General features: G+C 47.5%; 54 protein-coding genes and 3 pseudogenes (2 of these 57 running past the window's edge). 49 read left to right on the top strand and 8 right to left on the bottom strand.

Features of this window, described 5'->3' with window-relative positions:
• The 3 genes from AC3WT9_RS17500 to AC3WT9_RS17490 all read left to right on the top strand — a co-directional run.
• Window positions 1–353: the 3' end of a pyridoxal-phosphate-dependent aminotransferase family protein gene (locus AC3WT9_RS17500; protein ID WP_341377653.1), read on the top strand. Its footprint begins 880 nt before the window's first position; the window shows 353 of its 1233 coding nt (coding positions 881–1233); its start codon lies off the left edge, out of view; its stop codon occupies window positions 351–353.
• A gap of 291 nt (window positions 354–644) precedes the next feature.
• The gene (locus tag AC3WT9_RS17495; RefSeq protein ID WP_445744953.1) at window positions 645–2450 is read left to right on the top strand and encodes an adenine deaminase; all 1806 of its coding nucleotides are present in this window, start codon (window positions 645–647) and stop codon (window positions 2448–2450) included.
• 381 nt (window positions 2451–2831) lie between these two features.
• Window positions 2832–3284 carry an IDEAL domain-containing protein gene (locus tag AC3WT9_RS17490; RefSeq protein WP_341090798.1) on the top strand — a complete coding sequence of 151 codons (453 nt, stop codon included), beginning with the start codon at window positions 2832–2834 and terminating at the stop codon, window positions 3282–3284.
• Window positions 3285–3437: 153 nt separating this feature from the next.
• On the opposite strand, the gene hemH is transcribed toward AC3WT9_RS17490, so the two are convergent.
• Window positions 3438–4466: a ferrochelatase gene (gene hemH / locus AC3WT9_RS17485; RefSeq protein WP_341377654.1), complete on the bottom strand. Its 1029-nt coding sequence runs from the start codon at window positions 4464–4466 to the stop codon at window positions 3438–3440.
• Between the two features lie 487 nt (window positions 4467–4953).
• On the opposite strand from hemH, the gene AC3WT9_RS17480 reads away from it, so the two are divergent.
• Together AC3WT9_RS17480 and AC3WT9_RS17475 are read left to right on the top strand one after the other, a co-directional pair.
• Window positions 4954–7266, top strand: a complete 2313-nt coding sequence (locus AC3WT9_RS17480) for an FMN-binding protein (protein WP_341377655.1) — start codon at window positions 4954–4956, stop codon at window positions 7264–7266.
• A 219-nt stretch (window positions 7267–7485) separates the two neighbouring features.
• Window positions 7486–8442: a 3'-5' exoribonuclease YhaM family protein gene (locus tag AC3WT9_RS17475; protein ID WP_341090801.1), complete on the top strand. Its 957-nt coding sequence runs from the start codon at window positions 7486–7488 to the stop codon at window positions 8440–8442.
• Window positions 8443–8532: 90 nt separating this feature from the next.
• Here AC3WT9_RS17475 and AC3WT9_RS17470 read toward each other — a convergent pair whose 3' ends face one another.
• Complete coding sequence (locus AC3WT9_RS17470; protein ID WP_341090802.1) at window positions 8533–9189, bottom strand: 3'-5' exonuclease; 657 nt, start codon at window positions 9187–9189, stop codon at window positions 8533–8535.
• A 152-nt stretch (window positions 9190–9341) separates the two neighbouring features.
• Here AC3WT9_RS17470 and AC3WT9_RS17465 point away from each other — a divergent pair.
• Window positions 9342–9812: pseudogene (locus AC3WT9_RS17465) on the top strand (TerD family protein); the annotation flags it as partial.
• A 192-nt stretch (window positions 9813–10004) separates the two neighbouring features.
• On the top strand, window positions 10005–10676 hold the full coding sequence (locus AC3WT9_RS17460) for a vWA domain-containing protein (protein ID WP_341097583.1): 672 nt from the start codon (window positions 10005–10007) through the stop codon (window positions 10674–10676).
• A 42-nt stretch (window positions 10677–10718) separates the two neighbouring features.
• Here the strand turns inward: AC3WT9_RS17460 and AC3WT9_RS17455 are convergent, their stop codons facing one another.
• Entirely contained in the window at window positions 10719–11282 is a 564-nt protein-coding gene (locus AC3WT9_RS17455; protein WP_341090803.1) for a GNAT family N-acetyltransferase, read from the bottom strand.
• Window positions 11283–11840: 558 nt separating this feature from the next.
• A complete protein-coding gene (locus AC3WT9_RS17450; RefSeq protein WP_341090804.1) occupies window positions 11841–11990 on the bottom strand; it encodes a hypothetical protein in 150 nt (49 codons plus the stop codon).
• A 468-nt stretch (window positions 11991–12458) separates the two neighbouring features.
• Between AC3WT9_RS17450 and AC3WT9_RS17445 the strand changes: the two are divergent.
• Together AC3WT9_RS17445 and AC3WT9_RS17440 are read left to right on the top strand one after the other, a co-directional pair.
• Window positions 12459–12596, top strand: a pseudogene (locus tag AC3WT9_RS17445) (IS3-like element ISBth8 family transposase); the annotation flags it as partial.
• Between the two features lie 511 nt (window positions 12597–13107).
• Entirely contained in the window at window positions 13108–13512 is a 405-nt protein-coding gene (locus AC3WT9_RS17440; RefSeq protein WP_341090805.1) for a hypothetical protein, read from the top strand.
• Between the two features lie 607 nt (window positions 13513–14119).
• Here the strand turns inward: AC3WT9_RS17440 and AC3WT9_RS17435 are convergent.
• Window positions 14120–14503, bottom strand: coding sequence for a hypothetical protein (locus AC3WT9_RS17435; protein ID WP_341090806.1), 384 nt, complete (start codon window positions 14501–14503; stop codon window positions 14120–14122).
• A gap of 225 nt (window positions 14504–14728) precedes the next feature.
• Here AC3WT9_RS17435 and AC3WT9_RS17430 point away from each other — a divergent pair, with 225 nt between their 5' ends.
• The 11 genes and pseudogenes from AC3WT9_RS17430 to AC3WT9_RS17380 all read left to right on the top strand — a co-directional run bounded on the left by AC3WT9_RS17430 (window position 14729) and on the right by AC3WT9_RS17380 (window position 24703).
• Window positions 14729–15622 (top strand): LysR family transcriptional regulator, encoded by an 894-nt coding sequence (locus tag AC3WT9_RS17430; protein ID WP_341090807.1) that lies wholly within the window; start codon window positions 14729–14731, stop codon window positions 15620–15622.
• Window positions 15623–15745: 123 nt separating this feature from the next.
• Window positions 15746–16261 carry a GNAT family N-acetyltransferase gene (locus tag AC3WT9_RS17425; protein ID WP_341090809.1) on the top strand — a complete coding sequence of 172 codons (516 nt, stop codon included), beginning with the start codon at window positions 15746–15748 and terminating at the stop codon, window positions 16259–16261.
• 4 nt (window positions 16262–16265) lie between these two features.
• Window positions 16266–17161 (top strand): annotated as a pseudogene (locus AC3WT9_RS17420) (transporter substrate-binding domain-containing protein).
• Between the two features lie 33 nt (window positions 17162–17194).
• Window positions 17195–17977, top strand: coding sequence for an amino acid ABC transporter permease (locus tag AC3WT9_RS17415; protein WP_341090811.1), 783 nt, complete (start codon window positions 17195–17197; stop codon window positions 17975–17977).
• Window positions 17977–18687 carry an amino acid ABC transporter permease gene (locus AC3WT9_RS17410; RefSeq protein WP_038587370.1) on the top strand — a complete coding sequence of 237 codons (711 nt, stop codon included), beginning with the start codon at window positions 17977–17979 and terminating at the stop codon, window positions 18685–18687. The genes AC3WT9_RS17415 and AC3WT9_RS17410 overlap by 1 nt, the downstream gene beginning before the upstream one ends.
• Window positions 18684–19436, top strand: a complete 753-nt coding sequence (locus AC3WT9_RS17405; RefSeq protein ID WP_076114529.1) for an amino acid ABC transporter ATP-binding protein — start codon at window positions 18684–18686, stop codon at window positions 19434–19436. The genes AC3WT9_RS17410 and AC3WT9_RS17405 overlap by 4 nt, the downstream gene beginning before the upstream one ends.
• A gap of 11 nt (window positions 19437–19447) precedes the next feature.
• Window positions 19448–20464: an LLM class flavin-dependent oxidoreductase gene (locus AC3WT9_RS17400; protein ID WP_341090813.1), complete on the top strand. Its 1017-nt coding sequence runs from the start codon at window positions 19448–19450 to the stop codon at window positions 20462–20464.
• A 50-nt stretch (window positions 20465–20514) separates the two neighbouring features.
• The gene (locus AC3WT9_RS17395) at window positions 20515–21696 is read left to right on the top strand and encodes an amidohydrolase (RefSeq protein ID WP_341090814.1); all 1182 of its coding nucleotides are present in this window, start codon (window positions 20515–20517) and stop codon (window positions 21694–21696) included.
• Entirely contained in the window at window positions 21693–22868 is a 1176-nt protein-coding gene (gene solA, locus AC3WT9_RS17390; RefSeq protein ID WP_341380335.1) for an N-methyl-L-tryptophan oxidase, read from the top strand. The genes AC3WT9_RS17395 and solA overlap by 4 nt, the downstream gene beginning before the upstream one ends.
• Entirely contained in the window at window positions 22868–23347 is a 480-nt protein-coding gene (locus AC3WT9_RS17385; protein ID WP_341377659.1) for a DinB family protein, read from the top strand. The genes solA and AC3WT9_RS17385 overlap by 1 nt, the downstream gene beginning before the upstream one ends.
• 18 nt (window positions 23348–23365) lie before the next feature.
• A complete protein-coding gene (locus AC3WT9_RS17380) occupies window positions 23366–24703 on the top strand; it encodes an LLM class flavin-dependent oxidoreductase (protein WP_341377660.1) in 1338 nt (445 codons plus the stop codon).
• 73 nt (window positions 24704–24776) lie between these two features.
• Here the strand turns inward: AC3WT9_RS17380 and AC3WT9_RS17375 are convergent, their stop codons facing one another.
• On the bottom strand, window positions 24777–25463 hold the full coding sequence (locus AC3WT9_RS17375) for a PspA/IM30 family protein (RefSeq protein WP_341090818.1): 687 nt from the start codon (window positions 25461–25463) through the stop codon (window positions 24777–24779).
• Between the two features lie 60 nt (window positions 25464–25523).
• Window positions 25524–25742 carry a PspC domain-containing protein gene (locus tag AC3WT9_RS17370; protein WP_341090819.1) on the bottom strand — a complete coding sequence of 73 codons (219 nt, stop codon included), beginning with the start codon at window positions 25740–25742 and terminating at the stop codon, window positions 25524–25526.
• Window positions 25743–26076: 334 nt separating this feature from the next.
• Between AC3WT9_RS17370 and AC3WT9_RS17365 the strand changes: the two genes are divergently transcribed.
• Window positions 26077–26706, top strand: a complete 630-nt coding sequence (locus AC3WT9_RS17365) for a YfbR-like 5'-deoxynucleotidase (RefSeq protein ID WP_038587382.1) — start codon at window positions 26077–26079, stop codon at window positions 26704–26706.
• Between the two features lie 68 nt (window positions 26707–26774).
• Here AC3WT9_RS17365 and AC3WT9_RS17360 read toward each other — a convergent pair whose 3' ends face one another.
• Window positions 26775–27410, bottom strand: a complete 636-nt coding sequence (locus AC3WT9_RS17360) for a CPBP family intramembrane glutamic endopeptidase (RefSeq protein WP_341380336.1) — start codon at window positions 27408–27410, stop codon at window positions 26775–26777.
• Between the two features lie 106 nt (window positions 27411–27516).
• On the opposite strand from AC3WT9_RS17360, the gene AC3WT9_RS17355 reads away from it, so the two are divergent.
• The 28 genes from AC3WT9_RS17355 to AC3WT9_RS17220 form a co-directional block, all read left to right on the top strand.
• Window positions 27517–28056 (top strand): peptidase M56, encoded by a 540-nt coding sequence (locus tag AC3WT9_RS17355; protein ID WP_341377661.1) that lies wholly within the window; start codon window positions 27517–27519, stop codon window positions 28054–28056.
• A 28-nt stretch (window positions 28057–28084) separates the two neighbouring features.
• Entirely contained in the window at window positions 28085–28897 is an 813-nt protein-coding gene (locus tag AC3WT9_RS17350) for a PP2C family serine/threonine-protein phosphatase (RefSeq protein WP_341377662.1), read from the top strand.
• A 69-nt stretch (window positions 28898–28966) separates the two neighbouring features.
• Entirely contained in the window at window positions 28967–29407 is a 441-nt protein-coding gene (locus AC3WT9_RS17345; protein ID WP_341377663.1) for a class I SAM-dependent methyltransferase, read from the top strand.
• On the top strand, window positions 29407–29727 hold the full coding sequence (locus AC3WT9_RS17340) for a class I SAM-dependent methyltransferase (protein WP_341377664.1): 321 nt from the start codon (window positions 29407–29409) through the stop codon (window positions 29725–29727). Before AC3WT9_RS17345 ends, AC3WT9_RS17340 begins: the two co-directional genes overlap by 1 nt.
• Window positions 29727–30071: a phosphotransferase-like protein gene (locus tag AC3WT9_RS17335; protein WP_492407778.1), complete on the top strand. Its 345-nt coding sequence runs from the start codon at window positions 29727–29729 to the stop codon at window positions 30069–30071. The genes AC3WT9_RS17340 and AC3WT9_RS17335 overlap by 1 nt, the downstream gene beginning before the upstream one ends.
• Window positions 30072–30147: 76 nt before the next feature.
• Entirely contained in the window at window positions 30148–31014 is an 867-nt protein-coding gene (locus AC3WT9_RS17330) for an AraC family transcriptional regulator (protein WP_341377665.1), read from the top strand.
• Between the two features lie 83 nt (window positions 31015–31097).
• Window positions 31098–32510, top strand: coding sequence for an ADP-ribosylglycohydrolase family protein (locus AC3WT9_RS17325; RefSeq protein ID WP_341377666.1), 1413 nt, complete (start codon window positions 31098–31100; stop codon window positions 32508–32510).
• A 377-nt stretch (window positions 32511–32887) separates the two neighbouring features.
• Window positions 32888–33865, top strand: coding sequence for a PHP domain-containing protein (locus AC3WT9_RS17320; RefSeq protein WP_341377668.1), 978 nt, complete (start codon window positions 32888–32890; stop codon window positions 33863–33865).
• A 2-nt stretch (window positions 33866–33867) separates the two neighbouring features.
• Window positions 33868–34824, top strand: a complete 957-nt coding sequence (locus tag AC3WT9_RS17315; protein ID WP_341377670.1) for a PHP domain-containing protein — start codon at window positions 33868–33870, stop codon at window positions 34822–34824.
• Between the two features lie 8 nt (window positions 34825–34832).
• Complete coding sequence (locus AC3WT9_RS17310; RefSeq protein WP_492407772.1) at window positions 34833–36179, top strand: MATE family efflux transporter; 1347 nt, start codon at window positions 34833–34835, stop codon at window positions 36177–36179.
• An 11-nt stretch (window positions 36180–36190) separates the two neighbouring features.
• Window positions 36191–37294, top strand: a complete 1104-nt coding sequence (gene phnW / locus AC3WT9_RS17305) for a 2-aminoethylphosphonate--pyruvate transaminase (RefSeq protein ID WP_341377673.1) — start codon at window positions 36191–36193, stop codon at window positions 37292–37294.
• A gap of 18 nt (window positions 37295–37312) precedes the next feature.
• A complete protein-coding gene (phnX, locus tag AC3WT9_RS17300; RefSeq protein ID WP_341090835.1) occupies window positions 37313–38125 on the top strand; it encodes a phosphonoacetaldehyde hydrolase in 813 nt (270 codons plus the stop codon).
• On the top strand, window positions 38115–39473 hold the full coding sequence (locus AC3WT9_RS17295; protein WP_341090837.1) for an aspartate aminotransferase family protein: 1359 nt from the start codon (window positions 38115–38117) through the stop codon (window positions 39471–39473). Before phnX ends, AC3WT9_RS17295 begins: the two co-directional genes overlap by 11 nt.
• 127 nt (window positions 39474–39600) lie before the next feature.
• On the top strand, window positions 39601–41013 hold the full coding sequence (locus AC3WT9_RS17290; RefSeq protein WP_341090839.1) for a type 2 periplasmic-binding domain-containing protein: 1413 nt from the start codon (window positions 39601–39603) through the stop codon (window positions 41011–41013).
• A 101-nt stretch (window positions 41014–41114) separates the two neighbouring features.
• Entirely contained in the window at window positions 41115–42020 is a 906-nt protein-coding gene (locus AC3WT9_RS17285) for a carbohydrate ABC transporter permease (RefSeq protein ID WP_341090841.1), read from the top strand.
• 217 nt (window positions 42021–42237) lie between these two features.
• Entirely contained in the window at window positions 42238–42885 is a 648-nt protein-coding gene (locus tag AC3WT9_RS17280) for a carbohydrate ABC transporter permease (RefSeq protein WP_156130827.1), read from the top strand.
• Window positions 42882–43976, top strand: coding sequence for an ABC transporter ATP-binding protein (locus AC3WT9_RS17275; protein ID WP_341090842.1), 1095 nt, complete (start codon window positions 42882–42884; stop codon window positions 43974–43976). Before AC3WT9_RS17280 ends, AC3WT9_RS17275 begins: the two co-directional genes overlap by 4 nt.
• A 49-nt stretch (window positions 43977–44025) precedes the next feature.
• Window positions 44026–44805 carry a DeoR/GlpR family DNA-binding transcription regulator gene (locus AC3WT9_RS17270; RefSeq protein ID WP_038587416.1) on the top strand — a complete coding sequence of 260 codons (780 nt, stop codon included), beginning with the start codon at window positions 44026–44028 and terminating at the stop codon, window positions 44803–44805.
• Between the two features lie 87 nt (window positions 44806–44892).
• Entirely contained in the window at window positions 44893–45270 is a 378-nt protein-coding gene (locus tag AC3WT9_RS17265) for a hypothetical protein (protein ID WP_341090843.1), read from the top strand.
• Window positions 45271–45546: 276 nt separating this feature from the next.
• A complete protein-coding gene (gene sigK / locus AC3WT9_RS17260; RefSeq protein WP_038587424.1) occupies window positions 45547–46248 on the top strand; it encodes an RNA polymerase sporulation sigma factor SigK in 702 nt (233 codons plus the stop codon).
• Window positions 46249–46403: 155 nt separating this feature from the next.
• Window positions 46404–46724: a hypothetical protein gene (locus tag AC3WT9_RS17255; RefSeq protein ID WP_341377676.1), complete on the top strand. Its 321-nt coding sequence runs from the start codon at window positions 46404–46406 to the stop codon at window positions 46722–46724.
• A gap of 120 nt (window positions 46725–46844) precedes the next feature.
• Window positions 46845–47849, top strand: a complete 1005-nt coding sequence (locus tag AC3WT9_RS17250) for a LacI family DNA-binding transcriptional regulator (RefSeq protein WP_341090846.1) — start codon at window positions 46845–46847, stop codon at window positions 47847–47849.
• Window positions 47850–48546: 697 nt separating this feature from the next.
• The gene (locus AC3WT9_RS17245; protein ID WP_341090847.1) at window positions 48547–49443 is read left to right on the top strand and encodes an ABC transporter permease; all 897 of its coding nucleotides are present in this window, start codon (window positions 48547–48549) and stop codon (window positions 49441–49443) included.
• A 36-nt stretch (window positions 49444–49479) separates the two neighbouring features.
• Complete coding sequence (locus AC3WT9_RS17240; protein ID WP_341090848.1) at window positions 49480–50364, top strand: carbohydrate ABC transporter permease; 885 nt, start codon at window positions 49480–49482, stop codon at window positions 50362–50364.
• A gap of 117 nt (window positions 50365–50481) precedes the next feature.
• Window positions 50482–52134 (top strand): type 2 periplasmic-binding domain-containing protein, encoded by a 1653-nt coding sequence (locus tag AC3WT9_RS17235; RefSeq protein WP_341377677.1) that lies wholly within the window; start codon window positions 50482–50484, stop codon window positions 52132–52134.
• A gap of 118 nt (window positions 52135–52252) precedes the next feature.
• Window positions 52253–54730: a PfkB family carbohydrate kinase gene (locus tag AC3WT9_RS17230; protein ID WP_341377678.1), complete on the top strand. Its 2478-nt coding sequence runs from the start codon at window positions 52253–52255 to the stop codon at window positions 54728–54730.
• Window positions 54727–57003 (top strand): GH32 C-terminal domain-containing protein, encoded by a 2277-nt coding sequence (locus AC3WT9_RS17225; RefSeq protein ID WP_341377679.1) that lies wholly within the window; start codon window positions 54727–54729, stop codon window positions 57001–57003. The genes AC3WT9_RS17230 and AC3WT9_RS17225 overlap by 4 nt, the downstream gene beginning before the upstream one ends.
• Window positions 57004–57200: 197 nt before the next feature.
• Window positions 57201–57671 carry the start of a GH32 C-terminal domain-containing protein gene (locus AC3WT9_RS17220; RefSeq protein WP_341377680.1) on the top strand. The gene runs 4416 nt beyond the window's last position, so the window shows 471 of its 4887 coding nt (coding positions 1–471); the start codon lies at window positions 57201–57203; its stop codon lies beyond the right edge, outside the window.

Genomic DNA, 57671 nt, shown 5'->3' with positions numbered 1-57671 from the left:
CGCTGCATGAAGAGGCGCTAGTAGCCGGACTTACGGCAATGGGGCTGAAGCTGTACGGAGATCCGCAGAGCAAACTTACGGTGGTGACCTGTGTGCTGATTCCGGAGGGCGTTGACGGGGAAGGCGTGCGGACGATGCTGCTGGAACGCTTCGGCATTGAGATTGCCAGTTCCTTCGGGCCGTTAAAAGGGCGGATCTGGCGCATCGGCACGATGGGCTTCAGCTGCCGGGAGAATAATGTGCTGCGCCTGCTCGGTGCGCTGGAGGGGGCGCTGCTGCGGCATGGGCATGCTGTTCCCGCCGGGCTTGGCGTTCAGGCGGCACTTGACGTATATGATGCAAAAGTAAGATAATCGGTTGAATACTGCAGCCGGTCGAATGTAGGGAACAGGTGTTGTCCGGATTAAACGGACGGCCCGCGCTTTAACCAAGAAACGGCTTGCGTCCTGCAAAGGACAGTAAGGCCGTTTTTCTTAAAATTTATATGCTTCAGGCTATAAATTATCCTTCTATTTCCCGCTGAAACGGATACCGTCCTTTTAAGGACGGCGAAGCCGTTTCCGCTTGAAATAAAAGGTCATAGTTGTTTAACGCTGTAACTCAGTTTGTAGCTATATGCAAGATATCGGAGGGGAGTGGAAGTCGTGACTTATATTAGAAAACCTTTGGCGGATTGTGTGCCTGAGCTTGTGGCTACAGCCCGCGGCGATCAGCCGGCATCTTTGGTAATAACCGGCGGGAAGCTGGTCAATGTAATCTCCGGTGAAATTCTGGAGGGAATGTCTGTTGCGGTACAGGGGGGACGCATCGCCTATGTCGGCAAGGATGTTTCGCACACGATAGGAGCAGGCACGCAGGTCATTGATGCAGCCGGCAGATATATCGCTCCGGGACTGCTTGACGGACATTGTCATATTGAGAGCACACAGCTGACAGCAACGGAATTTGCCCGTGCGGTCCTGCCGCTCGGGACAACTGGCGGGTTCTTCGACGCACATGAGATTGCCAATGTGTTCGGACTGAAGGGCATTAAGCTGATGCTGGATGAGATGCGCGGCACACCGCTTGCCGCTTATATGCAGGTAGCGTCCTGTGTGCCTTCGGCGGGAGCTGAATTCGAGACAACCGGCGCTTCTATCGGACCGGAGGAAGTGGCGGAGGCTTATACCTGGGGCCCGGATGTCATTGCCCTCGGTGAGGTGATGAACTTTCCGGGTGTAGTCTACGGCGATGAGAAAATGCTCGGCGAGATCCAGGCTACGCTGCGGGCCGGCAGATATGTGGATGGGCATTTTACCTGGCCGTCCAGTGACTGGAGACTACCGGTCTATGCGGCAGCGGGTGTAACCGGTGACCATGAGTGTGTTACCGCAGAAGATGTGATCGAGCGTGTCCGTCTGGGGATGTATGCCAAAATGCGCCGCGGTTCCGCCTGGCATGATGTGGCGAAGACGATCACAGCGCATACCGAACACGGGCTGGACACGCGCCGGATGATGCTCGTTACCGATGACCGCAGCTCGGAATCACTGCGGGATGAAGGCCATATGGATTTTGTGGTGCGCCATGCCATTTCCCAGGGTGTGAAGCCTGTCACTGCCTTCCAGATGGCAACGATCAATACCGCCGAGCGCTTCGGGGTAGCCCGCGATATCGGCTCAATTACTCCGGGCTCCTGTGCAGATATTATTTTGCTGGACGGAAATTTGGCCGATGTCAACGTCGTTATGACTATTGCCGCAGGTGTGGTCGTGGCCGAGAATGGCATCATGACGGCCTCGCTGCCGGCATTCACCTACCCGCAGGAAGTGCGGGCGTCCGTTCATTTGCCGCAGCTTCCGGTTCCGGATGATTTTATTATCCATGCTCCCGTGGAGTCGGGCAATGTTGCTGTCCGGGTCATTAAGGTCATTGAGAACCATGTGGAGACCGGTGAACTCATTGTGCAGCGTCCTGTGAAGGACGGCAAGCTGCAGGTGGGAGACGGCCTATGCAAAATCGCTGTATTCGAACGGCATAAAGGAACCGGCAACAAATCGGTCGGGCTTGTGGAGGGGATTGGCTTCCATGAACCGGCGGCAATCGCCATGACCGTTGCCCACGACAGCCACAATGTGCTGATCATCGGCAACGATGATGAACTGATGGCCAAGGCAGCCAGAGCTGTAGCTGAAGCGCAGGGTGGAGTGGCTGTAATTACCGGCGGCGGCACGACCTTATTCCCGCTTGCGATTGCCGGACTTATGTCCGCAGAACCGTTTGAGACCGCAGCCGCCCAGTCCGCTGCTATCAGCAAAGCTCTGTACGATGCGGGCTGCACACTGAATTATGCTTTTATGACGTTGTCACTGCTTGCGCTTGCTGTAATTCCCACCTTACGGATTTCGGATAAAGGACTGGTACGCATCTCTCCGGAAGAGGGAATCCAGCTGGTAACATTATTTTGCTAAGGCGGTCTTAATCTTACAGTGACTAGTTTCAATTAAATAGAATGCGCTCTACTAAATGGGGTGTCTCTTAGTCTGAATGCAGACAGAGACACCCCATTTCGCTATGAAATTGGTCCTTATATGGCGGTGTGCGGCAACATGAGGGGGAAGCCCTTTTTTGAGTCGGAAGTCGCAGGGGAAAGGTATTCTCTTAGATTTGAGGGCATATATTTAACCATTTCATCACATATTGAAACTAATTATTATAAAATTTTAATGAAAAACATTAACAAAATAATGAAAATAGACGATAATACCTATAAATTAATTAAAATTATTGCCAAATCGTGATTATCAGACAAAATGATTGAAAGTTCAAATATATGGAACGGGGTGGATGAGATGATCAAATTAGAAACGCAGGACATCGTGAATATTACTATAAAGCAAATTGCCGGTATTTTTAAAATGGAGCCGCTTGAGTTGAGATTTGTGAATGATTTTCAAGGAGAACAATATCTCTTAACGAATGACAAGCTGCATCTCAACAACCAGCATTACTGGGCAAAAGTTATGGAATGTGTTTTCGACAATCATGTCAGACCGGTTCTGATGTGTGAAGTGCTCTACTTCCTGCGCAATGAATTTCTGGAGAGTGACATCAAGCTCAGCTTCTCCTATGATTTTACCGAAGGCGCAGATGGAGCGGCAACGGTATCTGCGGAAGTCAGCTTTAATGATTCACCGGAACTGCAGCCGGGAGAAATTGCCGAACTGATTGATTTTGCACTGTCCCTCCAGGACAAACAATGGTTTGAGGAACTGACCTCCAAATACAAACAACTGACTGCATGAGATTGGTGCACAGTTCTATCATAACCGCATTTAATAAGCCGCCCTGTCCGCAGTGTTCATCTGCGCAAGGGGCGGCTTATTTCTTTGATATATAGATTATATTCTTCAAGTTCATTCTATAAAGATACTTTATTTACAATGGGTTCAAATGCACTATAAAACAGCTTCCTTCAGCCAGCCTTGAGCATTCTCACTGACCTGTTGGGCCAGAAAGTCCAGCCATTCTTCACTGTCGTTCAAACAGGGGGCGGCATGGAAGGAGTCTGCTTGTCCACCTCCGGCAGCAAATTGCTCTCTTCCTTCCACAGCAAGCTCATGCAATGTCTCCAGGCAGTCGGTCACAAGTCCGGGTGAAAAAATCATCGGCCGCTGAATCCCGCGTCCGGCCAGCCCCTTCAGTACCTCCTCTGTAGATGGCCCGATCCATTCCTCGCGGCCAAAACGGGATTGAAATGAGATTTGCCAATCCCCGGACGCCCAATTCATCGCTTCTGCAAGCAGGCGGGCCGTTTCCAGACACTGCTCCGGGTAGGGGTCTCCGGTCTCTGCATACCTGCTGGGAATCCCGTGAAAGGTCAGCACGAAGTAATCCGGTATGGTGTTTATTTTACGTAGTTCTCGCAGTAAAAGCTCTTTCATGGCAAGGATATACCCCGGTGCATTATAGTAGGCTTCCATAAACCGGAGTGCGGGTACAAAACGTTTGGATACCGGTCCGGCAGCGCTGCGGCGTCCGAGAGCGGCAAAGCAGGCGGCGTCGTAGACGGATGCTGTGGTAGTAGAAGAATATTGCGGAAACAAGGGGACCACGATGATCCGGTTCACTCCAGAGGACTCTAGTTTGGCAAAAGCCTGTTCCATGCCGGGCTCACTGTAGGCAAGACCCAGCTCCACCTGATAACGGCTGCCGAGCAGCTTTTGCAGTCCGGCCACCTGGGCCTGTGAATGAAGCAGCAGCGGGGAACCTTCCTTGAGCCAGATTTCGCTGTAGAGCTTGGCAGACCGGCGTGGCCTTACCCGTAAAATAACTCCGCGCAGCAGCGGTTGCCACAGCAGAGGGGGATAATCAATGATCCGGCGGTCGGACAGGAACCTCCGCAGATAAGGGCGTACCGACTTGGCAGTGGGGGCGTCAGGTGTTCCGATTTGGGCGAGAATGACGCCGATAGAGGGCTGATTCAACGTAGTGAACGCTCCTTTTCATTAACATGACATCGTTATAAAGTATCATAATCCTCTTAGTAAGTTCAATACAGGACATCACATTATTATCATATGACGGAGTAAATGGGAGTATTTGAGAGATAAAAAAATTATTGAATTAAAATAAAATGAAAATAGTGATGTTTCTAATAGGGTATGTGATTTTATGTACAGAGAAGCCAAGCTTTGATTTGATACCATCAAGCCAGAAATTGCCTCTAGCAGACATGAACTAATAAATGTGAATTAATTCACCTATCTATGTGATTTTTTTCACCTTTTAAATAGGATATCCGTAAGAGCTCTTCTATGGTGCATGGGATAGCTGACGGGGGACGGGAAAGGGGGGATGACCTCTTAGGAGGAAGCTGGATCTTCTTCTTAAGAAGGGATGAGAGATAGTCAAACGGAAGAACAGCTGTAAAGTGCTACATACTACTGGGGATATGGTAAAGGAGAATACTCATTGAAAAAACTGATTTCTTTGACTGTAAGCGCAGCCTTGTTGCTTGCGCCAATCGCTTACACAATTAATGCACCTGCACTGAATTTGAAGGTGGATGCGGTTTCTGCCGCTTCGGAAGAAGCAACGGCTAAACCGGAAGCAACACCAAAGGCAACAGCCAAACCGGCTGCAACGCCCAAAGCGACTGAAAAACCAGCAGCAACAAAGAAACCGGCTGCAACGCCTAAAGCGGCTGCGAAGCCAGCAGCAACAAAGAAACCGGCTGCAACGCCCAAAGCGACTGCTAAGCCAGCTGCAACAGCCAAGCCAGCTGCAACAGCCAAACCAGCTGTAACAGCTAAACCAGCAGCCACAGCTAAACCGGCTGCAACAGCTAAACCAGCAGCCACAGCTAAACCGGCCGCTACTGCTAAGCCTGTAACGGTTCAACAAGAAGTGTATCAAGACGGGGTATATGTAGCTTACGGCGATGCTTACTCCAAAGGTACCGAAGGCGCGAAAGTAACGATTAAAGACGGCAAAATCGCTTCCATTGATCTGCTGAGAACATCTCCGAAGCTGATCGACAGAAATGTCCGTGAGAATTACAGCGGCCTCTGGGCGGCATATGGTCTGATGAAAGACAGACTGCTCGGCAAGACAAGAGTCGGAGCTGCTGCAGTGGATGCTGTTTCCGGCGCAACCCGCTCCAGCAACGGCTGGAAATTGTCGGTAGACAGAGCGTTTGAAAGAGCGCTGAAAGTAAAACCGGCTGACGCCACTTATTTCAAAGGCGACATCATGGGTATCGACCCTCAAGGTAAATATGCGGTATTCGCAACCTACGATGCTGCCAAGCTGACTGCGGTTAAACTGTATCCGCTGACAACAAGCGGAGATTTCGTGGATGAAAAAACCTACACTGCAGAGCAAACTGCAACGATTGCGGCAATCACGCCTGTACTGCTCGCAAACGGTTCCTCCGCACAACCTGTAGCCGGATTTGAAGCTGAATCCAAAGCTGCAATCCAGGCATTCTGGGATGCAGAGCAGAACGCCCTCATCAACAACACTTCCGCTTATGTTGACGGATTCTACTCTTCCTACGGTACTGCAAGAAGCGTAGGCGTGGAAAGAGCCGATATCGTTATCCGCAACGGCAAGCTGGTAGATGTGAAGCTGTACAGACTGGGTTCCAATCTGGTAGACAGAGGCGCAACTGCTTATGCAGAAGTTGTGAAAGCAAATGCACCAATGACAGCCAAATTGCTTGCCAACGGTTCTTATTTGGCCAATTATGATGAGAAGGTAGACGGTATTTCCGGCGCTACCGAAAGCAGCCATGGCTGGAACCAAGCTGTAGAAAGAGCTTTCGAGAAGGCGCTGAAAGTTCCTGCAGAAGGCCAATATTTTGAAGGCAAATTCGCCGGCGTAGACAACCAGAACAAAGTTCTGCTGCTGGTCGACATTGCTGCCGACAAAGTAAGCGGCATTAAAGTAAGCCTCTTTGCAGCTGACGGCAAAATTATTGCCGATGACAAGCTGACACCTGAACAGAAAACTGTAGTTGGACTGCTGACTGCAGGTTTGCTTGAACAAGGCGTGGATTTGACGGATGTTCCGGGTCAAGAAGCTTTGTCCAAAGCGGCAAAAGCAGCTCTGACAGACGCTTTGACCAATGCTTCCAAAGTACAAGGCACTTATAAAGACGGCACTTTCACCGCTTTCGGTGATGCTTATGATAAAGGAACCAACAGAGCAGACGTTACTCTGCGCAACGGTAAGATTGTGAATGTTGCTCTTTCCCGTGTAGGTATGAATATGGTGGATTTAGGTAAAGCGGCTTATGCTGAAGTTCAAAAAGCAATTCCGCAGCTGACGACCAGCTTCATTGCTGCAGGAACAAGAGAAGGTGTACAATCAGTAGATGCCATCTCCGGTGCTACAAGCAGCAGCAATGCACTGAAAGCTGCCGTAGACAGAGCTTATGGTAAAGCTGAAGTTGTAGAAACCGACAAAGCAGCTTACTTCGATGGAATTTTCATTGGAGCAAGTGCCGACAAATCCGTCAATGTTATGGTTACTGTCAAAAATAATATCCCTGTGTTGATGCTGGTCTATTATCTCGACGGTGCCGGAAAAGTGAAGACCCCATATCTATTAACACCGGCTGAGCTTGCGGTGAAGACAGAAATTGAGTCTACTTCCAGCACGAATGGCCTGCATAAATACGGATACCGTCCGGCAGCCTTCGGAGCTAATGATGCTGAGAAGGATGTTTCCGCCAAAGCAGTCGAAGCAATCAAAGCTGCGCTGGAAGCAGCAGGCAAATAATTCAGCAACGTCTATAGAGGAGGTTATTCAGGGCCCTGCAAATGGCTCTGGATAGCCTCTTTTTATGCTATAAGCAAAGGCTATTGACCGGCTTGGTACAGGCCGGGCATAATTATGAATCGTTATCGTATAGTAATTTAAAGGGATTTCGAAGGTGAATGTCAAAAGTTTAATATACACAGCAGGATATAATACCTGCTAGTAATGGGAGGCTCCAACATGACACTAATTAAACAGCTATCTCCGCAGGACGAATTTGTCGGGTTCTATCTGTTACGGGAGCTGACGCTCAAACAGACAAACGGTACTCCTCCAAAGGATTATTTTGATATTGTACTCGGTGATTCAAGCGGTCAGATAACAGCTAAATTTTGGGATGTCAGCACAACTGACAAAGAAACCTTTTTCCCCATGGCTCTGGTGAAGGTGCGCGGCATAGCGCATACCTACCGTGAGAAACTGCAGGTCAAGATTAGCAAGATCAGACTGGCCAATGAGACGGACGGTGTATCACTCACTGATTTTATCCGCTCTGCGCCAATCCGTCCTGTTGATCTTATCCATACGATTAAAGGGGTGATGAGCAGCATTGCCGATCAGGAGATTTCCGCAATCGTCTCTTTCTGCGTCGGTAAGGTGGAAGAGAAGCTGATGCATTATCCCGCAGCCAAGACCTATCATCATGCTTATTTTGCCGGACTTGCCTATCATATGGTGCGGATGCTGGAGATTGGTGATTTTCTATGCAAACAGCGTCCGTTCCTGAACCCTGATCTGATGAAGGCGGGAATCATTCTGCATGATATCGCCAAGCCAGAGGAGATGATTTCCCAGTTTGGCATTGTGTCGGATTACAGTGTGCAGGGGAAGCTGATCGGTCATATCTCGATGGCGTCGAACTGGATTACCGAGGCCGCGATTCGTTTAGGTTTTACTCTGGATTCGGAAAAGGTTATCGCGCTGCAGCATTTGGTCTTATCCCATCATAATCTGGGCGAATGGGGAAGCCCCGTTCAGCCGCAAACGGCGGAAGCGGTGGCGCTGCATCATATCGATGCGATGGATGCCAAGCTGCAGATGGTGGAGGATGCGCTGGATACGACCCCGGAAACCGAAGAATGGACACCGTTTATCCGCGGACTGGAGAACAAGGCGGTTTACCGGTCGAAAATCTAGAGTCGTCAAAAAAAAGCAAGGAGCAGGTCTTCTCGAGTAACGGAGAAGACCTGCTCTTTATTTTGATCCACAGCGGGTTGCCGGGCTGTCTCAGAAGCGCTGCTCAAAAGGTGCTGCCGGGAGCAGCGGAACCCGTTTTTTGCCGGGTTTCTTTGCTGCTTTTTTGGGTGGTGATTTAAAAGGAGTATATCCGCCCGAATACATCGTTCCGGCTTTATAGCCTTGACTGTCCGCGAGCAGCAGCGGTTCGAATTGCTGCTGCTGTTCCATCAGCTTCAATAAGATGATAGCCGCAGCCCGGGCATCATCAAGTGCGTCATGATGCTTCAGACGGATGCCGAAATGCTGTGAGATTACATTCAATTTATGGGAAGGCAACTCCTGGAGCATTTTTTTTCCCAGCAGATAGGTGCACATATATTGAAAATTCGGGTAGCTGGTCCCTGAGGCATCCAGACAATAACGCAGCACGCTCATATCGAAGGCGGCATTATGCGCCACAACGATTTCGCCTTGCAGCAGCGGTTCGAGCAATGGCCACAGCTCAGCAAAAGTAGGCTGCCCCTGGACCATTGACGGCGTGATCCCGTGAATAGCAATGTTCATCCCGTCAAACCGCTGGCGCGGGTCAATCAGCCAGACATGCTCGGCTGTAATAACGCCTTCTCTAACCTGGACAAGACCCAGGGAGCAGGCGCTGGAGCGGCTGGAATTCGCCGTCTCAAAGTCAATTGCTGTAAAGTTCATTTGGTAAAGCCCCTTATCTATCAGGTATATCATTAATACTAAAGTAGTGAGGGGGTAAATACAATCTAGCAATTTTACAAAACCTTGTGAGTATGATACTCCTTATATATGAAAAATTGGAAGAGTACATCGAGGAATGAGGAGATGAGGTTATGCTGCAGCTGCTAAAGGGTCAAAAGGTAGATGTAACTAAAGGGAAAAACGTATATGAGCTTACGTTATCCTTCGGATGGTCAACCGCTAATCAAGAGATGGGGATAGATGCCGCTGCTTTTCTGTTGTCGGAGCGGGGACGCTGCGAACGTGATGAGGACTTTATTTTCTATGGAAATCCGGTATCACAGGATGGAGCCGTAACACACACAGTCTTGAAGCAGGGAGATAAAGAAAGTCTCTCGGTTTCATTGTCCCGTCTGCCGCAGCAGGTTGCCCGGATCGCCTTGACATTGACTATCTATGAAGGCGAACAGCTGAATCACCGTATGAAAGATGTATCCGGCCTTTATCTGAAGCTCCAGGATCGTCAGAGCGGCGAGGAACTGCTCCGTTTTGAGTATGGCTCTGATTTATCCGATGAGACAGCGATCGTAGCAGGAGAATTATACCGCCATAACGGGGAGTGGAAATTTAACGCCATCGGCAGCGGTTTTAATGGAGGCTTGGCTGCTCTATGCGTCAATTTTGGACTTGAAGTGGAAGAGGCAGGTTCTGCGGAGGTTGCTGCTGCAGCTGAAGTGCTGGCACCGCCTTCACCCACACTGCCGCCAGCACCAGCCGAGCTGTCTGCTCCACCGGAACCTGTAAAGAATTCTGTCCTGTCTACCATTGATCTGCGCAAAAAAATAGTTCAGTTCACACTCGAAAAGAAGCAGTTGACCGGAGTAACGGCCCGGGTTGGGGTTGTGCTGGATATCAGCGGCTCGATGAGAGATCTGTATACCCGCGGCATCGTGCAGGAGGTCGTAGAACGGATACTGGCCGTTGCCTGCAAATTTGACGACAATGGCTCGCTGGATGTCTGGGTGTACGATAACGAATTCAGCCGGCTGCCCCCGGTTACGGAACGGGACTTTGAACAATATGTACAAAGACATATTCTAAAAAATCCTTCGATTCATAAATTCGGGCGGAACAATGAACCTCCGGTGATGGAGGATGTGATCCGCAAGTATACCAAAGAAGATAAGGATTCTACTCCGGTATTCATCATATTTATCAATGACGGAGGCGTCTTGAAATTAACCAAAAAGGTGATTATGAAGGCAGCTGTCCAGCCGATATTCTGGCAGTTTGTCGGGATCGGCAATTCGGATTTCGAAGTGCTGGAAGGATTGGACAACATGACCGGCAGAGTCGTGGACAATGCGGACTTTGTTCACTTGGACCGGATTGAAGGAGTATCGGATGACGAGCTGTACGACAGGCTGCTCAATGAATTTCCGCACTGGCTGAAGGCGGCCAAGGACAAACGGATTCTCACGACGTAAGGGGAAGTTCAACATTTTTGCAAGAATAGGCTGGCCCATGGGCTAGCCTATTCTTGTGGTTAGGGGTTGTTCCCTCTGAGCACCGGGGAAGGATTGCAGATCCAGCCGGAAACCTTTAACCAGAGTATTCCCGTTTATAATATCGGTCTCGAAATGCCGTTTGAAGCCCAGCCGTTCGTAGAGCCTGATCGCCGAGACCATCATATCCGAGGTGTGCAGGTTCAGGGTGGAGGCGCCCAACTCACGGGACCTCCGGGCGGCTTCCCGAATCAGGAGTGCAGCAACGCCGCGGCCGCGTACGTCAGGGGAGACGGCAAGCAGGCGCAGTACAGGGGAGTGGATGCCAAGCTCGGGCTTGCCGTAGGCCGTTTCCGAAGAGGTGAACAACAGTGCGCTGCCGACAATCTGCTGGCCGGTTTCAGCAATGATCCGCGCGAACGGGGCATTCCCGTGTACGGAATCAAGGATTGAATTCCGGTACGCTTCCCACTGCGGCTCAGGCATGCCGGCAGAATATTGGCTGTATGCGGACAGCAGCACTTCGGCAATGGCTTCGCGCTCACTTTCTGCAGCGTCACGAATAATGATCTCTTTTGACATGTTCACGAAATACCTCCCTTACTTAAGTCAGGTGGAAAGATCAGTCGAGTGACGTTTATTATAACTGACAAATCACATAAACATAAGAGGAATTTAACATTTCTGATAAATGAATAGAAAAGTTCTATCTATCTTTGTGATTTATTTAACTAGGTCTGCCCAATTAACAAACAAACATGGTTTTCGAGACACTGTAAATAACGGTTAGGGTCTCGGCGGAAGCGAAGGCGTTTGTTACCTTCGAGTAGTCGGGATTCCCATCCCTTACGTTCGCGAAGGTAACACTCACATTCCACACAGCTCAGCCGATTCAAGAGATTCTCTTGTTTCAAGGCATCCTCGACCCAAACAACAAATTCTCCATTTCGCCAGATGTAGCGATTCCAACTGCGCAGCCCCGTCATTCGGCGGTGACGTATCTTGGTCAGGCGCTCTTGCCGCCTTAGAGCCGGTAGCATCAGCCCCACCGTTCTTAGACCTCTGCTTTCTTTCCATTCCGGATCAATATACTTTAGTCAAACAAAAAAACGTCCAAGCGGGATACACCACCTGAACGCTTTTGAATTACTGACCTAAGACATACCTGATAGCAATAAGGACAATTTGAATTAACGTCTGACGTCCCTCTTTGGATTTCATATACTCCCAAACATGACGACCAGCAGACTTCACGCCTGTCCACATTTTGAAAACAATCGATTTGGTTCTCTTCATTTCAACCCCTCCTTTCCTCTGCAATCAATATAAGAAAGCCAGCCATGAATTTATCAGATGGAGCGTAATAAGCCTGCCTAACGATTCAGATACAACATGATAAGCAATCCGGCTCATATTATTAACAAGAGCATGTCGTATACTTGTCAGGCTTTCTCAACTCCGGCTGCTCATTCTCGTATGAAATGGCAGAAGATGATTTCAGGGTTTTTAACTTCAAGCTGAAGGAACCAAAATCGGGCCTTTTCTATGTACTTCATCATAAGCTGTTCATTCCGGAGTATAACCATTTAGCAGACCGATCCCTTTAATAGTGGCTACATCCAATCCGCCTGGTTTAAACCAGGCGGAACGAAAAAAGGGCGCTCCCCGGCAATCCATGTGGTATTATCCCCTCAAGGTAGAAAGTGAAAAAAGAGATCATGTTAGAATGATCTCAACATCTAAAAACCGGAGGGGATCTTTACTATGCGAGCAAAGAAAGGTCAAACATTTAATCGATACAGTGAGGACACGAAGAAAGAAGCTGTTCGTCTGCGAGTGGGAGAAGGTTGGGCGTACAGCCGGATCATGGAGAAGTTTGGCATTAAAAGCGAAATCCAGATTATCTTTAGCAGTGCCGAAGAGGAAAATGCCTATTTGAAAGCACAGGTAGAATATCTAAAAAAGCTCAATCCAAACTTGCACGGGGAGGGAAGCTGGATTTCGAAGCCCGGTACAAACTCGGCGACCTTTCCCTGATTGAATTCCAATCTTTATAAGATTTCCATTACGCTTAACATGTTGCTCAACATCATTTACTAGCACTCTGACATAACGCTTACCATTCTAAATTAAGTGGAATAATATTGAATTTTATTGCAATATATGCTAGTGTTTAATTGTAATATAACTCAGTGTTTCCCAAAGGAGCGTGTGCCATGAAAAATAAAGTTTAGTAGCATCTAACTTACTTTAATTTTTTTTGGTATTTAAGTTTTTTCTCGGAATTAGTTTAAATGAAAGTTTGATTTCGATTTAACGAGAATATTTTTTTATATTACTCGTGAAAAAAAACACATACTAATGATGGCTAAATTATTTAATTCAATATATATATCTAAAGGAGATGTTTACGTTGAATCATATAAAAAAAATAACAGTATCTAGTTTTGCTACTCTAATGATGGTTCTAGCACCTACAAGTGCAATTTTCGCTGAAGAAGCTGTTACAAACAACACGTTGCTGTCACAAGAAACGCAACCCTTAGGCAATGTTACTTTACAAGGAACAGAATGGGCACAGGTTGGACAGCAAACCGTACCTATTTACATGAATGGGCAAATAAAAGTCGTGTTAAATGGTCAATTTGGAGATATTTGCACTGTACATGCTATTGATCAATATAATAACCGAACTTACTTAGGACAATTGAACAATAAGGAATCCTTAATAACTAAACTATATGGTTACTACAAGATTGAATTAAATTTAATTAGTTCTAATAATTCAACGGGATCAACCTTCTACGTCATCTATTAGTAACTTTGTATACCTCCTGCATTTGTCTATATAAAAAAACAACAGGCGATAAAATTGCCCTGTTGTTTTTTTTCTAGGTCTGCCCAATTAACAAACAAACACGGTTTTCGAGACACTGTTGTTCATGGTCATTATTTGTCCTTGGTAGGTACGGCGTATCGTAACACGCAAACAATCCTTGCCAAAATCCGGTGCTATATCGCTCAAAATTCTCGACCATTTCGGTATCTTCTTTTCGGGTATAGGACCGTCTCATTTCGGTGCGGAGCCACTGCATTTGCACACGAACGCATTCTGCGGTTTGCGGTGCGGGCGCACTCAAAATATGGGCAGCATCTTGATGAGGCTTCAGCCAATGCTTTACTTTGTGGTATGAGGAGCAGAAGCTATCCAATGTTTCAAACAACTTCAGGAGTTTCTCACTGTAGGCGAACCCCCTTTTTTAGCGCTTCGTTGAAGCGAACCTTGAATCGCTAAGGCTTCTTAGTATACCCGAATCCCCGGAAGATCGAGCGGTGGATGCCCATCTTCGAGCAAAACGGCGCGCCACCCCCGCCAAGACTTCGCGGAGATGGTCCGTGACCGATGCGCGAAGTAGCGTCAGATATCACTCGTACAGTCGTTCACAATTCCGCTTGGAAGTAACGACTCCCCGTCGATTGAGCTCCTCGTGCAGTTCGGAAAGTGTGTAATGCTGCTTGAACCGAAGCTCTCCGACGAGGGCAAGAACATCGAATCCGTAAGAAGTATGTTTCATCACGAGCGCATCGGCCTCGGCGGATCGAAAATAGGATCCCGGATACGGGCACTCCAAATTCGGGCAGGCGTATGCCATATTCCAGATATCGAAGATTCCGTTCAGGGTATTGACGTATTTATGACAAGCAGTATGGTGCCGCTTCAATTTCGTGCCGCAGTGCGGACATTGCCGCAGTTCGCTATGGAAATACATTCTTTTTTTCGGGGTAATCCGGTTTTTAGTTGAAGGCATGAATACCTCCTCCTTCCTTACCCCTTAGGAGAATATTTCCACACCGTTAGTCAAACGGGCAGACCTAGTATTTAATGGAAATCCGACTGAAATACACGGAATATGTGTTGACAAAAAAATACGCCGTGAATAAGATATATACAAAATCTATAAGAACGCATCGCCATAATTCATTGTTAATTCATCGGAATAGTAAAATTAAACCCGACTAAGGGGGGGCTAGGTGTGAACATTGAAAATATTGAGGCCTTTGTGTACATCAACCATTATGGAAGCTTCAATAAAGCGGCTGAAGTCCTGTATATCTCGCAGCCGACTGTTACCGCCCGCATACAATCGCTCGAACGGGAGCTGGATTGCCGGGTATTTGACCGGCTGGGCAAGCAGATTAATCTCACCGATAAAGGCAAGCAGTTCCTCCCCTATGCCCAGCAGATTCTCCAGGTCTATCAAACCGGCAAGCATCAAATACAATCGAAAGGACATATTCCGAATGAGCTGAGAATCGGCAGCACTGTCTCGGTGTCCAATTATTTGATGCCCCATCTGCTGCTTCATCTGAAGCGCAGGTATCCGCATATCACGATCAAGCTGACGACAGCGTCTACGGAAGTGCTGATCAGCAAGCTGAAGTCGAAGGAGCTCGATCTGGCTTTTATCCGTAAAGTCGTAAATCCGGCGATTCAAGCTTTTCCATTTTGCGAGGACCCCATTTCGCTGTATGTGCACAAGGAGCATCGCCTGGCCAAGGGAGGCCGTGCCTCAATACAGGATATCCGTCAGGAGACGCTGGTTTTCTTTGAATGCGGCTCTTTGGACTGGATGCGGCTGCACCGTGTATTTGAGAGTATGGAGCAGCCGCCGAATATTGAATATCAGGTGGATAACCTGGAGACGGCCAAGAAGCTGGTGCTGAAACAAGCGGGGATTTGCTTTCTACCGGCACTCAGTGTGCAGGAGGAAGTGGCGGCAGGGACGCTGATCCGGGTAGATGTCGCGGAGACGGAAGGGATTTCGCTGCGGACCAGCCTGATTTCCCTGAACGGGGAAAATGCGGAGTTTATCGAAACCCTGCTGGAACTTAGCATAGGTAAAGCCGGAGATCGACTTCTTGTATAGATGTATTAAAAAACTCTATTAGCGCATGGATACCTGCGGTGATAAAGTTAATTGCATAATCATAATCACGACTAATTCGATAGGGATTATAAAATTAAAATCCGAAAGGTTGGAGGGCATACGATGGGTGAAGTATACCGGTTGGCAGAACAGAAGGATGCGGAGCAATTACTGGATATTACATATCGTGCCTATCAGCTGATTCGTGATCTGGGGCTGCATTGGCCGGCGGCAAACGCCGATCTGGCGCTGATTGAAGACAATATTTCAACTAATGAATGTTATGTGCTTGAAGTCAGCGGAACGATTATTGCGACAATCACTTTGTCGAAAGAAGAAGAGGTGAAGAAGCTCAGCCCGCTACCTTTTATCAAATGGTTCGCCGTGAGTCCGGAATACAGTAACAAGGGCTACGGCGGAAAGCTGCTGGATTGGGTAGAGGAGCATATTATTCTCGGACAATTGGGCTCGCCTGAAGTCACTCTGGCAACGGCGAAAAAACATCCCTGGCTGGCTCTGATGTATGAGCGGCGGGGTTATGAACGGTTCCTGGAGCTAGATCCGCAAAATGGCGACGGCATCATGTATCTGCTGAAAAAGACACTTATAAACAAACCACATTTCATTCAAAGGGGATAGAAACATGAAGAAGTCAATCTCACTGGTATTTGCATCAATACTCACGCTGGCGATTGCCGGCTGCGGAAATAACAGCAACAGTGCTGGCGGCAACAACACGGACAGCAGCAAGAGCGGGAATGTGGCAGAAGCTGCAGCGCCTGCTAATGCGAAAGAGGGTAATGCTTCGGCAGAGCCGGCTAAGGTAACGAAGATCATCGTGGGCACAGGCACAGGTTTTCCAAAGTCTGTTACATCGACGAGAACGGCAAGCTGACCGGGTTTGATGTGGAGCTGATTAAAGAAATTGACAATCGCCTGCCGGAATATGAATTCGAACTGCAGACGATGGATTTCAGCAACCTGCTGCTGAGTCTGGAAACCAAAAAAATCGACCTGGTCGCCCATGTTATGGAAAAAAATCCGGAGCGCGAGCTGAAGTATTCTTTTAACAAAGAAGCTTACGCCCACTGGAGAAACCGCATTGTGGTGGCTAAGGACAATGAGTCGATCCATTCGCTGGATGATCTGAAAGGTAAAAAGGTGCTGACGGGTGCAACCAGTGCACAGGCGCAAATTCTTGAGAACTACAATAAAGAGCATGACAATGCGATTAATATCGTGTACCAAAACGGTACGGCTAACGATACAGCTGCCCAGATCAGCTCCGGCCGTGTAGACGCCACGCTGGCTGCCGATTTTGTCCTTCCGATTATTGATCCGCAGAGCCAGCTGAAGGCAACGGGCGACGAGCTTTCGTCGGCAGACATTCTTTATGTGCTGCGCAAGGATGATGCTGATTCGCAGAAGCTGTCGGATGCGATTGACGGTGCGATCAAGGAGCTTAAGACAGACGGTACACTTGGCAAGCTGAGCACGGAATGGCTGGGTGCGGATGTTACAGCGAATTCGGTTCAATGATTAAGCCTGTGAGTGTGGGAAGGGAGGGAGTTTATGGGCGAACCATTTGATATCAGCTATGTATTTTCATTTTTGCCTAAGCTGCTGGGGACGTTAAACACCACACTGCTGATTGTCGCCTGCTCGCTGCTGGCAGGAATTATAGTCGGTTTTCTCGTGGCTCTGCCCCGCCTGTACAAAGTGCCGGTGCTGAAAACCTGCTCCGAAATCTATATTTCTTTTTTCCGGGGAACGCCGATTCTGATCCAGCTCTTCCTGTTCTATTACGGGCTGCCTGAAATTCTAAAACTGGTTCATGTGGATATGACCCGGACGCCGGTGCTTGTCTTTGTGATTCTAACCTACGGCCTGCATACGGGGGCATACATGTCCGAAATGATCCGGGCTTCTGTGATGGCGGTGGATAAGGGGCAGGTGGAGGCTGCCTATGCTACGGGAATGACAGGGTTCCAGGCTTTTACGCGGATCGTATTGCCACAGGCGCTTGGCATCGCGATTCCGGTATTCTCCAATCTGGTGATTGCGCTGCTGAAAGATACATCGCTGGCCTTCACGCTCGGTGTGATGGAAATGACGGGCAAAGCACAGACGCTTGGCAGTTTGACACAGCATTTTATCGAAACCTACATTGCCCTTGCCCTGATCTATCTGGTCATCAGCTATTCGATTGAGAAGCTGCTGCTTGTAGCGGAGCACCGGCTGCTGCGGCATGAGAAGCGGAGCACCCCTGAGAAAAAATCGTTTAGAGTCCACAAAAATTGGTCCTACCGGCGCATTATTGCGGAAATGGGATCGGGTAAAGGAGGCGCAGGATAATGAAACTGGACCCATCATTTATCTGGACGGCGTTCCTGCAAATCTTGAGCGCCATTCCTACCACCTTATATATTACAGTTGTCTCCGTGTCAGTGGGCTTTCTTATCGGCATTTGTGTCGCATTGATCCGGATTTACAGAGTGCCTGTCCTGTATCCGCTGGCGGTTGGATATGTGACTTTTATCCGGGGCACTCCGATGCTGACGCATCTGCTGCTGATTTATTTTGGACTTCCTGTCCTTATTGACGGACTGGCCGCCCACTTTGGCTGGGGGTTCAGGTCGGTGTCGGTTCCGATGATCGGTTTTGCCTATATTTCGTTCTCAATTACAGCGGGTGCTTATATGTCCGAGGTCGTCCGTTCCGGTCTGCTTGCCGTGGACCGGGGCCAGCTTGAAGCTGCACATTCCATAGGTATGACCACCCCTCAGGCCTTGCGGCGGATTGTCTTTCCCCAGGCGCTGGCGGCAAGTCTGCCCAATCTGTCCAATTCCGTTATTGGTATGCTGCATGGGTCAACGCTTGCTTTTACCGTTTCCGTTGTGGATATCAACGCCAAGGCGCAGATTGTGGCTTCGACGAACTGGAAGTTCTTTGAGGCGTACCTGGCGGCGGCGCTGATCTTCTGGGGGCTTACGTTCCTGATCGAGCGGCTGACGTCCCTGATCGAGAAACGGATCAATCTTTACAATCGAGGTGGAGTGGCATGATCAAGCTGGAGCGTATTTCGAAGTCGTTTGGCCGGAATCAGGTGCTGAATAATATTGATTTAACCGTCACCAAAGGCGAGGTTGTTGTCATTCTCGGCCCCAGCGGCTCAGGCAAAACTACCCTACTGCGCTGCGTGAACTACCTGGAGAAGCCCAGTGACGGGGAGATTGCCATCGGCGATTTCAAAGTGAACTGCAGGCATGCACGCAAAAAAGAGATTCATCAGCTGCGGCAAAAAACGGCGATGGTCTTCCAGCAGTATAATCTTTTCCGGCATAAAACTGCGCTGGAAAATGTGATGGAAGGGCTGCTTATCGTCAAAAAGCTTCCGAAGGAGGAAGCGAAAAAACGGAGTATCGCTTTGCTGGAGAAGGTGGGGCTTGGAGCCAAGCTGGACGCGTATCCAAGCCAGCTGTCAGGCGGGCAGCAGCAGCGGGTAGGCATTGCCCGCGCCCTGGCGCTGGAGCCGGAAGTGATTCTGTTCGACGAGCCTACGTCGGCGCTGGACCCGGAGCTGGTGGGCGAGGTGCTGGCCGTCATCCGCAAAATTGCCAAGGAAGGCATCACAATGATTGTCGTGACGCATGAAATGGGTTTTGCCCGCGATGTCGCTAATCACGTCGTGTTCATGGACGGCGGTGTGATTGTTGAGGAAGGGACACCGACAGAGTTATTTAATCATCCGCGCGAAGAAAGAACGAAGCAGTTCCTGAAGCGGATTACACCGGAACTGAACTATTCCATTTAGGAGGCCAAAATATGGCGATTACAATAAGCGTCCTCGACCAAAGTCCAATTTATCCGGGGGAAACGCCGGAAGAAGCCTTCTTGCATACGATTAAGCTGGCACAATTATCCGAGCAGCTGGGATTCCGCCGTTTCTGGGTGTCGGAGCATCATGACTCCGGGCAGGTAGCGGGTTCATCCCCGGAGGTGTTGATTTCTCATCTGCTCGCCAAGACAGAACGCATCCGCATAGGCTCCGGCGGCATTATGCTTCAGCATTACAGCCCTTATAAGGTAGCGGAGAACTTTAACGTGCTGGCTTCGCTTGCACCGGGCCGGGTGGATCTGGGGGTTGGCCGTGCTCCCGGGGGGCTGCCAAGGAGCACACAGGCATTGCAGCAGGGCAGCTTTGAACCCTCCAGCCTGACGGACAAGATTATCGAACTCGAAAAATATGTACATAACCGGCTGGAGGAAGACCATCCGCTGGCGGGGCTGAAAGCAGGCCCGATTCCAGGGACACCTCCCGAAATTTATGTGCTTGGCGCGAGTGTAGCCAGTGCGGAAATCGCTGCCGGACTGGGGTTGCCGTACGTATTCTCTTTATTCATCAATGGGGATCAGGCGATAGCGTTGGAAGCGATCGAGACTTACCGCAACAACTTCGAGACTTCGCCGGGAAAAGAACCCCGGGCAATTATTGCGCTGTCTATCCTGGCTGCCGAAACCGAGGAGGAGGCCAAAGAACTGGCCGGAGCGCATAAGCTGATCCGGATTAATCTGGCCAGCGGCAAGACACTGACGGTTGCTACCCGGGAGCAGGCGGAGGAATTTACCCGGCAGAGTACGGAAGATTACACCATAGAAGAGCGGGAGCCGGAAATTACAAAGGGGACAAAAGCCAGCGTGCGGCAACAATTGCTGGCGTTGTCCTCAGCATCAGGCATCGACGAGTTTATCGTCACGACCAATGTGCAGCCCTTCGATAAGCGGGTCCGTTCCTTTGAACTGCTGCATGAAGCACTGGCCGAAGTGCCTGCGGAGGCCTGACAAGAAGGAGCTAAGTCCGATAAACATTATCGAAGGGAAGGAGGGCTTTCATGACAAGCAAAACCGTCGAGCCCAGCGCGGAGGCGTTCTATGAAATCATTACCGGGATCCGGCGTCATTTGCACCGTTACCCGGAGCTGTCCAACGAAGAGTATGAAACCACGAAATATATTACAGTCCTGCTGGAGCAGGCCGGAGTAACTACCCTGGATTATGGGCTGAAGACCGGCGTTGTCGCGGAGATTGGCGGACTGCAGGAGGGTCCGGTAATCGCCCTGCGTGCCGATATTGATGCCTTGCCGATTCAGGAAGAAACCGGATTATCCTATGCCTCACAATATCCCGGTAAAATGCACGCCTGCGGTCATGATTTTCATACTGCGGCACTGATCGGCGCTGCTTATCAGCTTAAACAACGGGAGAAGGAATTGAAGGGAACCGTACGCCTGCTGTTCCAGCCTGCGGAGGAGAAGGCGAAGGGTGCGCAGCAGCTGATAGCCAGCGGGGTGCTGAAAGATGTCCGTGCAGTGATTGGAATGCACAATAAGCCGGATCTGGCGGTCGGAACCATCGGCATTACAAGCGGCCCGTTGATGGCTGCTGCGGATGGTTTTGTGGTTGAGATTAAAGGAGCAGGATCACATGCTGCTGTGCCGGAAGCCGGAGTCGACCCTATCGTGACAGCTTCACATGTGGTGACTGCACTCCAGTCTATCGTCAGCCGCAATGTCAGCGCATTGCACAGCGCAGTAATCAGTGTGACGCAACTTCACAGCGGGAACTCATGGAATATTATCCCGGAGTCAGCAGTGCTGGAAGGTACGATTCGCACCTTCAATGAACAGGTGCGCGGTGAGGTGCTTGAGCGATTCAGCCAGGTGGCGACCGGTGTAGCCGCTGCTTTAGGAGCAGAAGCGGCTGTTCGCTGGATCGAAGGCCCGCCGCCGGTAGTTAATGATGCCGCGCTTGCACGGCTTGGAGAGCAGACAGCAGAGGAGCTCGGCTACACCTCCGTGAAGCCGGTGCCTTCACCGGCTGGCGAAGATTTCGCCTTTTATCAGCGGGTGGTTCCCGGATTGTTTGTCTTTATGGGCACCGCCGGAAGCCGGGAGTGGCATCATCCTTCCTTCAATCTCGATGAACGTGCACTGCCGGTAGGCGCCGCATTCTTCAGCAATCTGGCTGTACGTTATTTGGAACAGTTCTCCTCGGAGGGAGGTGCAGTGACATAACGAAACACTCTGTTTATGACGTGATTATCGTCGGGGCGGGTTCAATGGGCATGAGTGCCGGTTATCATCTCGCCCGGCGGGGGATCAAGACATTGCTGATCGATGCCTTCGATCCGCCGCATACGGAAGGAAGCCATCACGGAGAGCCGCGGTTGATCAGGCATGCCTACAGCGGTGACCCCACCTATACTGACTTGGCCCTGCGTGCCCATGTGCTGTGGAAAGAAGCGGAGCAGCAAAGCGGAACCGAGCTGCTTGTGCCTTCGGGAGTCCTGAATCTGGCAGACAGCGCAGTATATTCTTTCCGCGGCCAGCTGGCGGAAGCCGGGAAGCAGAAGGTACGAGTAGAGCAGCTGGATGCGCAGGAAATCCGCCGGAGGTGGCCTGCCTTGAACCTCCCGGATTCGTTCGAAGCCATGTATGAGCCGGATGCCGGATATCTCTACAGTGAGAGATGCATCGCCGCTTACCGGCAACTGGCATTGGCTCATGGTGCAGAGCTGCTGACGAATACGGCAGTACTTCATGTGACTGCGCGCGAAGGAAGTGTCACGGTCCACACGAAGAACGGAGATGTTCATGGAGGGGCGGCCATTCTGAGTGCCGGAGCCTGGTTTGGCGCGCTGTCGCCATTCATCACACTGCCGATTAAGGCGATCCGCAAGGTTGTCGGCTGGTTTCAGAGTGCGCCGGCTTTTGACAGCGGAAACTTCCCCGGATTTACACTGGGCACCGAGGAAGGCGGATATTACGGCTTTCCCAGTATTGGCGGAGCCGGCCTGAAGATCGGGCGGCATGACACGGGCTTGGAATGGAAGCCGGGTCAGAAGCTGGCCCCTTTCGGCACTGAAGAGAGTGACGAAGGGGATCTCCGCCGTGTCCTGGAGGCGTATATGCCCGGCGCAGCCGGACGGCTGCTGAAGGGGGCAGTCTGCAAATATGAGCATACACCGGATGAGGACTTTATTATCGACCGTCATCCTCGTCATACGAATGTGCTTCTGGCCGGCGGGTTCTCGGGGCATGGCTTCAAATTTTCCAGCGTTGTCGGGGAAATTCTGGCTGACTTAGCGGCAGACGGACAGACCCGCCACAATATCCGTCCGTTTTCGTTAGCACGCTTTGAGACACCGGGTCAATCGCAAGCCGGACAACTTTTGGAGGGGATCTAATGGGCAATGTGCAAATCAGGGATTATTTGAATACGCATGAGCAGCTGGTTCAGGCACTGGAGGATTTGACGGAGGAGCAATTAAAATGGAAGGCCGGGCCGGCCAGCTGGAGTGTAACCGAGGTGCTGGCTCATCTGGCCGATCACAGCATAGTGGTTTCATTCCGCATCCGCGATATTCTGGCGGGTACCGAAGTGCAGCTGCCGGTCTTTAATCAGGATGCCTGGGTCAGCGGCCAGTATGCCAACAGCGGGAATGCCGCCGACAGCCTGGAGTTGTTCCGCAGCCTGCTTCACTACAACAGCCTACTCCTCGGACGGCTCAACCCGGAGGACTGGGAGAAAAGCGGCATTAACTTCAAAGGGGAAACGGTCAGGATTACGGACATCGTACGTTTGTTTACTGCACATGTACAGACCCACCTTGGCCAGATCGAACGTATCAAGCAGAGTGCTAGCGCAGCTTCTTATATTCAATAATTAAGAGGAGGAATGGATATGACCAAGCCAAGACAACTGAAACTGGGGGCGCTGTTGCACGGGGTAGGAGGAAGCACCTCGATGTGGCGTCATCCTGAAGCCCAGCCGGATGCGAGTGTGAACTTTGAGCTCTACAGGAAGTGGGTGCAAAAGGCCGAGGAAGGCAAGCTGGACCTGATCTTTATAGCGGACGGTTTATATATTAATGAGAAATCCATTCCCCATTTCCTGAACCGGTTCGAGCCATTGACCATTCTCAGCGCCTTGGCTGCCGTCAGCAGCAAAATAGGCCTGGTAGGCACCTTGTCCACCTCCTACAGTGAGCCCTTTACCGTGGCCCGCCAGTTCGGATCTCTGGATGTGATCAGCGGCGGACGGGCAGGCTGGAATGTTGTAACTTCTCCGCTGGAAGGCTCCGCTCTGAATTACAGCAAGAAAGAGCATCCTGACCATGGCAAACGCTACCGCATCGCCGCGGAATATTTGGAGGTGGCGCGCGGATTATGGGATTCCTGGGAGGATGACGCGTTTTTACGCGATAAGGAGAGCGGCGTCTTTTTTGATCCGGACAAGATGCACACGCTGGATCATCAAGGAGAATTCTTCTCTGTAAAAGGACCGCTGAATATTGCCCGCTCGAAGCAGGGACAGCCGGTTGTGTTCCAGGCAGGTTCTTCAGAGGTCGGCAAGAATTACGCCTCGAAAGAGGCCGATGCCATCTTTACCGGACATGACACGCTGGAGGAAGCGCAGGCATTCTACCGGGATGTGAAGGCCCGGATTGCTTCGTTCGGCCGGAATCCCGATGAGGTGCTGATCTTCCCGGGCATTGCGCCTATCATTGGCGATACCCCGGAGGAAGCCGAGCGCAAATACCAGGAGGTTGCCGGCCTCGTGACGATTGAGAACGCGCTGAATTATCTGGGCAGATTCTTTGAACATCATGATTTCTCGCAGTATCCGCTGGATGAGCCGTTTCCGGAGCTTGGCGATTTGGGCCGAAACAGCTTCCAGAGCGGAACGGACAAAATAAAGAAAAATGCCAAGGAGCAAGGCTTGACACTGCGCCAGGTCGCTCTGCAATCCGCTACCCCGCGCAGCAGCTTTATTGGCACACCGGAGCAGGTGGCGGATCAAATCCAGCACTGGTTTGAATCCGGTGGGGCAGACGGCTTTATGATAGCTGCCGCTGTACCGAGCGGCCTGGAGGAATTCGTGGACCGGGTGGTGCCGATTTTGCAGGAACGGGGACTGTTCCGTAATGAATACGAAAGCGATACACTGCGCGGAAATCTCGGTATACCGGTACCGGAGAACCGTTATTCCAAGTCTACGGAGCCCGCAGGGCGAATTTGAGGAAAAGATCAGCTGCAGTTTAAAAAAAGGATACTCTCCCTTGAAAGGGAAGTATCCTTTTTGTGTATTTTAGTTACTTGCTGCTGTCCGTTTTTTTGCTGCGGAGCCGTTCCAGCTCGGCTTCTACTGCACTGTTAATCGGGGAATCAGCTGCCTCAGCAGAATGGTGTGCGGAGGTTTCCGCATGTGCTTCCCACTCGCTGATTTTGTCTTCCATCCGTTCGAAACCGCGTGATGCCGTACCGGCGTTGATAACGTGGCCCCGGGTTCCGGGATAAGCGGGGTGACCGCTGTTCTGAGCCTGCTGTCTCGCCAGTTCCTCCGCTTTGCGCGCACGGGCAGCCAGCTCGGTTCTTTTGGCTTTTAGGCGCTCATGCTCTGCTTTGGCACTTTGGATGCTGACTTCCAGGGCAGCCAGAGTCTGCCGTGTTTCTTCCAGAACTGACGTGCATTCTGCTTCGCTTTCCAGGTAGCGCAGCTTAGCCATTACTGCGGCTCTGGCTGCAGGCTCATTCCCTTCGCTCATCGCTTTGACCGCATCCGCTTCACTGCGTTCCGCAAGGATTTGATATTCGGAGATGCGACGCTCCAGCACATTGGCAGCTGCCGTGAATTCGCGTTGTTTATTTTCAGCGCCTGCAATTTTATCATCGAGTTCCCGCAAATATTGTCCAGTCAGCAGGATTGGATCCTCCAGTTTATTCAGACCTTCGTGGATTGCTGCCTTCGTCAGGGTGGTGATTCTTTGGAATATACTCATGTCCATTTCTCCTTTAGGTTTGGATGAATTTAATAGTTTCAATGCTTTAATTTAAATTGATTAAAAAGAATGGTAGTCATCCGTGAAGCTGGTAATAGGCTCTTTAGGGACAATGAGGCTGGCCACTATATAAATGAGAGCAACGGTGCCGAAGCTGAAGACGGCAGTGACCGCAACAAGCAGTCTAATAAGTGTGGCGTCAATGTTCAGTGTACGGGCCAATCCTCCGCATAAGCCGGTAAGCTTCTTGTCTCTTTCGGAACGGAATAAATTTGTCATGGTTGAATCGCGTCCTCTCCATTGGGATTTACCAGAATGAATCTTTATTAATATCCGGTGTCTATGTACTTATTGTAAGGCTATATGAAGTTCGGCAAAACGGCCTGAAGACTGTTTTTGAGTCCAGACCTGAGGCGGGGAAAGGTTCCGCAGTAAGGCGGGGATGAACGAGTACAACGGGGAACGGAAGGCCTTCTGCCATTTGTAATATGTTGTGCCGGGAGAACGCCTTTCTCTCTTTTAACATAAGACGTCAACTGCTTTATCCGCATTTAACAATGGGGACCTATACTGTTATTATCTCTATTCCTGAAGATAAGGGAGGACTGGCCCCATGGGTATTCATAAATATTTCCGCTCACTGAACGAACTGGAACGGATCATCCGCTGTCCGGGGAAATTCAAATTCGAGGAGCACAGTGTAGCGGCCCATTCCTGGAAGGTCGTGCAGTACGCCAAAACCTTGGCAGATATCGAAGAAAAGCATGGTGCGGTTATTGACTGGAAGAAGCTATACGAGATTACGAGCAGCCACGATTACGGTGAAATTTTTATCGGCGATATCAAAACACCGGTCAAACATTCCTCGCTGCAGCTGCGTTCTTTAATCCAGCAGGTGGAGGAAGGTATGGTTCACAATTTCATTGAAGAGCATATTCCCGAGGATTTCAAAAGCATCTTCTTTCATCAATTGCGTGAAGGCAAGGATGAATCGCTGGAGGGGCTGATTCTGGAGGTAGCCGACAAGATGGATCAGGTCTACGAGGCATTCGCCGAACTGCAAAGAGGTAATACGGAAAAGGAGTTTGTGGTTATGTACCGCAATGCCCTGATCAAGATCAAGAACATAGACCTGAAATGCGTGGAATATTTCCTGGCTGAGATTTTGCCGGATATGGTCAATGAGGAAACACTGTCCTCCATCGATATCAAACGGATCACGGAAGAGGCACTGGCTCTGTAGTTTAGGGTCGGGGGCTTTTTTTTTTGTATACATAGGAATAGATGAAGAGCGAAACTGGGCATCAGGGATCAGCTATACATAGAGTTGGATTGTTTCTTGGCGATCAAATACGCATAAAAGGCCGCCGAACCGTTAAAAGCGATGTGCAGTGGAATAGTGAGCATTATAGACTCAGTCATCTGGGTGATTAGCCCAAAGAACAGCCCGCCGGCAAATGCGAATATCATAAATCTGATGCTCTGGCTGTTCAGCTTATAATATTGCAAGTGGGAGACTGCAAAGAGTGCAGCTGTAATTATGACAGCGAAGCTGAGTTCGATTACAGGCGTATGATGAATTCGGCCGAGGCTGTGATGACGGGTGAGAACAGGCAGAGCCAGCCCCCGGAAGGCAATCTCTTCGAGCACGGGATAGATAATCACGAAGTTGAACCGGTCAAACCTGCCTGCGGGAGAATAGCCGGAGGATCTCGAGATGAGACAATTGACAATGAGAATGATAAGGAACAAGGGCAGCGCCGTAGACAGATTCTTCGGGAAGCTGTAGACATAAGTGTTTTTTATTAATAAGCTTGCAATGATAACCATAATTCCCCAATAATAGACAGAGAACCGTAGATGCTGCTTATAGATAAGCCCAATTACTATTTGAACAATCCTGAACGAAAATGATAATAGAATCGCGATGAACAAAGACCACAGCATTTGCACTTCAGTCCTCCCGGCGGATTACAGCATAGTTAATTTAATTTTCTTGCTTTACGGATTGGATAGATATGACAAATATAACATGAAGAAAGCGTGCGGGTATATGAATAAACGGAGTGGTAGTAAAAAGAAGCTTAAAGCAGTTTTGGGTCTTACTGTTATTGTCATTGTTATTGTCACTATCCTCGCCTTTCTGCTGAGAGATCAGCTGGCGGCGTTCGGTGTTGAATCTACGGACTTGTCTTCACTGACGATCAATGGAATAGCTGTAAACGAGAATATCGCGGATGTGCAGTGGGATGTGTACAAGAAGAATCCAAGTTTTGTGGATAAAAGCACTGAAGCTGCTGAATACAGATATTATGAGGATTTCCTCGTTGTGTATGAAAGTGACGGAGCCATTATCAAATTAAAAACCTTGTCTGAGCATGGAATAATGAGCCAGGCCGGTGACGAACTGACAGAGCTGAACGAGGTGGAAAGCAAACTGGGAGACCAATACACGGTTCGAAGCTACGACTCCGCCCAGGGCCTAAAAGCAAGGGTGTATTACGACAAAGAAAACCGGATCAAAGCAAGCTTCGTGTATCCCAAAAATGCCCCGGACGATAAGATTGTCTGGTCCATTGTAGAGAGGTATTAGAGTGATTAGATAGGAGATAGAGGCGAAAATGGAACGGGATAAGATTAAGTTCAGCTGGGTGGGCAGTCACGCAATGTACCTTGACGATCCTGCGACCATGAATTTTGGTAATATGGCTATTGGCTGTTATGGCGGAAATACTGCAGCAGGTGCGGACAAAAACGAAGACGGCCTCTTTGTATTGCTTGACCCGGACGGAAGCTGGGAGTTCGTTATGCTGCTGGATGCCCATAAAACGGCAGAAAGTGCAGAGCTGCTGGTTAGCACCATGGACAGTGCAGCCAGTGAAATTAACGGACATCTATCACAGCCCATATCACACGCTTTTGATGCTTTACAGGAGTATCTATTATCCCTCTTTACCTCGGAAGCCTTCATTAACAGATGCAGGGAAGTGACCGGTGAAACGGCATGCCTGATCTGCGCCCGTAAAGAGAATTACATATGGTGGCTGTCTATCGGTGACAACTCACTCTACCTGCTTCATCCGGACCTCGCTGCCCGGGGACAATTCTTATTGAACCAGCGGAATTATTATGAATGGATCGGGTATGCCAACACCTTTGCCCAGCCTGTTCCCTGCTATTCAACCGGAGTCAGAGAGCTGAGAGAAGGACATCAAGTGCTCGTCATGACGACTGACGGTCTTCTGGAATATGGCGCACAGTCCTATGCAAATCCGCAAAAGCTGTTTGATGCTTTCTATTCGGCAAGGGATATGAAGGAGTGTGTCGGTGCTGTGCTAATGGAGGTGCATCAGCAAAAAGGCCGTGACAGTGCTACTGTCATTGCCTGGAGCTTCGATAATAATAGGACAGCAACGATGCCAAGTGACCAGTGAATACTGTTGGAGACTTGATCCACAACACCTGAGGTTAAGTAACATTATCAAAGTTGAAAAGAGGGATAAATGATGAGTAAGGCGGGTGCTTTTGCAGCGGCATTGGATTCCTATTGGCATTATACGCAAATGCCTTGGGGCCGATTATTTTATCAGACGGCTTGGGATCAAATAGACCGGTTCTTAGGTGAGCAAACACAAGCTATATTGGACATCGGCTGCGGGTTCGGTATTTCCAGTAATGAGTACAGCAGGAAAGGGCATCGGGTAACTGCGGTAGAGCCTGCCCATGAGATGATCGAGCTCGCCAAAAAGGCTGGACCGGAAGTGTCTTATTTGGAGCATTCTTTTGAAGAGGCATCCGGGAGTTTGGGGAAATACGATTGGATCTTTTGCCATAACATTCTTGAATATACGGAGGACCCACAGCCTTTTATCCAGCAGATCAGCAACTGCCAAGCCACAAATGGCTACTTGTCACTGATTGCTCATAATCCGGTGCGAAGGTAATGAAAAAGGCTATTCTTCATAAAGATTCTGAAGATGCGCTTACAAGTATAGGCAGCAGCCGGGAGTATAGCGGAATTATTCAAACGGATATCACAGTATATCCTTACTCTCAGTTAGTGGAATGGCTCAACGAAGCGGGTTATGAGATTGAAGGTCATTTTGGAATACATAATCTGTACGGATATATCGCTGACAATGAGCTTAAGCAGACTGAAGAATGGCATAACCAGACTATGCGGCTGGAGCTTGAACTCGGCAATCACAGTCCATACAGGGATATAGCCATATTTACACATATTATCGCTAAGAAAAGCAATTAATTGCCGGAGGAATTAAGCATGATTTCCACCGGACGATTGCGATGTTCGCGGATACCGGGGTTAATCTTATCGTGGATCATGTGATCCATGACGCCTTTACAAGAGAGGACTGGCAAAAAAGCCTGTCCGGATATCCGGTGATGTCTGTGGGCGTGTTTTGCCCGCTAAATGAGCTTGAGCGCAGGGAAAAGGAAAGAGGAGACCGCAGAATCGGGCAAGCCAAAGAGCAGTTGGAGTTCGTCCATAAGGAAGAGGTGTATGACCTGAAGGTCGATACGTTCAGGGATGGTTTGGAAGGTTGTGTGGAGAAAATCCTTCAGCAGATGCAAGCAGAGCTGGAATAGACTTCTCTTTCACGTTATATCCCAATTTACACCGCTTATGCTACTCTATGAATATTGGGGATAGGAGGCTAAATGCATGAGCGAAGGAGAACAATTAAACATACAGTATGAGCATGAAATACCCGTTAATGCTTTTGTTTGGTCACCGAACACATTCATGCAGCCCCTGCATTACCATTCCAGTCTAGAGATCGGCTGTTGTATTTCGGGAAAGGGATGGTTTCATTTCGGTGAAAACACGTACCCCGTTCAGGTTGGTGACGTATTCATAGTTAACCATTCGGAGCTGCACATTGCCTGGTCTGATGAAGAGGACCCAAGTACATATATCTTTCTGAATTTCGATCCAGGGTTGTTACTTACAGAGGACGAGAGGCTGCTGATTCCTTTTTGTTATTCTAACGGACTCTATCAGAATCGAATTCCACATAGCGAACCCCTTGCCATTGAATTGAGACAACTCATCGAACGGGTCCGATCCGAGCTTGTCGATAAACAGGAGGGGTACTCCAGCATGGTAAAAGCAACCCTCCTGCATATATGTACCCTCCTGCTTCGGAATCGCTCGATCCCACTGCAACAGAAGGATTGGCAGAAGCTGACACGTACGATCAGGGAGTACCGGAAACTGATGGATTACATTAAGGAACATTACACGGAAGCTCTAACCCTTCAGGAGGTTGCTAAATATCTGGGAGTCAGCCCCTCACGTGCAAGCCATGTATTTCTAGAAGCAACCGGGCGCCATTTCAAGGATTGCCTCCTGCAGGTCAGACTCAACGAGGCGAAGCGTTTACTCGTGAATACAAGCCTGGATGTCACCGAAGTATGCTTCTCAAGTGGGTTTCAAAGCGTATCGACGTTCTACCGTTTATTTGGGTCAATTATTGGGCTTTCTCCAAGTGAATACCGGCAGCAATATCAAACATTTCGCAATATTTGAGAATTTCCCTATAGTTATTGAGAAGCCTCTCCTCCAAACGGGTTCTATAATGAATATAAAATACAAAGTTTGGGGTGCGGATCATGGCAGGATGGGATAGCTTACAGCGATTGGTGAAAGAAGAGGTTATTCAGCGCAGAGATGAGGGCTGCAATACAGAGGGCTTTATTGAAAAGATTGAGGCGGCAGGCAATGATCGGGAGCAATTGATGGCAATATATGAGCAATTGATGAGGCTTCCGATTAGACCTGATTTCCCGTTTGCCGAGCCATCTGAATTGGATGAAATCCGTAAAAAGCGTCCAGAAGGGCCGAGAGTGCTTCAGCCGCAACATTCCGAGCCAGTCTGGCGGGACAAATTTTATGGAGCGTGGCTTGGACGGAGTGTTGGCTGTGCACTTGGCAAACCCCTTGAGCAGTGGGAATATATGGGCGGAAGCTTCGGCAATCCAGGCTGGAAGAATGTTCAACTTTGGTTCCAAGGTGCAGACGCATGGCCTATAACGACTTACGTACCTGCACAATCCCGTGCACAAAAGGAAGTTGGCCTGAACATTGCTAATGTCTCCCCTAAGAGCCTGCGTGAGAACATCTGCTACATGGAGAGCGACGATGATATCCGGTATACAGTTCTTGGCCTCATTATGCTGGAAGAAAAAGGGCTGGAATGGGATTCTTGGGATGTGGGTCTCTTATGGCATAGGGTTTTGTCTTATTCTCAGGTATGTACAGCTGAAACGCAGGCGTATTTAAACTTTGCACAGGTAACATCACATCTTAACAATTTATTGAAAAATGAAGGGAATGCCCGGAATTCAGACTGGGAAGAGCAGAAGGCTTGGGTCCGTACCTATCTGAATCCTTATCGCGAATGGATCGGCGCCCAGATCCGGGCAGACGGATTAGCCTATGGTGCAGCCGGGAAACCGGAGCTAGCGGCTGAACTGGCATGGCGTGATGCTTCTTTCTCTCATGTAAAGAACGGCATATATGGAGAAATGTTCGTAGCCGCCATGATTGCTGCTGCATTCTCGGAACGTGATCCCGAGCGGATCGTCGAAATTGGCTTAAGCGAGATTCCTGCTACCAGCAGATTGGCGAAGGATGTTAGGGAAGCTGTTGCGATTGCACGTAGCACGAAGAATCAAGTGGAGTTGGTTGACCGGATATGGGAAGCCTTCAAGCACTATAATCCGGTTCATACCAACAATAATGCGGCTTTGGTGGCGGCTTCGCTGATCTTCGGCCAAGGGAACTTCGAAAAAGCCATAACCACAGCGGTTCTGGGTGGCTGGGATACAGATTGCAACGGGGCCACAGTCGGCTCTATTATGGGGGCTATGCTGGGAGCAGAGGCAGTCCCTAGCTCCTGGACTGCACCATTAAATGATATCCTGTATGCAGAAATCAATGGATTCCATCCCATCCCGATTTCTGAATGTGCGGCCCGGAGCTTTGAGGTGTTTAAGAAGCTAAACCCGGACTCCTGTTGCTAATAAAGAATAATATGGAACCTAAATGGTCTAGCAACCTTTTAGGTTTTTTTAGTTTGTACAAAGGTATGGCTGCTTGCTGTATTTATGATTACGCATAATATTGGACTAACAAAAGCAGAGTATGATTTAAAATATAATATTGATTGCTCTGAGAAACGGGAGACGTCCATAAAAGAACTCTTCCGTTTCTATTTTCATGTCCGTTTTTGATGACCGTAAGCCGCAATTTTATTAACGGATGATGAATTTTGTTAGCCCACTGTTAATTATAAGCGAATGGCTTGAAACGCTCTTACTTCAGGTTGTATGATCAAAATAACAACAGAAAACAAAATGAAAACACATGAAAACAACGTAAATTATTAGGAGGGCAAGTAATGATTAATAGAGTTTATTTAGACCGGGAAAAGACTAAATATAAAGGCAACCTGCATCTTCATACCACTTGGTCGGATGGCAGTTTACCTGCAGTACAAGTAGTAGAAGCTTTTAAAGCCAAGGGCTATCATTTCATTTCGATTACCGACCACGATATTTATGCCAGAACGGAAGAATTCAATACGGTTGACTTTGTCACTCTCCCAGGGATGGAACGAGGGGGATTAAACCAGGTTGCAGATAAAAATCCAGGCTACCATTTCGGTGTGTTAAATGATCCTACCGCAGATTCAGAGCTGGAAAGATTCGAACATTTAGAGCAGTTCCCGGTGCCGATTCCATGGGTAGGGGACCACTCGCCCCAACTGCTCATTGACGAAATGCGGGCGCACGGGAATTTGGTCATCTTCAACCATCCGGAATGGCACTTGACCCGATTTGAGGACATGGTTAAATATGATGGATTTTTCGCAATAGAGATTTACAACCATGCTACGGAGTGGTCGACTACAAGCTCTTATGGCGCAGCTTATTGGGATCATGCGCTGCAGAATGGTAAACGAGTATTCGGTATTGCCGCGGATGATTCTCACGAACATGATCCGAAATGGAGAATTCCTGAATACGGAGGAGGCTGGGTACAGGTGCAATCGACAGCGCTGAACCCAGAGGATCTTGTGAAAAGCTTGAAACACGGTGAATTTTATTCCAGCAGCGGTCCGGAAATTTACGATCTGCGAGTGGTGGACGGTGAACTTATGATCGAGTGCTCTCCCTGTAAATTTATTATGTTTAAATCTTTTCCCCAAAGAGGAGCTTTTTTAGGGGATTTTGAGTGCGGGGAGCCTTTGACCCAAGCGTCCATGGAGGTCGATAAGGATATGCAATATATTCGTGTGGAATGTATTGACTTCTCAGGGAAGGTGGCATGGTCCAACCCTGTATTTGTATCCGATTTGCTGCAGGGAGGAGAATAGCCATGAAGTCAAAAATCTATTTAGACGAGAGTAAGCGCAAATTTAAAGGGAATATCCATACCCATTCAACTCGCAGCGATGGGCAATATGCTCCTGAGGTTGTAATCGAAGCTTATAAGAATAAGGGTTATGACTTCATGTGTTTAAGCGATCATGAAATTTATTTCAAATCCGATAGCTATGACGACGAGAAATTTATCATGCTGGATGGTTATGAAATGGCATGTGAAATGAGCCGGAAAGAAACGGGCCAGCAATACCATATACACGGGCTTTTCGATAAATCGTTAGGCTCAGAATACGGATTCGAGCACGACGAAGAACATGCGAAGCCTGAATATAAAAGCTTGGATACGATTCAGACCCTGATTGAAGAGATGAGGCATAAAGGGAATTTAATTATTATGAATCATCCGGAATGGTCCAGAAACCGCGCTGAGGATTTGCTGAAGCTAGAGAACTATTTTGCGGTAGAAATCTATAATCACCAGTCCGAAATCGACGAAGCTGTGGGGTACGGCGTTCGCCATTGGGATTATTTACTGAAGAACGGGCGTAAAGTGTTCGGCGTGGCTGCCGATGATGCTCATGGAGGGCGAATAGATGAGGTCATCTCGGAATTTTTCGGTGGATGGATTTCGGTCGATGCGGACAAGCTGGAGCAGCAAACGTTGATCACGGCGCTAAAGAGCGGACAGTTCTATTCTTCACAGGGACCGGAAATTCTGGATCTGCGGGTAGAGAATGGCTTCTTGCAAATCAAATGCTCACCGGTAAAATTCATTAAGTTTATTACACATCCCAATAATGGGCGTGCGTTATATAACAAAGATGCTTCACCCATTACCAGCGGCGGGTTCAAGATAGAGGGTACAGAGCAATATATTCGCGTGGAATGCATTGATTTCGAAGGGAATATTGCCTGGTCAAATCCAATTTTTCCGGATGAGCTGCAATAGGGGCAGAGATGAGCGGTTCTGAATTTCGTAAAGATATGAAGAGGTTAGTCATCCCCTCCGTACTTCAAATGCTACTCGGGAATTCATTTTCTTTGATCAACACATTAATGGTCGGAGGATTAGGGGATACGGCGATTGCCATAACGGCTGCAGTGGGTCAAATCAGCTTTATTCTTGGGATGCTTCTTGCAGCGATTTATGGTATTTCAGCTTACATTACACAATTTTATGGAGTAAAAGACTTTGTAAATGTTAAAAAAGCATTTGCTCTTATGCTGATCTCAAGCATCCTCCTTTCATTGATTGTATTTATGCTTGTCTCTGTGTTTAAAGCGCCGTTAATCACACTTTTTATCCAGGATGAACCGGCAATCGCCTATGGCATTCAATATTTATCTGTGATCGTATTCGTTTTCTTAATTAATTCTATTAAAGATGCTTTTAGCAACGCATTGGGTTCGATAGGTAAGGTGAAGCTGACTCTGATTGTTGGGGTTATGGGTATGTTCGTCAATATTTTACTGGACTATGCACTTATTTATGGAAAGCTTGGTTTTCCTGTGTACGGTATTGTTGGAGCGGCCTGGTCAACCTTAATATCCTCTATGCTCAGCGCGGTTATTCTACTAGGTTACGTCTATTGGAACAAATATTATTTCAATGTCACGCTGAAAGAAATTCTTTCAATCCGCTGGGATTTCGCCCGGAAAATATACATAACCACACTGCCGCTCTTGTTCCATGAAGGGATGTGGTCGGTTGGCAATATGTTATATGCGGTAGCCTTTGGTCATTTAGGAGTGGCTGCTCTAGCAACTTACCAATTAGCGCTCACGTTTAACCGATATTTCATGATGGGAATTTTCGGGTTTGCGTACGCAGCCAGAGTCATGATTGGCGAGAAGTTAAGTCAAGTCGAATCGGGTGAATACCTTATCTATGCCCGTAAATTCACACGGATTGCCCTCTATTCGGGTGTAGTCGTTGGAGCTCTTATATTGCTGCTAAATCCGTACTTTGTACATCTATTCCCCAATATTAGCATTGAGGTGCGAACCTCCTTCCGGCATGTGATGGTCATTCAAGCTGTAGTGATGATCATGTTCTTCTTAAATAACCTGTGGATTGTCGGCATGTTCAGAGCGGGCGGCGATAACCTGTACACAATGAAGCTGGTATTAGTCACAACCTGGCTGATTGCACTGCCGTTAGTGTTTGTTGGAGTATATGTCTTTCACCTGCCCGTCGAGATCGTGTATATGCTGTTCGTATTCGAGGAAGTTGCGAAGGCTGGTTTTGGCTATTTCAGATACAGATCAAATAAGTGGGCAAGAAATCTTGTTCGAAATATGTAGGAGGTACTACGATGGGAGACCACTATTTATTATTAACACCGGGACCGTTATCCACAACACCTTCCGTCAAAGCAGTGATGCTGAAGGACTGGTGTACCTGGGATGACAGTTATAAACATATCGTTCAGTTGATTCGGAGCAAGCTGCTTCATATAGGCAGAGCATCGGAAGCCCGTTATACGTCAGTGTTAATGCAAGGAAGTGGAACCTTCGGAATTGAAGCAACGATTGGAACGGTTATCCCCCAGGATGGCAAACTCCTTATTCTGGCTAATGGAGCGTATGGCAAACGGATCGAGCAAATTGCGCGGATACTCGGAATTGGTTACCGAACTTTAGAATTCGCCCCGAGCCAAATTATTGATGTAGAGCAAGTGGATACCTTGATGAAGCAAGATCCAGCGATAACCCATGTTGCGTTCGTACATTGTGAGACAACGACAGGTATTCTTAATCCGCTCGAACAGCTGGTACAGACGATTAAGGGGCACGGGAAAATAGCTATTGTCGATGCCATGAGCAGCTTTGGAGGGATACCGGTAGAAGTTGAGAAGTGGGGCATTGATTACTTAGTCAGCAGCTCGAATAAATGTATTCAAGGCGTACCTGGCTTCAGCTTTGTTCTCTGTAACAAGGATGAATTGGCAAAGTGTAAGCACAATGCAAGGTCATTATCATTAGATCTGTATGATCAATGGCAAGTGATGGAGCAGGAGGAGGGGAAGTGGCGGTTCACCTCTCCGACGCATGTGGTACGGGCTTTCTCTCAGGCCTTAGTTGAATTAGAGGCAGAAGGCGGAGTCGAGCGGCGTTATGTCAGATATCTTGAGAATCAACAAACATTAGTTCATTTAATGGAAAGTGCGGGATTTAAAGCATACCTTCCCGAACCGCTGCAGTCACCGATTATCACTACGTTCAGGTATCCGGACTTTGAGCATTTCAGCTTTGAGTCTATGTATCTCTTTCTGAAGGAGCGAGGGTATGTAATCTATCCAGGTAAATTAAGCGACGTACAAGTATTCCGGATCGGTTCAATTGGCGATGTGCATCTAGAAGATATGGTGGGTTTGTGTGCGGCAATATTGTCCTATGCGACAAACAATGGGGAATGAATGGAGAGCGATTCGTTTATGAAAGTACAAGGACTAATATTGGACTGGGCCGGAACGACGGTCGATTATGGATGTATGGCTCCCGTGCATGTGTTCTTCGATATCTTCCGGATGATTGGGATCGAACCGGCGATGGAAGAAGTCAGAGCTCCAATGGGGTGCTTAAAATGGGATCATATCAAGATGATGCTGGAAATGCCGCGGATTCGCAGCCAATTTGAAGAAAAGATGGGGCGTCCATTCACTGACAGCGATGTGGATCAGCTGCACGATGCTTTTGAACCGAAGCTACTTGAAATCTTACATCGATTTGCTGAACCTATTGAGTATGTTGTCGATACCGTGAAGCAGCTTAGAAAGTCAGGGTTACGAATTGGCGGGACGACAGGATATAACGACACCATGATGCAAATTGTCGCAAGCAGGGCAGAGATGAATGGTTACGCACCAGATTACTGGCTGACTCCTGATTCTGTCCATGGCAGAGGGCGCCCGTATCCTTATATGATCTACGCGAATATGATTCATCTGGATATGGGCATGCCTTCTCAAATCGTAAAAGTAGGGGATACGAAGTCGGACATGCAAGAGGCAAGAAATGCCGGAGTATGGGCAGTTGGCATCGTTAAAGGCAGCTCCATATTAGGTTTGACGCAGGAAGAAGTGAATGAGCTGGAGCCGGCTGCTTTGAAGCTTCTAGTTGAAGCGGCCAAGCAGCAGTTTATCGAGTATGGAGCGCATGAGGTTATTGAGGATATGTCTCAGCTGCCTGGCCTCATTGAAACGATTAACAGCCGTTTGCTGGGAGGGGACAGCCCTCATGGATATTAAGGCTTATCAGAGAAGTGAAGGAGACATTAATCTATCGGCAGAACGCGAGCAATGGCAAGAAACGAATTTAAGCCGCCACACTAGAGATGTTCTAGAAGAAGACAGCCGCTACTTTCTGCATCAATCGATGTCAACGCCTTGTTTGAACGTAATTACAAATGCTGAAGGCATCTATTTAGAAGATCTGGACGGCCGGAAATATATGGATTTTCACGGTAACAGCGTGCATCAGGTTGGGCATAAGAATAGTTATGTTATTGATGCGGTCAAGAAGCAATTGGACGAGCTGTCTTTTCTGCCGCGGCGTTATACGAGTCCGGTTGCAGTTCAATTAGCACGCAAGCTCGTGGAGCTGGCACCTGGTGATCTGAATAAGGTGTTATTCACACCTGGGGGTACAAGTGCCATCGGAATCGCGATGAAGCTTGTTCGTAAAGCGACGGGAAACTTCAAGACCATTTCTACTTGGGACTCTTTCCACGGGGCAAGCCTAGATGCGATTTCTGTTGGAGGAGAAGGTGTATTCCGAAACCATATGGGACCCTTGCTGCCGGGAACAGAGCATATGATGCCTTATAATTCCTATCGCAGCTTCTATGGGAATTCCGATCCTGACGGCTCGAAAACCCTTGATTATCTGGAATACATGTTGAAGCGGGAGGCAGATGTCGGGGCAGTCATTATGGAGCCGGTACGCAGCACAGATGTACAGGTTCCGCCGAAGGCGTATTTCCAAAGATTACGTCAAATATGCGATGAATCCGGTGTTCTGCTTGTGCTGGATGAAATTCCAACAGCCCTCGGGAGAACCGGCAAAATGTTCGTTCATGAGCATTACGATATTGTTCCGGATATTGTGGTTATTGGCAAAGGGCTTGGGGGCGGATTATTTCCAATGGCGGGCATCATTGCACGTGAAGGCTTGGATGTGGCTCATGATATATCCCTCGGGCATTATACCCATGAGAAAAGCTCAGTAGGTTGTGCCGCTGCTTTGGCAACAATCGAATATATTGAGCAGCATGGATTGCTCGAGCATGCGGAGCGAATGGGAGTTTATCTGGAGCGGGAGCTGATGGCAATGATGAATAGACATGAAGTCATTGGGGATGTCCGGGTGATTGGAATGCTCGCTGCGATTGAGCTGGTTACCGATCGCCAAACGAAGAAAGAGGCGGTAGAAGGGGCAGAAAAGGTTATGTACCGCTGTATGGAGATGGGACTGAGCTTTAAGGTTTCTAATGGCAATGTGTTAACCTTGGTGCCGCCCTTAATTACAACTCAAGGGCAGCTGCAGCATGCCCTCCAGTGTATTGAAACGGCTATCTCGCAAGTGTTTCCACGATAAACAACATAAAAACATAATAAAACAACATAAAAACATATATTTAACGTGGAATTAATCCTCTTATTACACTCTATTCTTATACTAATATTGTACTGGATTATAAAAAATGGGATGAGGGGAAATGGAGATGCGGACCAAATTATCCATGCTATTTGTAGTATTACTAGGATTGACTGTGGTATTGGGAGCATGTAGTGCGAAGAATAATACGGGGAAAGAAACAGCTTCTGCAGCAGATGTTCAGAATAAAGCTAATGCACCGAAGGATGCCAAGACGAAAGAAATTATTAAAATCAGTGTAGGTGAGGACGATTACGGTGCCCGGATGTCAAACTATACAGCTGCTTTTAAAGCCTTAAATGAAGAGTTGACGGCACAAGGCAAAAATGTAGAAGTAGTTGCCGACATTTTGCCGGCTGTTGGTGATGATGAACTTGTTCTGCAAGCCCAAGCCGGCCAATACCGCGATATTTCAATGAATTCAAGCCTGGATATTGGCTGGGAACTGGATGCAGGACTTATTCAACCTATGGATTGGCTGAAGGAGTCAGAGGTATTCAAAACTCTTCCACAAAATCTATGGGATATCATGGAATACCAAGGGCATGTATATGGTGCAATTCAGGATATGGATGCTTCCCCTCTGTATATAAACAAAACTGCTTTAAAAAAGCTGGGTTGGTCGGATGCGGATATTGAAGGACTTCCGGATCGGGTGCTTAAAGGTGATTGGACGATGGCGGATATGCTGAACATCGCTGCTGAAGCTGTTGAGAAAAAGGTGACGAAGTACGGCTTGGTAAGTGATGGGCTGGACAACATCAGTGTTCAGGATATCAACAACCAAATGATGGGCTTTGAGCCATACGATCAGGAACAAAGTAAAGTGATTTTCGATAAAAAGGGCATTACAGATACTTATAGTTTTTGGGAGAAAGGAATTAAGAGTGGCGCCATTACGAAAGACTTTGCCGCATTGGAAGATGTGGGCTTCGGATATTATGTCAACGGGGATGTCATGTTTTTCATTGGAGGGACCGGTTCATACAATAGTATGAAAGAAGCTTATGGGAAAACGGATAAGGAATTCGAGGATTGGTTTTATGCAAACAGTACCTTTACTCTAATTCCGGCTGGAAGTAAGGGCGGGGAACCGGGTTCACTGGCCAATCCGCGTCTGTATTACGTCAGCTCCAAGGTAGATGAGAATAAAATGCCTTATGTTCAACGAATCATTGAATTGGCAATGGCTCCAAATTTACAAATGGACCACACCATAGCCTCAGGCAAACTGCCGGTAACAAAATCGGGACAAGAAGATCCGCGGTTTAAGGATTCCAGATTTCTACATGATGTAGCGTACATGCTGGATTATACCAAGGTACGTCCGCCGCATCTTGCTTACCCTGATTATTTGAAGCAGCAAATTAAAGGTCTTGAAGCAATCATGGTTAATGGTGCGTCGGCAGAAGAAGCCTATAAGTTATTCGAAGAAAACTATAAGCAAAATGTGGATCAGGACCAAGTCATTTTCAGATAGCCGGCAGCAACATTTTCGATAATAGATGAAACAACGGCTTGCATAGTGCAGGATTGTAGTCCTCCCTTTGCAAGCCGTACATATGAGAGAGGAAGGGGCCAATGAATTTAGCCAGATTGAAGAAAAAATCTTACCCCTATCTGTTTTTGGCGCCGTTTGCGATCTTAACTTTATTATTCTTTATCATTCCTGCATTTGCGACTATATGGATGTCTACAACAAATCTAGACCGTAAGATGAAGGCGGATTTCATCGGGCTGGGGAATTTCCGGCAGATCCTTGCAGACATTAATTTATTGCCGATCATTAAGATAACCCTGATTTACGTGTTTTTCTCCTTAATCCTTACCGTAGCCTTCAGCTTGCTCTTGGCAATTTGCACGCAGTATCTGGTGAAAAATAAAAGAATAGGTGCCCTTTATCGTGTCATATGGCTGATTCCGAGCACCATGCCTGGCTTAGTCTATGTTGTATTCTGGAAGTATATATTCAACCCGACACCAGGAGGATTTGCGAATAAAGTCATTATGTACTTTGGCCTGGAACAACCGGTATCCTGGTTCAATGAAGCAGGACTACTAATTATTATTGCTGCCGGAGTCATCTCAGGTGCCTCAGGTGGCATGATTCTGTTCTCGGCTTCGATCAATTCCATTCCCGAAGATGTATATAAAGCAGCAAGGGTGGATGGAGCCAAAGACCGTTCTATTATTAAGGACATCATACTTCCTGCATTAAAATGGCCGATTATGTACGTTACGGTGACTTCGACGATCGGATTGTTTGCAAGCTACAATTTTATTCTGCTTGCTACGGGAGGCGGCCCCGTGTTTGATACCACAACGTTAGCTCTCTATGGCTACCAGCAGGCCTTTAATCGGTTGGAGTATGGATATGGTGCTGCTATATCGGTTATAGTGGTCATTATTTCACTTCTGCTAACACTGTTGTTATTTAGGATATTTGATTTCAATAAACTGATTCGTCCTCCCCGGATAGAAGACTGACCATACTAGATAAGAGTGGTGAAACCCTGTGAGCTTATGGAAATTCAGCAAACGGAATATGATTCATTTCTTCATGGTCCTGTTAATGCTGCCTATCATTTTTATGATCATTTGGTTATTTGTATCGTCGGTATACAACTATAATTCAGGGAGATTGTCTTGGGAGAATTGGCAGTTTTTAAGGAGATCTTTTGTTCTTGAAGGAATTAGTTTTCCGATGATTTGGCCGATTGTGATGAATACGGTTGTATTTGGGCTGCTCATCACGGTGATTGACCTTCTGGTCGCGGTTCCAGCAGCGTATGCCTTTTCCAGGTTGAATTTTGTTGGCAAAGGATTTGCTTTGAAATTCCTGTTTATTATGGGGTCCTTTCCCGGAATTACATTATTGATTACAAGCTTCTTTATAATGATGTACTTAGGGCTGCTCAACACCGTATTTGCAGTTGTTGTGCTGTCGGCAGCAGGAATGATTCCTTGGCATGTGTATATTCTGAAGGGATTTTTTGATGAAGTCTCCTGGGACTTGGAATTCTCCGGCATGATCGACGGGTGCAGCCGGTTCAAATGTCTTTATCAGATTATTCTGCCGAATATGCTGTCGGGTATTTCAGCGATCGCCATTTATGCTTTTATGGGGGCTTACGGGGAATGGCTGCTAATCAAGCTGTTTATTTTCGATAACACCAAATTGACGCTTGCCGGTTACCTGGCCAAACTGATTTTTACAGATGATGATAAGGTTACAAATATTGGGCTAATTACAGCTATTGGACTCTTCTATACCATTCCAATCGGCATATTTTATCTATTCACCCAACGGACGATGATGAAGGTGACCATAGGAGGTTCCAAAGGCGTATGATAAAACTAGAGGGTATATCGAAGAAATTTGGCGATTCAACAGCGCTGGAGAATGTCAGCTTGGATATTAAGCGGGGGGAGTTTGTCGCGCTTCTAGGGCCATCCGGCTGCGGCAAGTCAACCACGTTAATGATTCTGGCCGGACTTCTGCAGCCTACGAGCGGAAAGGTGTATTTTGACGGGAAGATTGTAAATCATGTGGAGCCTAAGGACAGGGATATCGGGATGGTATTTCAAAGTTACGCGCTCTATCCGCATATGACTGTCCTTGATAATATTGCATTTCCATTAAAGCAACGGAAAGTGAAGAAAAAAGAACGTTATCAAAAAGCCCAAGAGATTGCTGCAATGCTGCAGATTGATCAATTGACAGACCGGATGCCAAGCCAGCTCTCAGGCGGACAGCAACAGCGGGTAGCGATGGCCCGGGCACTTGCTAAAGACCCCTTGTTCCTGCTGCTGGATGAACCTATGTCAAATCTGGATGCCCGCTTAAAGGTTGATGTCCGCGACGAAATCCGGCGCCTGCAGCTAAAACTGGGGATTACAACGATTATTGTGACCCATGATCAGGAAGAAGCGATGGCGGTGGCTGATAAAATCGCGATCCTGCAAAATGGTAAAATTCAGCAGTATGGTACACCGGATGAGTTATTTATGAAGCCTGTTAATTTGTTTGTCGCACACTTTATGGGGAATCCGCCAATGAACATCCTGAAATGTGATCTGCTCCGCAACGGAACTGAACGTGTTTTGCGTGGAGACGGCTTTGACTATAAGCTTTTATCGACTAAAAAATTGAATGCTGAATTTAAAGGAACAAAGGTAGCCTTAGGGGCAAGGCCTCATCATCTTCAGATTTCCAAAGTACAGCTGGAGAATAGTATTCCGGCGAAGGTCGTGCTGGTCGAACAGCTTGGGCGGGAGAAATTGATCAAGGTCATGTTGGGCGATAATGAAAACACGACGAATTTTATTCGTATATTAAGCCCTTCGGATCTGAATGTGTCGTATAATGAACGTATTTATCTTACACTAGACTCTGAGGCTATTCATATTTTCGATGAAGAAACCGGCAAGGTTATCACCTAAATGGAAAAAGAGTGTAGTTATACAATGCTAAAAAAAGGGAGGGAGCAAGTTGTCGCTTGCTGGGGAGGATAGAAAGATCAGTATTATGAATCTGCTTAATGAGAAGGGCAAAGTGATTGCCAGAGAGCTTTCTTTGCTCTTTGAAGTTTCAACGGAAACGATTCGAAGAGATCTCGATGAGCTGGAAAAAGAAAATAAATTAAAAAAAATATATGGCGGTGCAGTTAAGTTCAAGGTAGGAATGGAGCCTCCGCTTTATGAAAGAGAATTATTAAACGCTGAAGCTAAGAGCAAGATCGGGCTTCTCGCTGCGGAATTAATTGATCACAACGATGTGATTATAATAGATGAAGGAAGTACGGCTCTGCAAATTATTCATTTCTTAGAGGGCAAGCATAATGTAACGATATTGACCAACTCTATACCAGCGATGATGTTACTGATTGAAAACAAAAAACGCGGGGCCTTCGACGGTAAGATTATTTTGATAGGCGGAGAAGTCAACGTAAAACACTTGCGGGTATCCGGTCCGATTGCTGAGAAAATTATGGAGGATTTCTATGTCAATAAATCCTTTATTTCTGTGGATGGTGTTTCCTTGGAGTATGGGATAACAAGCTATGACTACGAGCAGGCGGTACTGACCAGGGAATTAATTCGTTGTTCAGAGACAGTGATTGTAGTTGCAGATGAGTCGAAAATCGCTAAACGAACATTAGCCAAAATTGTTGATTTTCATGAGGTGCATGTGATCGTTTCCGACCAAGCGCCTCCAAACGGTTGGATTCCGAAGCTCAAGGATAGCGACGTCAGATGGATCCATCCTTAGGGGTTATCTTTGCTGGATTGAATTGAAAATCATAAGTTTTTAATTTACAAAGGGTTATGGTGTGAGTTTCAACGAAAGGAGTTTATTATGAAACAGGATTGGAAAGCGGTTCAGATCATCATAGTAATCTTAATAGTAACAGATGGATTTAAAAATTTTTATAATTTAACAAGTGCAACCCATTCAATCGGTTTCAACACTTCTTTAACAACCTCTTTCTACTACTTCCCATTTATTGTGCTATCAGTGTGTTTAATACTTTCTATTGCTTTATTTTTTATTACAAAAAGAAATAGGTTTTACAGATTGTCAAGTGGGTCTATTCTTTTATACGGCTTATATACAATTATTTTCACTCTGGTGACATTATCACCTTCAATCAGTGATTACTGGTACATTATGATTATAGGATTAATGTTGGGATTCATCGAATTTACTGTCGGCAAAAAAATGCTCAAAAACTGATTGCAAACTTGGCAAGTGGAGGTATACTAACGTTGATGCTAATGATTTCATTTGCGACGCGGATTGTACACGGGAGTCGTGTTGACGCACGGCTCTTTTATATTCTTATCTTATCACACCAAAGAGTATACCTAAAATCCCTGTTATAATAGCCCGTACCTATTTCCCCCGTACAGGCACTTCTAGGCATCTACCCACATACAATAAAAGGACCATGAACCCGTAGTTCTCATTGCTGATCGGTTTCATTGTACATGTGCGGGAGGTGTCGCCAAGTTGCCAGGAATCATAAGCACGATAGCGCTACTGATCAAAGAACTGACGCTGCTGGTATCGTACGTAAGAAACAATGCTTTTCCCCAGCCGCTCTCGGAGCAGGATGAAAGCAAATACTTAGGGATGATGGCTGAGGGCGACGCTAAGGCTCGTAACTTGCTAATCGAACACAATTTGCGTTTAGTTGCCCACATAGTAAAAAAATTCGACAATACAGGGGAAGATATGGAGGATCTCATCTCCATCGGCACGATCGGACTGATCAAGGCCATTGAAAGTTACCGTCCGAACAAGGGCACGAAGCTCGCGACCTTTGCAGCCCGCTGTATTGAAAACGAAATCCTGATGCATCTCCGTTCACTTAAAAAGACCCGGAAGGATGTATCCCTTCACGATCCGATTGGGACTGACAAAGAAGGTAATGAAATTACCCTGATTGATATCCTCGGTTCCGAGGCAGATGATGTTATTAAGGAAGTCGACCTTAAAATCGAGAAGAGCAAGATCTATCGCAACCTTGATATATTGGATGAACGTGAGAAGGAAGTCGTCGTCGGCCGCTTCGGGCTGGATACCGGCGGTGAAGAGCGGACGCAGCGGGAGATTGCGAAGGATCTGGGGATCTCGCGGAGTTATGTGTCTCGGATTGAGAAGAGAGCGCTGATGAAGCTTTATCATGAGTTTTATAAGGCGAAGCGGTGAGATCACAAGCTACAAGGTAGTACTGATAACAATAGAGTGTATAGGAAGCGACTTGTCTGCGGATGAGTTGCTTTTTTGTTTTAGTCGCTGCTCATATTCGTCCATACTTGTGTGCGATACACCGTATGTGCTTAATATGTTCAGGGGCATGGTTGATGAATTATAAATATACAATAGAGTCTTTCGCAGAGGAAGTGAGACATTCATACCGGGAATATGTGACTCCTTACGGGGGGCTGATTCCGGCGATTCCGTACGATGATATCAAACTGGACCACCGCTTGCTTGTAAACGACAAGCACCGTCCGCAATACCATATCAGTCCTCCGCAACATTGGATGAACGAACCGCACGCGCCAATCTACTTTAATAGGCATGATCCGCATGGCCCGTATTTGCATACGCTTCATTGGGGCCATTGGGTTATCAATGACCTAGCACAGTCATCAAATCACCCGAATGACAATAATATTTGACAAAAGCTTCTAGTGAAAATATATTATATAGTAAGTAATCGTTTACTTCAATGAACACAGTGGGAATAACAATTGAGGTATCGGATATGCTTAATGCGAAACGAGACAGGTGTAATGTAGATGACTGAAAAAAAGAATGTCAGTATCAAAGATGTGGCTTTAAGGGCTAATGTATCTACAGCTACTGTTTCCCATGTCATTAACGGAACGCGGTTTGTATCCAATGAGACGAAACAGAAAGTGAATCTTGCAATGAATGAGTTGAACTTTCGAATCAATTCGGTAGCCCGCTCATTGCGCAGCCGCAAGTCGTATATTATTGCGTTTCTTGCACCGATCCTTGCTTCAGAAACTTCCAACTTTTACTTTATGTCGGTAGCAGCCGGAGTTCAAAGCGTATTGAAACAAAGGGGCTATCACCTGATCTTGAATGACTCCAGTGACAATGTGGAAGTGGAAAATAAAGAAATCGGGATGTTTGATTCACAAATGATTGACGGACTGATCGTGGCTCCGGCCAGCAGGGATTGCGATTACGAGCGTTTGTTCGGAGATTATCCAGTGGTCTATATTGATAGAGTCCCTAATCAGTGTGAACGAGATTCCGTACTCATTGACAACAAAAGTGCGACTAAGGAAGCAATGCAAAAGATTCTGGACAAAGGCCACCAAAAAATTGCTTTTCTATCCGGCCCCCTTTCGGTTACGACAACGATTGAACGGTATGAGGGGTATTCTGAAACGTTGGTGAGCGCAGGTCTTAAATTGGATGATTCATTGATTCGCTTTGGAGATGTGAGCTTTGAGAACGGATACAGAAACATGGGGGATCTGCTGGAGATGAATCCAACAGCTATTTTTGTAACGGATAATGTGATGGCAATGGGCGCGATGACGTATCTGCAAGACCATTCGATTCGTATACCGGACCAGTTAGCCGTTGTTGGCTTTGATGATTTTCAGTGGACCCGGGTCACTCATCCCCCGTTAACCGTTATCCAACAGCCATCGTTCCAGCTTGGTGTAAAAACTGCCGAAGTGATATTACAGAGAATTGAGGACGGCACTTCTGGAAAAGAGGAACATCGCTTAAAAGCCAATTTCCTGGTCAGACAATCGCTCTGACTTTTTTTTGAAAATAAAGTAAACGATTACGCAAACAATTAACTCTTTCGCTATCAGGAGATTTCTTAACAGGTGTTTTCTCCTCAGTGTAAAGAGTTTTTTTATAAAGGTAATGTAAGCGTTACCATTGCATTATTTTCTTTGCTGTAATTCAATCTGAGAGGGGGTGATGTATACCGCATAGTACATTTATTATGGTAAATTCAATTTTTAATGCTTGAAGGGAAACGATTAAAAGTTCATTGCCAAGTATTGGTGGAAAATATTAAAGGGATACGGATAATGGTTAGTGTGCTTGCTGCTTTGTTAATGATGCCTTATGGGATCTATCACCTAAAGTTGAAGCTGCGGCCAAAGGTTTTATAAATAAACCGAACAGGGAGCTATTCCCTGACCGTTTTTCATTGAATGAACCAAATATTGAGCAATCGGAAGAAGAACTTCAAGGGGAAGAAAATTTATTGACAACGCTATCAAAAACAAATAAAATCAATTGTATAAAAACGATTACGTAAACGATTACTCGTCTTTGTAATCAGGGTTTTGGCAAGTGTGGCTATACTAAAAACAAGTTCGTTTATTTTAAATAATCGGAGCACATGTCAACTTTACCATTTGGAGCGGGGGAGCTTACAAAATTATAGAAAAAGCTCTTTTCTATTACGTAATCGTTTACCTTGGAGATGGAGGAAAATACATGCTTGGGAAAATGAAAAAGAATTATGAATTGTATTTATTGATTTTAATCCCAATAGCCTATTTTACAGTTTTTAAGTATTGGCCTATGTATGGGGTACAAATCGCTTTTAAAGACTTTGTAGCTTCCAAAGGGGTTTGGGGCAGTGAGTGGGTAGGGTTAGAACATTTTCAACGCTTTTTTGAATCGTACAATTTTAAGCAAATCGTAGGAAATACTATTTTGCTAAGCTTGCTCAATTTGGCTATAGTTTTTCCCTTCCCCATTATTGTAGCCATTATGCTGAATCAATTGAGACAGCAGAAGATGAAAAAGTTCATTCAAACTGCGATTTACGCCCCGTATTTCATTTCAACTGTCGTATTGGTCGGAATGCTGTTCATCTTCCTGTCCCCTACCAGCGGGTTGGTTAATCATATTGTAACCGCCTTCGGCGGCGAACCGATTATGTTTATGGGCGAGGAGAAATGGTTCAGGCCTCTGTACATATTCTCATCCGTTTGGCAGGAAACCGGATTTGCGTCAGTTATATATTTGGCTGCCCTAGCAGGGATCGACCCCCATTTGCATGAAGCGGCTGTTATGGATGGTGCTTCCAAGTGGCATCGAATTCGTCATATTGATTTACCGGGTATTGCTCCTACCATTATTGTTTTGTTCATCATGGCTGTAGGAAATCTAATGAACGTCGGGTTTGAAAAGGCATTTCTTATGCAGACTGATTTGAATGTCGCTACCTCCGAAATTATTCCGACTTATGTATACAAGGTGGGGATTCAGCGAGCGGAATACAGCTTTTCGGCTGCAATCGGACTGTTTAACTCCGTGATAAACCTAATACTACTGGTCATTGTGAATAAAACAACTAAAAAAATAAGCGGCAAGGGCTTGTTTTAGGCGTGAAGAACGCTTGCTAAGAGGAGGAGAGAAACCATGTTAAAGAGAAAAACGAAATCGGATCTGGCATTTGATATAATCAATTATTTGTTTTTAGGCTGCTTCACTTTAATGATTCTGTATCCCTTATATTTTATAGTGATCGCTTCCATCAGTGACCCGAACAAGATTTATTCCGGTGATGTATGGTTATTACCGCAAAATATAACCTTTGACGGATATAAAAGAATTTTCAGCGACAGTTCAATATGGAACGGCTATAAGAATTCCATTCTTTACGCGGTGCTGAATGGATTTGTCAGCACAGCTCTCGTCATTATGGCGGCTTATCCGCTTTCGAGGAAAGATTTTTACGGCAGAAACGCAATTATGACCTTTTTCATCATTACAATGTTCTTTAATGGCGGCATTATTCCTACTTATCTGGTTGTAAAGGATCTGCATTTGATGAACTCGATGTGGGCAGTCATTCTCCCTGGTGCAATGGATGCATTCCTGATTATCATTGCAAAAACCTTCTTCGAGGAATTGCCTGAAGAGCTGAGAGAGGCAGCCGCCATTGATGGAGCGAGGAATCTTAGATATTTATGGAGCATTGTCCTTCCCTTATCTAAACCGATTATTGCAGTTCTTGTCCTCTTCGCTGTCGTACGCCAATGGAACGGATTCTTCGATGCTCTAATCTACTTGAGTGATGGTGATAAGTTTCCGTTGCAACTGGTTCTTCGCAACATTCTAATCCAAAGCCAACCATCCGGGAATATGCTTATGGATATTGATAACATGCTGGCCAAACAGCGTGTGACGGAATTGATCAAGTTCGGAGTTATTATCGTTTCCGCAGTTCCGCTGCTAGCCTTATACCCATTCTTGCAAAGATATTTTGTCAAAGGAGTAATGGTGGGTTCGGTGAAAGGATGAGACCTAGCTTGTCAGATATTCGTTAAGGAGGTGTTGTGAAGCTGGATTAGAATGGGACTGGCTAATCCCAAATCAAGAAGTATGAAATAAGCAGATTTAACAGGGAGGTTAAGAAGAATGAACAGAAAAGCTGTGGGTCTATTGGCAGCAATGATGGCCGTTTCCGTGTTTGCTACGGCATGTAACAGTAACAATGAAAGCAACAATGGTAAGACAGGTACGAATACAGAGAATAGCGGAAATCAAGCGGATGACAATGCATCCATTCAGTTTCCGCTGAAAGAAAAAACCACCTTAAAGGTGGTTGCACGCAGAGCTCCGCTGGCGCCAAGCGATTATAACGAAATGACCATGGCTAAAAAACTTGAGGAAATGTCAAATGTTCATATCGATTGGAATACCATTGTCGAGACAGATTACAACGAGAAGAAGAATCTGCTCATAGCAAGTGGCGACTTGCCTGAAATGTTCTTCGGAGCCGGGTTCACAGATACAGAGCTGATGAAATACGGTGAGGACGGCACCATTATACCTCTAAATGATCTGATTGACAAACACATGCCTAACTTGAAAGCATTGTTCGACAAGAGACCCGATATCAAAGCCATTGCTACTGCCCCAGACGGCAATATTTATTCCCTTCCTGCGGGTGAGGAGTTAGGCACCGGACAAGAAGAGATTGGTGCTAATCCGGATTTTCTCTATATAAATGAGGATTGGCTGAAAAAGCTGGGACTGAAAATGCCAACCACTCTGCAGGAATATCATGATGTATTGCTTGCCTTTAAAACCAAAGATCCGAATGGCAACGGAAAAGCAGATGAAATTCCATTATCCTTCGTCAATGCATTCTGGACGGGAGATATCGGTTATCTGTTCGGAGCCTTCGGTGTACCAGACAAAACCTATCAACCTGCTAACAACGCCTACGCTGAACATTTAAATGTGGACAATGGCAAGGTTTCCTACGCAGCTATTCAAGATGGATACAAAGATGCTGTAAACGAGATCGCGAAATGGGTGAAAGAGGGGCTTGTTGATCCGGAATCCTTCACCCAAGAATATACACAATATTATGCAAAAGGGAAGTCGGAGAAGGAAACCCTAGGCTCTTTTCTCTGGTGGGATCATACGGACGTAGTGGGTCCTGAACGTGACAAACATTATCCGATCGTCCCTCCGTTTAAAGATATGGTTGTCAAATGGAACAGTGGTTCCGCACTTTCTAGAGGAGGTTCTGTTATCACGAAAGAAGCAAAAAATCCGGCATTGATTGCTGCATGGCTGGATTTGTTGTACAAACCGGAAACCACAGCCGAAGTCCGTTGGGGCCCTATTGGCGAATGGTTTGAGAAATCTGCCGATGGCAAGCTGATACAGAAGTCTGATATCAGCAATCCGGGTGAGTTCCGTCAAAAAGTATCACTTGGTGGAGGCGGTGTATTCACTGGTGAAGACTTCGAAAACATTGCACCTCCGGAAGCACGGGCACAGCAAAGACTGGATGATATCAAAAATATTTTTGTACCGCAAATGCAGAAGGAGAAATACCCGAATATCTTCTTTACAGAAGACGAGTTGAAGACTATTGAAAAGCTGAAACCAGAGATACAAACTTATACGAACTCCATGCGCGCTAAATTCATGTTGAAAGGGGTTTCTGATTCCGAGTGGAGCGATTACCTGGCCTCGCTTAAAGATATGCGGTTGGACGATTTGATGAAGATATATCAAGAGGGGTATGACCGTTATCTCGCAGCCCTGAAATAAAATTTGATAGGTAAGGCATGTAGCAAGCCTGAATGAGATGCCTTCAATCGGCTTGCTACATATGTTTTTCGGATTAGAATCCTATATATAAATGATGGACTAGGGGTGGAGAAACCATATGGTTGATATAACAGCAATAGGTGAAGTACTGATTGATTTTACTCCTGCAGGCTTGTCCGAAAAGGGGGAGCAGCTATTTGAATGCAATCCTGGCGGCGCCCCTGCGAATGTGGTTGTGGTGTTGTCCAAGCTTGGAAGATCCACGGCAATTATCGGTAAAATCGGTGAAGACCAATTTGGGGAATATCTTACCCGGGTTTTGCGGGAAAATGGTGTGGATACAAAGGGTTTGGTGAAGGAAAAACAAGCCAATACAACGCTGGCTTTTGTCCATCTGAAAGAAGACGGCGACCGTACATTCAGCTTCTACCGCAACCCTGGTGCTGATATGCTTCTGGGAATTGATGATATTGACCTGGAACAGATCAAAGATACGAAAATCTTTCATTTCGGCTCCGTATCTATGACTCATGAGCCTTCTGCGAGTGCAACCCTAAAAGCGTGTACCCAGGCGAAAGAGAATGGAGCTCTCATTTCATTTGATCCCAATCTGAGACCTGCGCTTTGGAAGGATTTGGAGCAGGCGAAAATCAAGATCAAAGAAGGGCTTGCTCTTGCGGATATTGTTAAAATCTCGGAAGAGGAACTTGAGTTTATTACCGGTCTCACGGATTTGGAAGAGGGTACCCATCAAATTCAGACACAATTCAAGGTGAAAGTGATCCTGGTGACCAAGGCTGAAAAAGGGTGCTTCGTTCGGTACGGCTCCGGCTCTAAATGGGCTGATGTGCCAGGGTTCAAAGTTCAAACCGTTGACACCACCGGAGCGGGAGATGCATTCCTGGGCGGGTTCCTCTATCAGCTGCTTGAGAGAGGGGGCAGTATGGACCAGATCAGGGATCAGGACTGGATCCCTATTGTCCGCTTCGCCAACGCGGTGGGTGCTTTGGTAACGACACAAAAGGGAGCCATTCCGGCCATTCCAACCTATAAGGAGATTAATAAACAAATTCAATCAACGGGCACAGATTTGTTCATAGAATCCTACAGACCGCAATTCCATTACTCACCACCGGCAATGTGGATGAATGATCCGAACGGTATGGTTTACTTTGAAGGGGAGTACCATTTGTTGTACCAGCACCATCCAGAAAGCACCGTATGGGGTCCTATGCACTGGGGACATGCGGTGAGCAAGGATTTGGTGAACTGGGAAACACTTCCTGTTGCCATGTCACCGGATCATAACGGTGCCATTTTCTCCGGGAGCGCAGTTGTGGATTGGAAAGATACCAGCGGATTCTTTGAAGGCGGGTCCGGCTTGGTGGCCATATTCACCCATGCGGATATATACCCGGATTCAGACAGACCGAGGCAGCGCCAAAGCTTGGCGTACAGTAAGGATAAAGGCAGAAGCTGGACGTTTTACACGGGAAATCCGATCCTGTCCGATGTCGAAATCACCGACTTTCGTGATCCCAAAGTCTTCTGGATGGAGGAAGCCGGCGTCTGGGTAATGGTACTTGCGTGTGGCGATCATATCCGTTTTTATCGATCTGCTAACTTGAAGGATTGGGATTTTGCCAGCGAATTCGGGAAGTCGGATGGTTCACATTACGGTGTGTGGGAATGTCCGGATTTATTTGAATTATCAATAGATGGATCCAATCAGAAAAGGTGGGTATTGATCGTCAGTATCGGAGACAATCCGGATTATCCAGAAGGCTCCAAAACCCAATATTACATCGGAAGCTTTGATGGCTGGGAATTTGTAAATGATAATGCTCCCGATACGGTGCTGTGGCTGGATGAGGGACGGGATAATTACGCGGCAGTGTCTTGGTCGGACATTCCGGAAGAGGACGGACGGCGCGTGATCATCGGATGGATGAACAACTGGAGGTATGCCAACCAGGCGCCTACTGCTTCCTGGCGGGGTGCAGCGACTCTTCCCCGCGTGTTGTCGCTGACCAGCCGGAATGGCAGTGTAGTTCTTACTCAAATGCCTGTCCAGGAAGTAGAGCAGCTGCGGAAAGAATCACACTCCTGGAGTGATGTAGCGGTTACACCTGAGGTCTCTTTTATTCACAAGACTAATGAGGATCTGCTGGAGATTGAAGCGAACATCGATATCCGCTCCGGAGACGAGGTTCATATCCAATTGAAGTCCTCCGGGCAGACTGCGACCATTATCGGATATGACCCTGTGCGCGAATGGCTTTTCATCGACCGGTCCAAATCGGGTCTGACTGATTTCAACCCGTCATTTGCATGCAAGCATGGCGCTAGAGTTGTTCCGGAGAATGGGGGCATTAAGTTGCGTATCTGGCTGGACCGCAGCGCGGTTGAAGTGTTTGCGAATGACGGGCTGGTTGCGCTGACAGATCAAATTTTCCCGGATGACCCGATCGACAATGTTTGGATAAGCACGGAGTCAGGGAGAGCTGAACTGAACTCGCTTCATATCCATACGCTTAGTTCCATTCATAAGCCCGAAGGCTGCACAGAGCAGATATCAAGGAGGGTTAATGTATGAGCAAAATCATCGATAATCACGGGCTAATGATGTACTGGGCCTTTGATGAAGGGGCTGGAGCAAGCGCTCTCGAGAGCGTATCCCAGGTCGAGGATGACATTCAGTATGTATTTAACCAAGCGGAGTTTACCGAACCCTGTCCTCCGCAGTGGAGACAAGGAGCAATGGGAAACGGGCTCCTGTTCGACGGGTACTCGACTTATATTGCCCATCCGGTCAACGAGGGAGATACTAATGGCGGGCCGCAATATCTTTCTTCCCTAAGCATCGGAGTATGGGTAGCCCCCCGTTCCTATGAATGGGGGGAAGGGGGCAAACTGGCCGCCCTTGTGAACCGCTACAACGTGGATCGCAAGCAGGGGTATCTGCTCGGCATGTTTCGTCACGGCTCCTGGTCCTTCCAAGTCGGACTGGAAGGAGGGGACTGGAAAGAGCTGTGGTCTCCTGAAGGCTATGAACTTCCCAAAAATGAATGGTCTTATGTAAATGCCGTGTTCGATGGGGAGCAAGGCGAAATCAAACTGTATTTGAACGGCAGTGAAATCGCTTCGGCTGACCTGCCACGCGGTTCCCGCCTGGCTGAAGCTGCGGACACGGATGTGCTCATCGGCAAGAATAATCACAGCACCCTTCTGGCGGAAGTGTACAGTCTTCACATGTTCAGTGGTATGCTCGATGAACTCAAGATTTATAATGGTGCCCTAAGCGCGGAAGAGGTGGCCGCTTCATATCGGCAAGTGCTGGATTCCCACGGAGGAGTGCAGCCGCAATTAAAGTACGATGATATCAAGCTCGACCGAACGCCTCTGCTGGCGGACCGGCACAGACCGCAATATCATGTCAGCCCGCCGGCCCATTGGATGAACGAGCCCCATGCGCCGATCTATTTTGACGGGCAATATCACTTGTTCTATCAGCATAACCCGCTTGGGCCGTTCTTTCATCAGATTCATTGGGGACATTGGGTAAGTAAAGACTTGGTGCATTGGCGTGATCTGCCCGTGGCCTTGGCACCCGAGAAGGATCAACTATCACCCGACGGGGCTTGGTCAGGAAGCGCCACCTATGATGCAGACGGCCTGCCTGTTTTGTTCTTTACAGCTGCCAATGACAGTGCATCGCCGAATCAGAGTGTGGCGCTCGCCCGCAGCACCTATTCCCGGGATAAGGACCCGGATCTGGTTCAATGGGTCAAACATCCGGAGCCGCTCATTGTACAGAAGAAGGGGATCGGTGCATTCGGAGATTTCCGTGATCCTTTTGTGTGGAAGGATGATGACGGCTGGTATGCTCTGGTTGGGTCCGGGATCGAAGGCGGAGGCGGAGCAGCATTGGCGTTTGCCTCGCAGGATATGCTGAATTGGACGTACAAAGGGCCATTTTTTGAAGCAGATATTCAGAAGTTCCCTTATCTTGGGCCTATCTGGGAGCTCCCTGTATTTCTTCCTCTGGGCAGTGACAAGCAAGGTGTGAGCAAGTATCTCCTGCTGGTCAGCCCTGTGGGAAAGGGAGCTGATGTCGAGGTGTTCTATTGGATGGGGCAGCTTGACAAGCAAAATCTATCGTTCCTTCCAGATCAAGAGGAGCCGCAATTGATTGACGTCGGCGATTTCCATTTTACCGGCCCAAGCGGTATGGTAGATCCGAAAACTGGCAGAAATATTGTATTCACAATTGCCCAAGGTGACCGTACGTCCGAGCTGGAATATAAATCGGGCTGGGCTCATAACGGAGGTTTGCCGTTAAGCGTGTATTTAAGAGATGACGGGCGATTGGGAATAGAACCGATTCAGGAGCTTCAATCTCTGCGGGGCACCAAGCGGCTATCCTTCCAAGACAAGTCATTGGCTGAAGCTAATGTGCTGCTGGGGGATGTACAAGGCGACATGCTTGAGATTCAACTGGAGATTAAACCAGGCAGTGCTACCCAATTCGGAATCAAGGTTCGCAAATCACCGGATGGGGAAGAAGAAACCCTGTTGTATTATGATCTCAATCAGACCATGCTCTTGGCCGACCGGACAAAAACGACACAACATCCGGGAGAAAAATGCAGCGGGGTTCAGGGTGGTAAGCTGGAGCTGCTGGGAGAAAATCTGAAGCTGCACATCTATTTGGACCGCTCCATGGTCGAAGCGTATGCCAACGGATTGAAAAGTCTGACGACCCGGGTGTATCCGAGCCGCAAGGATGCTCTGGGACTTGAGATCTGGGGCGATGGGGAACCGCTGGTTAAGTCCATGGAAATATGGGATATGCAATCCATATGGTAACGTGAGCGCCTAGGCGCTCCTTACTATACCATACGGGTAATGTAACTAACACTTAAGCCACTTAGCACCCCTCGGGATGGAAACGCTTCATTCACGCCTCTCTTACTTCATGACTATGCATCCTTGTATACGGAGAGCCATTTCAAAATTACGTATGAATGTTTGCATGAATAAGAAATGACGAAGGAGGCTCGTTGATGAGAGAAGGCAAAAGAAGCAAAGTATGGATCTCCAGAATGGTTATAGGGGTGATGGTTCTTCAGCTTGCAGCTCCCGGAATCTCGGCCGCAGCCGAATCCAAGGCTGATGTTGAGGAAGCATTCAGTCCACAGGTGAACAACATGGGATTACCGGTTACGGATGCGGTCTATCATATTCCCAAGGCTGACGAGGGGTTGTCAGTTACGGATACAGTCTATCAAATCCAGAATCCAAGCTTCGAAACCGGGGATATGTCAGGCTGGACGGTTGTCAGAGGTCAAGCGTTCGGTCAGGACAGTGTATCGGACGAAACTACTTGGTGGGCGGAACAAATCCCGTACAATCAGGAAGGTGCTTATCATCTAAACGGCTGGAAGCATGACGAGGCTGCGACCGGCGTGCTTCGTTCCAGCACCTTCGAACTGGGCGGCAGCGGCTGGATCAGCTTCAAGCTTGGGGGCGCGAAA

This window comes from Paenibacillus sp. EB106-06-01-XG199, from assembly GCF_058791575.1.
This window is presented reverse-complemented; position numbering and strand designations above follow the sequence as displayed.

What these genes read in the sequence shown, in the direction of transcription:
- AC3WT9_RS17490 (WP_341090798.1), top strand. Translation starts at nt 2,832, where the DNA reads ATGATCAAATTAGAAACGCAGGACATCGTGAATATTACTATAAAGCAA.
- AC3WT9_RS17475 (WP_341090801.1), top strand. Translation starts at nt 7,486, where the DNA reads ATGACACTAATTAAACAGCTATCTCCGCAGGACGAATTTGTCGGGTTC.
- AC3WT9_RS17470 (WP_341090802.1), bottom strand. Translation starts at nt 9,189, where the DNA reads ATGAACTTTACAGCAATTGACTTTGAGACGGCGAATTCCAGCCGCTCC.
- AC3WT9_RS17450 (WP_341090804.1), bottom strand. Translation starts at nt 11,990, where the DNA reads ATGAAGAGAACCAAATCGATTGTTTTCAAAATGTGGACAGGCGTGAAG.
- AC3WT9_RS17435 (WP_341090806.1), bottom strand. Translation starts at nt 14,503, where the DNA reads ATGCCTTCAACTAAAAACCGGATTACCCCGAAAAAAAGAATGTATTTC.
- AC3WT9_RS17425 (WP_341090809.1), top strand. Translation starts at nt 15,746, where the DNA reads ATGGGTGAAGTATACCGGTTGGCAGAACAGAAGGATGCGGAGCAATTA.
- AC3WT9_RS17415 (WP_341090811.1), top strand. Translation starts at nt 17,195, where the DNA reads ATGGGCGAACCATTTGATATCAGCTATGTATTTTCATTTTTGCCTAAG.
- AC3WT9_RS17410 (WP_038587370.1), top strand. Translation starts at nt 17,977, where the DNA reads ATGAAACTGGACCCATCATTTATCTGGACGGCGTTCCTGCAAATCTTG.
- AC3WT9_RS17405 (WP_076114529.1), top strand. Translation starts at nt 18,684, where the DNA reads ATGATCAAGCTGGAGCGTATTTCGAAGTCGTTTGGCCGGAATCAGGTG.
- AC3WT9_RS17400 (WP_341090813.1), top strand. Translation starts at nt 19,448, where the DNA reads ATGGCGATTACAATAAGCGTCCTCGACCAAAGTCCAATTTATCCGGGG.
- AC3WT9_RS17395 (WP_341090814.1), top strand. Translation starts at nt 20,515, where the DNA reads ATGACAAGCAAAACCGTCGAGCCCAGCGCGGAGGCGTTCTATGAAATC.
- AC3WT9_RS17385 (WP_341377659.1), top strand. Translation starts at nt 22,868, where the DNA reads ATGGGCAATGTGCAAATCAGGGATTATTTGAATACGCATGAGCAGCTG.
- AC3WT9_RS17380 (WP_341377660.1), top strand. Translation starts at nt 23,366, where the DNA reads ATGACCAAGCCAAGACAACTGAAACTGGGGGCGCTGTTGCACGGGGTA.
- AC3WT9_RS17375 (WP_341090818.1), bottom strand. Translation starts at nt 25,463, where the DNA reads ATGAGTATATTCCAAAGAATCACCACCCTGACGAAGGCAGCAATCCAC.
- AC3WT9_RS17370 (WP_341090819.1), bottom strand. Translation starts at nt 25,742, where the DNA reads ATGACAAATTTATTCCGTTCCGAAAGAGACAAGAAGCTTACCGGCTTA.
- AC3WT9_RS17365 (WP_038587382.1), top strand. Translation starts at nt 26,077, where the DNA reads ATGGGTATTCATAAATATTTCCGCTCACTGAACGAACTGGAACGGATC.
- AC3WT9_RS17360 (WP_341380336.1), bottom strand. Translation starts at nt 27,410, where the DNA reads ATGCTGTGGTCTTTGTTCATCGCGATTCTATTATCATTTTCGTTCAGG.
- AC3WT9_RS17355 (WP_341377661.1), top strand. Translation starts at nt 27,517, where the DNA reads ATGAATAAACGGAGTGGTAGTAAAAAGAAGCTTAAAGCAGTTTTGGGT.
- AC3WT9_RS17350 (WP_341377662.1), top strand. Translation starts at nt 28,085, where the DNA reads ATGGAACGGGATAAGATTAAGTTCAGCTGGGTGGGCAGTCACGCAATG.
- AC3WT9_RS17345 (WP_341377663.1), top strand. Translation starts at nt 28,967, where the DNA reads ATGATGAGTAAGGCGGGTGCTTTTGCAGCGGCATTGGATTCCTATTGG.
- AC3WT9_RS17340 (WP_341377664.1), top strand. Translation starts at nt 29,407, where the DNA reads ATGAAAAAGGCTATTCTTCATAAAGATTCTGAAGATGCGCTTACAAGT.
- AC3WT9_RS17330 (WP_341377665.1), top strand. Translation starts at nt 30,148, where the DNA reads ATGAGCGAAGGAGAACAATTAAACATACAGTATGAGCATGAAATACCC.
- AC3WT9_RS17325 (WP_341377666.1), top strand. Translation starts at nt 31,098, where the DNA reads ATGGCAGGATGGGATAGCTTACAGCGATTGGTGAAAGAAGAGGTTATT.
- AC3WT9_RS17320 (WP_341377668.1), top strand. Translation starts at nt 32,888, where the DNA reads ATGATTAATAGAGTTTATTTAGACCGGGAAAAGACTAAATATAAAGGC.
- AC3WT9_RS17315 (WP_341377670.1), top strand. Translation starts at nt 33,868, where the DNA reads ATGAAGTCAAAAATCTATTTAGACGAGAGTAAGCGCAAATTTAAAGGG.
- AC3WT9_RS17310 (WP_492407772.1), top strand. Translation starts at nt 34,833, where the DNA reads ATGAGCGGTTCTGAATTTCGTAAAGATATGAAGAGGTTAGTCATCCCC.
- phnW (WP_341377673.1), top strand. Translation starts at nt 36,191, where the DNA reads ATGGGAGACCACTATTTATTATTAACACCGGGACCGTTATCCACAACA.
- phnX (WP_341090835.1), top strand. Translation starts at nt 37,313, where the DNA reads ATGAAAGTACAAGGACTAATATTGGACTGGGCCGGAACGACGGTCGAT.
- AC3WT9_RS17295 (WP_341090837.1), top strand. Translation starts at nt 38,115, where the DNA reads ATGGATATTAAGGCTTATCAGAGAAGTGAAGGAGACATTAATCTATCG.
- AC3WT9_RS17290 (WP_341090839.1), top strand. Translation starts at nt 39,601, where the DNA reads ATGCGGACCAAATTATCCATGCTATTTGTAGTATTACTAGGATTGACT.
- AC3WT9_RS17285 (WP_341090841.1), top strand. Translation starts at nt 41,115, where the DNA reads ATGAATTTAGCCAGATTGAAGAAAAAATCTTACCCCTATCTGTTTTTG.
- AC3WT9_RS17280 (WP_156130827.1), top strand. Translation starts at nt 42,238, where the DNA reads ATGATTTGGCCGATTGTGATGAATACGGTTGTATTTGGGCTGCTCATC.
- AC3WT9_RS17275 (WP_341090842.1), top strand. Translation starts at nt 42,882, where the DNA reads ATGATAAAACTAGAGGGTATATCGAAGAAATTTGGCGATTCAACAGCG.
- AC3WT9_RS17265 (WP_341090843.1), top strand. Translation starts at nt 44,893, where the DNA reads ATGAAACAGGATTGGAAAGCGGTTCAGATCATCATAGTAATCTTAATA.
- AC3WT9_RS17255 (WP_341377676.1), top strand. Translation starts at nt 46,404, where the DNA reads ATGAATTATAAATATACAATAGAGTCTTTCGCAGAGGAAGTGAGACAT.
- AC3WT9_RS17250 (WP_341090846.1), top strand. Translation starts at nt 46,845, where the DNA reads ATGACTGAAAAAAAGAATGTCAGTATCAAAGATGTGGCTTTAAGGGCT.
- AC3WT9_RS17245 (WP_341090847.1), top strand. Translation starts at nt 48,547, where the DNA reads ATGCTTGGGAAAATGAAAAAGAATTATGAATTGTATTTATTGATTTTA.
- AC3WT9_RS17240 (WP_341090848.1), top strand. Translation starts at nt 49,480, where the DNA reads ATGTTAAAGAGAAAAACGAAATCGGATCTGGCATTTGATATAATCAAT.
- AC3WT9_RS17235 (WP_341377677.1), top strand. Translation starts at nt 50,482, where the DNA reads ATGAACAGAAAAGCTGTGGGTCTATTGGCAGCAATGATGGCCGTTTCC.
- AC3WT9_RS17230 (WP_341377678.1), top strand. Translation starts at nt 52,253, where the DNA reads ATGGTTGATATAACAGCAATAGGTGAAGTACTGATTGATTTTACTCCT.
- AC3WT9_RS17225 (WP_341377679.1), top strand. Translation starts at nt 54,727, where the DNA reads ATGAGCAAAATCATCGATAATCACGGGCTAATGATGTACTGGGCCTTT.